We start from the raw sequence: 57,275 nt of genomic DNA, 5'->3' as shown, positions 1-57,275 counted from the left end.
GTTCGGAGTCACATTGTTTTATGATGGTTTTATTTTTCTCCATTCAGTTGTTTCCTAAATAACTCATCGAATTGTCATTTTCCTAATCCATTATCTGTACTTTCTTGCTGGTAGATCAAGGGCGTGACCAACCTTTTTTGTGGTTCCCCCTAAATTCCATTGATTCGGGCAAACACGCTGACGATAGAGCAAAACAAGCGCCATTTCTAACTGGTAAGTGCCTCGTTGAAAACTGTCCGGTTGATGCGACAGGGCGGTTAGCGAAGAAGGTGTGGACAAGCCGATGGCGATGGGCGGCGGGCTCGGGTATAGTCCTGCGCCAATGGCGTTATCCTGTTTTGCTGACCCGTCGTGGCCCTGATGGTGGCGAGGGGCAGGCCCGTGTAAGGAGTGTTATGAAGTTCAGTCCCCTGCTCGATGAGATGATGAAAGCCCTGCAGGTATTGCCGGGGGTGGGGCCTAAGTCTGCCCAGCGGATGGCCTTTACCCTGCTCGAGCGTGAGCGCAGCGGCGGTTTGCGTCTGGCCCAGTTGCTCTCTCGCGCCCTGACCGAGATCGGTCATTGCAGCCACTGCCGCACCTTTACCGAGAACGATCGCTGCGATATCTGCGCCAATCCCAAGCGGGAAGAGAATGGCCTGCTCTGCGTGGTGGAGAGCCCGGCGGACGTGGCCGCCATCGAGCAGACCGGCCAGTTTTCCGGTCGTTACTTCGTACTGATGGGCCATCTGTCGCCGCTGGACGGCATCGGCCCGGAGGAGCTGGGGCTCGATATTCTGGAGCGCCGCCTGAAGGATGAGGCGATCAGCGAACTGATCCTCGCCACCAATCCCACCATTGAAGGGGATGCCACCGCCTGGTATATCGCCGATATGGCCCGCACCGCCGGGGTAGAGGTGAGCCGCATCGCCCACGGGGTGCCGGTAGGGGGCGAGCTGGAGCTGGTGGATGGCACCACGCTCTCCCACTCCCTGATGGGGCGCCAGCGCCTCAAGTAAGGGGCGGGTGGCGGCAGGCAAGTCGCGAAAAACTGAACATAAAATCGGCGGTTACACGCCAACAGGGGGCGAATGAGCAGGATTGCACATTCGCCCCCTTGATATTTGGATCGCTGTCCCCATCTAGGTTGGGCATATGTTCAACCCGATGTTTCTGAGGATTGGTCCATGACCCAAAGTGTTCATGCCGAAACCCACGGCTTTCAGACTGAAGTCAAACAACTGCTGAGCCTGATGGCTCACAGCCTCTACTCCAACAAAGAAGTATTCCTGCGCGAGCTGATCTCCAACGCCTCCGATGCGGCGGACAAGCTGCGCTTCAAGGCGCTTTCCGATGCCTCTTTGTTCGAAAACGACGGCCAGTTGCGTGTGCGTCTGGTGGTGGACAAAGAGAAGCGTACCCTGACCATCTCCGATAACGGGATCGGTATGACCCGTGATCAGGTGATTGAGCATCTGGGTACCATCGCCAAGTCCGGCACCGCAGAATTCTTCAAAAACCTCTCCGGCGATCAGGGACGTGACTCCCAGCTGATCGGCCAGTTCGGGGTCGGTTTCTACTCCGCCTTTATCGTGGCCGACAAGGTGACTGTGGTCTCCCGTGCCGCCGGTACTGCTCCGGAGCAGGGCGTACAGTGGGAATCTGAAGGGGAAGGCTCCTTCACCGTGGCTGATGTGACCAAAGAGGGTCGCGGTACCGACGTCATCCTGCACCTGCGTGCCGAAGAGGACGAGTTCCTCGACGACTGGCGTCTGCGCTCCGTGGTGGGCAAATATTCCGATCACATCAGTGTGCCGGTCGAAATGTTCAAAGAGGGCACCCCGGATCGGGAAGAGGATGGCGAAACCATCGTCGGCACCCCGGGCGAGTGGGAGCAGGTCAACCGCGCCACTGCACTGTGGACCCGCAACCCGAAAGATATCAAGGACGAGGAGTATCAGGAGTTCTACAAGCACGTCGCCCACGACTTTGAAGATCCGCTGCTCTGGGGTCACAACCGGGTGGAAGGGGCGCAAGAGTACACCAGCCTGCTCTACGTACCGGCCCGCGCACCGTTCGACCTCTACAACCGCGAGCAAAAGCACGGTCTGAAGCTCTATGTGCAGCGCGTCTTCATCATGGACGATGCCGAGCAGTTTATGCCGACCTACCTTCGCTTCGTCAAAGGGGTGCTGGACTCCAACGATCTGCCGCTCAACGTCAGCCGCGAGATCTTGCAGGACAACAAGGTGACCGCCTCCCTGCGCAAGGCTTGCTCAAAGCGCGTGCTGACCATGCTCTCCAAGCTGGCGAAAGACGATGCCGAGAAGTACGCCAAATTCTGGAGCGAGTTCGGTAACGTGCTCAAAGAGGGCCCGGCCGAGGATTACGCTAACCGCGAAGAGATCGCCAAGCTCCTGCGCTTTGCCAGCACCGCTGGCGAGGGCGAAGCCCAGACTGTCTCTCTCGAGGATTACGTTGGCCGCATGAAGGAAGGCCAGCAGAAGATCTACTACATCACTGCTGACTCCTATGCCGCTGCCAAAAACAGCCCGCACCTCGAGATCTTCCGCAAGAAGGGTGTCGAAGTGCTGCTGATGTGGGAGCGTGTGGATGAGTGGCTGATGAGCCACCTGACCGAGTTCGACGGCAAGCAGCTTATCTCCGTCACCCGTGGCGAACTGGATCTCGGCGATCTGGAAGACGAAGCCTCCAAACAGGCGCAGATCGATGCCGAGAAGGCCAACGCCGGTCTGGTTGAGCGGGTCAAGAAGAGCCTGGGCGATGCAGTGAAAGAGGTGCGTGTCACCCACCGTCTGACCGACTCCCCCTCTTGCATCGTCACCGACGCCTACGGTATGAGCACCCAGATGATCAAGCTGATGCGCGCGGCCGGCCAGCCGGTACCGGAGCAGAAGTACATTCTGGAGCTCAACCCTGACCATGCGCTGGTGAAGAAACTCGACACCATTGAAGACGAGGCGCTGTTCGGTGAGTGGGTCACCCTGCTGCATGAACAGGCCCAGCTGGCCGAGCAGGGCGGGCTGAACGATCCGGCGAGCTTCGTCTCCCGCATCAACCGCCTGTTGCTGCAAGCCTAAGCTGCAACGCCGGTAACAGAAAGCCCACTGCATGCAGTGGGCTTTTTTGATCCCGCCGAGTGAGCGCAGCGAAACACAGCGGCAAGGGAAGCGGCCAGCGCCTCTCTATTTGCGGTATTCGTTGTTGTAGTTCTGGATGAGACGGCGAGTCACCTCATGCTGGGGATCGGCAAATACCTTGAGGGTTTTGCCGCGCTCCACCACCCGACCTTCGTGCATTACCAGCACTTCGTCGCTGATATGGCTGACGATACCCAGATCGTTGGCTACCAGCACATAGCTCAGCCCCATGGTCTCCTGCATCTCCAGCAACAGGTTGATGATCTGGGAGCGTACCGAGATATCCAGGGTGGAGAGCGCCTCATCGGCCACCACTATCTTGGGGTTGAGGATCAGCGCGCGCGCCAGTGCCACCCGCTGCTGCTGACCGGAGGAGAGCATCTGCGGATAGAACAGGGCGTGATCCGGCAGCATCCCCACCATACGCAGGGTTTGCACCACCTTCTCACGGCGCTCCTCCTCGGTCATCTCGGTGTTGAGACGCAGCGGGGTTTCCAGGATCTGGCCGACCCGGATCTTGCGGTTCAGCGAGGTGTTGGGATCCTGAAAAATCATCCGCAGCAGTTTGCAGCGAGTCTGGTAATCACCATGCACCATCAGTTGGCCGTCGATGGCGATGTCGCCGCTGGTGGGTTCAATCATCCCGGCCAGAATGCGGGCGAGGGTACTCTTGCCGGAGCCAGCTTCGCCGACGATGGCGAGGGTCTGGCCCACTTCGAGGTCGAACGAGAGGGGCTTGATCGCCTCCACCGCCTGACGACGAAACAGACCGGTACGGTTCTGGTAGGTTTTGCTAAGGCCTCTGACCTGCAACAGGGACGGCTCGATCACAAGCGGGGCTCCTTAATGGGGGCATTAACGGTCATCATTTTTTCGGCTCCTCCATGTTCAGCGGGAAGTGGCAGCTGAACTGATGGCCCTTGATCTTGTTCATCAATGGAGTCTGCACGCACTGCTTCTGGGCGTAGGGGCAGCGCGGCCCCAGACGGCAGCCGATGGGCAGGTGTTGCAGCGGCGGGATGACGCCGGGCAGGGTCTCGAGGCGCGACTTGTGGCGCACCAGCTTGTCAAAGTCGGGGATCGATTTGAGCAGGGCATCGGTATAGGGGTGATGCGGGGTCTCGAGGATCTGCTCCCGGGTGCCTACCTCCACCATCTGGCCGCAGTACATCACGTTGATGGTATCGGTCAGGTTGGCGATGGCGGCGATATCGTTACTGATGATCAGGATGGTGGTATTGCCCAGCTTGTTCATCTTGTCCAGCAGTCGCAGGATCTGGGAGTGGGTGGTGGACTCCATGGCGCTGGTGGGCTCGTCGGCTACCAGCAGACGCGGCTGGTTGGCAATGGCCATGGCGATCATCACCTTCTGGCACATGCCATCCGACAGCTCGTGGGGATAGGCGCGCATCACCTTGCGGTGATCCTTGACGCCTACCCGGTGCAGCAGGGCGATGGCTTTCTTCTTGCGCCACTGGAAGCGCTGCCAGAATTGTCCCTCGAACGAATCGGTCGGGATCGCTTCTTCCAGCTGGGTGCCGATCTCCTCGGAGGGATCGAGACAGCTGATGGGGTCCTGGAAGATCATGGCGATCTCGCGACCCATGATGCGACGGCGCTCCTTGGGGGCCATGGTCAGCAGATCCATGTCGTTGAAACGCATCCGGTCGGCACGAACCGTCCAGTTGTCCTTCTCGATGCCGACGATCACCTTGGCGATCAGACTCTTGCCGGAGCCGGATTCACCCACCAGACCGCGGATCTCCCCCTCGGTCAGGGTCAGGCTCACCTTGTCCACCGCCTTGACCTTGCCTTGCGGGGTGTCGATCTCGATGGTGAGATTGCGAATGTCGAGCAGCGGCATCAGTCATTCCCCTCTTTGAGTGCTTCACGAATGCCTTCACCAACTAAATTGGTCACCAGCACGCTGAACAGGATGGCGATGCCGGGCAGGGTGACGGTCCAGGGGGCGAGATAGATAAGGTCGCTCGAATCGGCCAGCATGGTGCCCCACTCAGGTTGGGGAGATTGGGCGCCGAGGCCAAGAAAACCGACCGCCGAGATATCGAGAATGGCCGCCGACAAGGTGCGGGTGGTCTGGGCCACCAGGGTCTCGACAATGTTGGGCAAAATAGCCAGCCGCATGATCCGCAAGGGGGGCGAGCCATCGAGGCGGCTGGCGGTGATGTACTCCTTCTGCATCTCGGCATGCACTGCGTTGTAGGTGGCCCGGATAAAGGGCGGGATCAACGCCAGGGTAATGGCTATCAGGGTATTGCCAAAACCCGGCCCCATGATGGCGACCATGATGATGGCCATCAGCAGGGAGGGGATGGAGAGCAGGGTATCGAGCAGGTGGTGCAGCACGCTCGATTTAAGTCCCTTGCTCATCCCGCCGAGGATGCCGATGGCTGAGCCCACCACCATGGCGATCACCACTACGACCAGCGCATAACCGAAAGTGAGGCGCGCCCCCACCACCAGCCGGGAGAGCATGTCGCGCCCCAGATCGTCGGTGCCGAGGAAGTAGTCGATGTTGCCGGTCGCCGCCCAGGAGGGGGCGAGCAGCAGCTTGTCGGTGTGCTGTTCATCTATGCCGTAGGGGACGACCAGCGGCCCCACCAGCGTGATGAGCAGCAACAGCAAAAAGCACCATAGCCCCGCCATCGCCAGAGGATTGCGGCTGTAGGAGGCCCACGTCTGCTCAAGGGGCGAGAGGATCTTGAGCTCGGGATAGATGTTCGATTTATCTTGCATAGGATACCTGGCTCCTGGTCACGCCATGAGCGCGTTCAATCTTGTTTGGCATACAACTCTTTGCGCCGTGCCGGATAGATAAGGGTGGTCAGCAACTCGGTGCTGACGCTGGTCAGGATCACGAAACTGGCCACTACCAGGGTTGCGCCGCGAATGGCGGCGTAATCCTGCAGGGCGATGCTGCTGATGAGCCAGCGGCCGATCCCGTGCCACTCGAACACCACCTCGGTGATCATGGCGGAGGTGAGCACGCTACCCAGTTGCAGACCCAGCAGCGGCAGTACCGGCGGCAAGGCGTTCTTGAGACCATGGCGCCAGACGATCTGCGCCTTGGAAAGGCCCCGGCTCGCTGCCGCCTTGATGTAGTTCTGCTTCATCACGTCGATGAGCGAGCTGCGTACATGGCGGATCACTTCGGTGGTAGGCACCACCGCCAGCACCAGTGACGGAAGGATCAGGTGGCGCAGGGCATCGTGCAGCGCCGCTTGCCGCCAGGGCTCGTTGCTGAGCAGCACATCGATCACCGCGATGCCGGTAATGGGGGGTACGTCGTAGAGCAGGCTGATCTGGCCCGACGCCGGCAGCCAGCCGAGATCCAGCGAAAAGAGCATCACCACCAGCAGCGCCAGCCAGAACACCGGCACCGCATAGCCGATAAGACCGGCAGTCATGATGGAGAGATCCAGCGTCTTGCCCTGTGACAGGGCCGCCAGGGTTCCTAGAGGGATCCCCACCAGCAGTGAGATGGCGAACGCCGCCAGACAGAGGATCAGGGTTGCCGGGAAGTAGTGGCGGATCTCGTCCAGCACCGGCAGCCCGGAGACGCTGGAGAGCCCCAGGTCACCTGCGAAAATGCGGCGCAGGAAATCGGGATAGCCGCTCCAGAAGCTGAGCTGATGACCGATCAGCCGATAGTCCAGCAGATAGGCGACAAAGGTCAGCGCCAGCAGGGTGATAAGCAGCAGGTTGATGCGGCGCAAGGTGTATAGAAGCATGCTTACTCCCTGTGAGCCTGGTTGAAGGAGGTGCCGCCAAAGGGCATCAGCGTCAGCCCCTCGATGTCGCTGCGGCTGACCTGGGTACGCAAGGCGTGTGCCAGCGGGATCAGCGGCAGCTGTTCGTTAAGCAGGGTCTGGGCATAGTAGTAGTTGCGCAGCCGGAACGAGAGCTGGGGTGTGGTGACCGCATCATCCAGCAACTGATCGAAGGCCGGGCTACACCAGCGGCTGTAATTGTTGCCGCGCTCCACTGCCGAGCAGCTCAGCAGCTGGCGGAAGAAGTTGTCCGGATCGGCGTTATCGGCAATCCAGCCGGAGAGCAGACTGTCGTACTGCCCCTTGGTGAGACGGCCTTCGATCACCGGCCACTCCCGTTGCACGATCTTGAGCTTGATCCCGACCTTGGCCAGATCGCTGCGGATCAGCTGGGCGGTCTTGACCGCATCCGGGTTGTAGGGGCGGGCGTCTGGCTGTACCAGCACCTGCATCTCGAACCCTTTCTCCAGTCCCGCCTCCTTGAGCAGCTGGCGCGCCCGTTTCAGGTCGGGTTTGCGCTCGGGCAGGCTGGGGTTGTACCCCCATGAGAGGGTCGGCAACAGGCTGTTGGCGGGCAGGCCGGTATCGAAATAGACCGCCTGCAACAGGTTGTCGATGTTGATGGCGCTGGCAATGGCCTGACGCACCTTGACGTTGTTGAACGGCGGCTTGCGGGTATTGAGGGCCAAAAAGGCGACGTTCATCCCCGACTGGACCGAGAGGCTCAGCGCCGGATTTTGCTTGATCACCGAGAGCTGGCTGGCGGAAGGGGTGCTCATCACGTCGCACTCGCCGGTCAGCAGCTTGGCCAGCCGTTTGGCGGATTTGGGGGTGATGTCGTAGACCAGCTGTTCAATCTTGGCATCGCCGCCCCAATAGCCGGGATGGCGCAGATAGCGAATGAACTCGTTGTGGCGATACTCCTTGAAGCTGAACGGCCCGGTGCCGATGGGGCGGCTATCCAGCAGGGCTGGTGTGCCCGCCTGCAACATCTGCTCGGCGTATTCGGCGGAGAGGATCACCGCATAGTCGCTGGCCAGGGTGGCGAGGAAGGAGGCGTTCGGCTGATTCAGCTCGAACACTACCGTCTGCGGCCCCTTCTTGCTCACCCGCTTGATCAGCAGATCTTGCCCCAGGCTGTAGAAGTAGGGGTAATCGCCGCCGGAGACATTGTGATAGGGGTGCTGCTCGTCCAGCTGGCGGGCATAGGTAAAGACCACGTCATCGGCATTGAAGGTGCGGGTGGGCTTGAACCAGGGGGTATGGTGAAAAGTCACCCCCTTGCGCAGGGTCAGGGTATAGGTGAGGCCATCCTCGCTGACATGCCAGTTGGTGGCGAGCGCCGGCTCCAGCGCCAGGGTGTTGGGGTTCACCTCCAGCAGGCGGTCGTAGAGCGGACGGGCACTGGCATCCAGTGTCACCCCGGAGTTGGAAACATGGGGATTGAAGGAGAGGGGGGATCCCTCAGCACAATAGATGAGTCCGGTTTTGGAGGCCTCGGGTTGCTTCTGGCAGCCGGTGACCAGCACCAGCATACCCAGCAGCAAGGGTGTGAGCATTCTCATTGTTGAACCATGTTCTTATAGGGGTTTTGTACGCATGTTTTGATACAAATGTGCCAGCGCGAAGGCTGGCGTGTTGCTGGAGTCGGCATCAACCGCGCTCCTTCACTCTTGTTCTGCATCGTTATCGCCATCCAGCAGCTGATATTTGCGTAGCATGCCACGGAACTGGTGATAGCTTAAGGCCAGCAGTTGAGCGGCTTTGCGCTGATTATACTGGGATTGCTGCATCGCTTGCTTGAGTAAATTAATCTCGTACTCCGCCACCGCCTGCTTGAGATCGAGCGGCAAGGCGAGGGGGGATGCAGATTGTACCTCGCTTCGGGCCTCTTGCGCAGGTTGCGTGACCTGTGGTCGCCAGGGGGAATCAAACGGGTTGAGCACCAGGGTCGAGAGCGGCAGCTGGGGATTGCCCTGACGATAGATACTGCGCTCCACCACGTTCTTCAGCTCCCGCACGTTGCCCGGCCAGTGGTAATCCAGCAGTAGCTGGGTTGCCTTGCGCGAGAAACCGGCAAACAGCGGATAGCCCAGCTCCCGGGTCATGCTGTGGGCGAAGTGCTCCGCCAGCATCAGGATATCTTCCCGCCGCTCCCGCAAGGGGGGGAGGGTGATCACATCAAACGCGAGCCGATCGAGCAGATCGTGGCGAAACAGCCCCTTGTCGGCCAGCGCAGGGAGATCCTCGTTGGTGGCGCAGACCAGCCGCACATCCACCTTGAGGGGCTTGGCCCCACCCACTCGCTCGAACTCGCCATACTCGATGACCCGCAGCAACTTCTCCTGCACCCGGGCGCTGGTGGTGGCCAGCTCGTCGAGGAACAGGGTGCCGCCATCGGCCCGCTCGAAGCGGCCCTGATGGCGCTTGGCCGCACCGGTAAACGATCCCGCCTCGTGACCGAACAGCTCGGTCTCCAGCAGGCTCTCGCTCAGGGTGGCGCAGTTGATGGTGACAAAGCTTTGATCCCAGCGCGCCGAGAGATAATGTAGGCGGTGGGCGATCAGCTCCTTGCCCGTCCCCCGCTCACCGATGATCAGCACGGGTTTGCGCAGCGGGGCGAGCCGTGAGGCCTGCTCAATGATCTCGAGAAATGCGTTGGATTCCCCCAGCAGGCTTTCCGTGGCCGTGGTCATAGTGATCCCTGTCAGTTGTAAAAGCTGGTCAATCTTACCAAAAGTTGGTGATTTTAATCATCTCTTGCGCGAGGCATCTTGCAATCCGGTTATTCTGCCCCATATAAATCAACAAGTTAAATTTTGTTCCAGATTGGCACACAAGTTGCCATTGTCAATGGAGAAACAACGCCATGCCAATAACAGGAGTGCAATCATGAGTATTTTTTCCCGTCTGGCCGACATCATCAATTCCAACCTGACGGCCCTGCTCGACAAGGCAGAAGATCCCCAGAAGATGGTGCGCCTGATCATCCAGGAGATGGAGGACGAGCTGGTCAAGGAGCGTTCCAATCTGGCTCGCTTCCTCGCCAGCCAGAAAGAGATTGGCCGTCAGGTCGCCCGTCATCAGGAGCGGGTCGACGAGTGGCAGGCCAAGGCCGAGCTGGCCCTTACCAAGGGACGTGAAGATCTGGCCCGCGCCGCCCTGATCGAGAAGAAGAAACAGACCGAGTTGTCAGAGACCCTCTACCGCGAGCAGCAGGCGGTCGACAGCGGCATCGAGAAGCTGGGTGAAGAGATCCGCCAGCTCGAAGCCAAGCTGGAAGATGCCCGCGCCCGTCAAAAGGCGATGGCCATTCGCACCGAAGCGGCCAGCAGCCGTCTCAATGTGCAGAGCCAGGTAGCCCGTGGCGAGAGCCAGGCGGTGGTGAGCAAGTTCGAGCGGATGGAGCGTCGCATCGACGAAATGGAGGCGCGCGCCGATCTGGGTCAGTCCGACAAGGCGCTGGCGCAGCAGTTTGCCGAGCTGGAAGTTGACGATCAGATAAGCCGCGAGTTGGAAGCCATGCGCCAGAAACTGGGTCAGGGCGACAGCAAAAGCGAAGGCAAACAGGGGGAGTAACAGATGGAAGATCTGCTGGGCGTATTGATGGTTCCCATGGTGGTCTTCATGGTGGTGGTGGCTCCCATCTGGCTGGTGCTGCACTATCGTGCCAAGGGGCGGATTGGCGCCGGTCTTGCCGATAGCGAGCGGGAACAGCTGCAAGGGCTGCTGGCTCGCACCGAGAAGATGCAGGAGCGAGTGGGCGCGCTGGAGTCGATTCTGGATGCGGAAGTACCCGGTTGGAGGAACAAGGTATGAGCAGTGTCAGTCGTGAAGGGCGTAACCTCTATCGCGATCCCCAGCGTGGCAAGATAGCCGGGATCTGTGCCGGTTTGGCTGAGTATTTCGGGGTGGAGACCTGGATCGTGCGGCTGCTCGCCATCAGTGGCCTTATCTTCGCCGGTTTCATCACCTTCACCGCCTATATCGCCGCCTGGTTCCTGCTCGACAAAAAGCCGGTTACCCTCTATTCGCAAGAGGATGCCGACTTTGCCGAGGTGCGGATGAAAGCGCGCAGCTGGCAGGCGGGGATCACCCCTCATCAGGCGCTGGGCCGCATCGCGCAGGAACTTGACGCGCTGGAGCCCAGAGTTCAGCGGATCGAGAAACTGGTGACCTCCAGGGAGTTCACCCTGCAGCGGGAATTTCGCAAGCTGTAGTGCTTGCTCAAGCACTCAATGTCGATGGCGGCGCCTCCCGTGATGCGCCACCATCGACACCAGCTATCCAGATGCAACCACCAAGGGAGAACGGATCAAGCCTTGATACTCAATAAACTGGAACAGAAGTTGACTCGCCTGCAACACAAGGCGAACGACGTGGTGAACCGGGTGCGGGATCGCCATATTCGGCTGGCGGTGACCGGCCTCTCTCGCAGCGGCAAGACCGCCTTTATCACGGCGCTGGTCAACCAGCTGGAGCACGCGGCCATCGACGGCCGTTTGCCGTTGTGGGATGCCCTGCGTCAGGGGCGCATCCTCGGTGCCCGCCGGGTGCCGCAGCTCAATGCCCACATCCCCACCTTCGCCTACGAACGTGGCCTCGACTCCCTGTTTGGCGATCCACCTGCCTGGCCCGAGCCCACTCGCGGCGTGGCCGAGGTGCGCCTCGAAATCCGCTATCGCACCCGTCATCCCCTGCGCAAACATCTGGGGGAGATCTCCACCCTCTACGTGGATCTGGTGGACTACCCCGGGGAGTGGCTGCTCGACTTGCCGCTCCTTGAGATGAGCTACGAGCAGTGGAGCGAACAGGTGCGCGAGCAGCTTCGTCGCCCAGAGCTGCAGGCACTTGCCGCCAGCTGGCTGACACCCGGGTGGCAGGTCGATCAGCGTTTCGAAGAGCGGCCGGTGGCTGAGCTTGCCGAGCGCTACACCGCCTATCTGCATGCCTGCAAACAGGAGCTGGGATTGCACCTTATTCAACCCGGCCGTTTCGTGTTGCCGGGGGAGTATGCCGGTGCCCCCATGCTGCAATTTGTCCCCTGGGTGTGGGATATGCCTGACAGCGAGCCCGCCGATGGCACTCTTTACGCCACTCTCAAGCAGCGCTTCGAGCAGTACAAGCAGCATCTGGTGCAGGGATTCTATGAGCAGCACTTTGCCGGCTTTGATCGCCAGATCGTGCTGGTGGATTGCCTACAGCCTCTCAACGCCGGGGCGGCCAGCTTTGGCGACATGCAGCAGGCCATCGCCCGCATCATGGAGAGCTTTGCCTACGGCAAGAGCAACTGGTGGCGGCGACTCTTTTCGCCCCGTATCGACAAGCTGCTGTTTGTGGCGAGCAAAGCCGATCACGTCACCCCCGAACAGCATGCGCCCATGGTCTCCCTGCTGCAGCATCTGGTGCGCAGCGGCCGCGGTCAGGCCCGTTTTGAGGGGATCACCACTGAGTGTCTGGCGCTCGCCGCCATCAAGGCGACCGAGGTGGGCAAGGGGGTGGCCAATGGCCGCGAGTTTCCCGCCATCCGTGGCACCAGCCTGAGCGGTGAGCCGCTGCTGCTGTTCCCGGGTGAAGTGCCGCCTCATATTCCCCCCGCACAGTGGTGGAACAGTCAGGGCTTTGATTTTCAGGCGTTTCGTCCCATGCCCATGAGCCCCCATCAGGCGCTGCCCCATATCCGGCTCGATGCGGCGCTGGAGTTTCTGCTCGGGGATCACCTCGAATAACGGTGTGCGGCTCGGGTTTGTTTCCTGCGCCGCCCGCAGGAGACTGTTTTCAGGAGAATAAGGCGATGAACGATCAGATAAAAGAGCGGCCACCGCTGCAGGGCAAGGTGATCCTTGAGCCTGCCTTGACGGTGGCCAGTGACGAGCGACCGCCCGCACCGTCCCAGCGGCTGGAGGAGGCGAGCTTCGAGCGCCTCGACGAGCTGGACGAGTTCAGCGAGGTGGAGAGCGCCCTCGTCATCAAACCGCGTCGCCGTCATCGGCTGCTGGCGTGGGGGCTGGGAGCGGTCGGTTTACTCTCGTTGGGCCAGTATGGCGCCTTTCTTTACGATCAATTCCTCACCACCCCGCTCTGGGGCAGCGCCTGGCTGGCGGCCTCGGCGCTGGTGGCGGCGGGGACCGCCAGCGTGGTGGGGCGCGAGTGGCTGCGACTGCGCACCCTCAAGCGGCGTCAGGATGTGCGCTCGCGGGCAGAAGATCTGCTGGCCCATCAGGGGGTCGGCCAGGGGCAGGCCTTCTGCGAAGGGTTGGCGGTCAAAAGTGGCGACAAGGGGCGCGAGGGGTATCAGACCTGGCTGGCCCAGCTCGATGAGAGCCACAGCGATCGGGAGGTGCTGACCCTCTATAGCCAGCTGGTGCTTGGCGAGCGTGACAAGCTGGCGCAGGCGCGGGTGGCCAAATGGTCGGGGGAGGCCGCCGTGCTGGTGGCGCTGAGCCCGCTCGCCACCGTCGACATGATGCTGATGCTGTGGCGCAACCTGCGGATGATCGAGGACATCGCCGATGTCTACGCCATCGAGCTCGGCTACTGGAGCCGCATTCGCCTCATCCGTCAGGTGTTTTGCAACATGCTCTACGCCGGTGCCACCGAGCTGGTGACCGAGGTGGGGATGGACTTGCTGGGCGCCGAGTTTGCCGCCAAGCTCTCTGCCCGCGCGGCGCAAGGGGTGGGGGCCGGGCTGCTCACTGCTCGCCTTGGCCTGCGCACCATAGAGGCGTGCCGCCCGCTGCCCTGGTGTGCGGACGAGAAACCCAAACTCGGCGAGCTGCGCAAGCGGCTGATCGGCCAGCTGGCGGGGTATCTCAATAAGCCTTGATGGCTGCTGGAGATCAATAGCGGTTGTCACAATTTATTTACAACTGTTCCAGGCAGCTGACTCATGGGTCGGCTGCTTTTTTTGTTGCCATTTCGTTACATTGAAGCCGTGATGAAACGGCAAGGCGCCTGATGTGGCGCCAGAGGATGGAACCGCTATGGCAACCTTCTACACCGCCCACCAGCCGGATGCTGACGGGGTGATCCACTACAGCAACGAAGAGCATGGCACCTGGCAGATCCTGATCGAACGTCAGTTCGCCGCTCTTGCTGGCAAGGGGTGTGACGAGTATCTGGCCGGTCTCGACAGACTGGGGCTGCCCCGTGATCGCATCCCCCAGCTGGCCGAGATTAACGCCGTCTTGCAGCCTGCGACCGGCTGGTCGGTGGCGGCGGTGCCTGCGCTTATCTCGTTCGATCGCTTCTTCGCCCTGCTGGCCAATCGCCAGTTTCCGGTGGCTACCTTTATCCGGCGCCGGGACGAGCTCGACTACCTGCAAGAGCCGGATATCTTTCACGAGATCTTCGGCCACTGCGCCATGCTGACCAATCCGGCCTTTGCTCACTTTACCCATCTTTACGGCCAGTTGGGGCAGCAGGCGAGCAAGGAGCAGCGGGTCTTTCTGGCGCGGCTCTACTGGTTCACCGTGGAGTTTGGCCTGCTGGCGACACCTGACGGGCTGCGTATCTACGGCGGCGGCATTCTCTCCTCCATCGGCGAGACCGCCTATGCCCTTTCCGGGAAGCCGCTGCTGCAACCCTTCGATCTACTGACCGTGCTGCGCACCCCCTATCGCATCGACATCATGCAGCCCACCTATTTTGTGCTGCCGAGTCTCGATCATCTCTACCAGCTGACCGGGGAGGAGATCATGGCTGCTCTGGCCGAGGCCAGTCGGCTTGGCCTCTATCCGCCGCGCTTTGAGGTTCCCGCTGGCAAACAGGCGAGCTGACCAAAAGCAAACAACCCTATTTCATTTTCATTAATTCAAGCAGGAGTAACCCATGTCCGAACTGGCCAGCCAGCAGTGTGAAGCGTGTCGCGCCGATGCCCCCAAGGTGAGCGATGAGGAGCTGCGCGAGCTGATGCAGCTTATTCCCGACTGGCAGCCGCTGGTGGAGGAGGGGGCGCTGCAACTGCGGCGAGAATTTACGTTTCGCAACTTCAAGGAGGCGCTGGCGTTTACCAACCGCCTGGGGGAGCTGGCGGAAGCGGAGTTCCATCATCCGGCCATCCTGACCGAGTGGGGCAAGGTGACTGTCAGCTGGTGGACCCACAAGATCGGCGGATTACACCGGAACGACTTCATCATGGCGGCGCGCACCGATCAGTTGCTCCGGTAATCACACCACACACCAGCGTCATCGGTTGACCCGGGCCTGCCTGCGAAAGCAGGGCGGGCCCGCATTTTTATGGGCTGGCGCTCGCACTGGGGGGATCGAGACTGTATTATCCGCTCATTCATAGAGTTAGCTAGGAAGTGTGTCCCGAATGCGTCTTGAAGTCAGCTGTGAAGACCGCCTGGGCCTGACCCGGGAACTGCTCGACCGCCTGGTGGAGCACAATATCGATCTGCGCGGCATCGAAATCGATACCTCAGGCATCATCTATCTCAACTTTCCCGAGCTGGAGTTCAGTGATTTTCAGCACCTGATGCCGGAGATCCGCCGTATTCCCGGCGTCTACGACGTCAAGACCATCCCCTACATGCCTTCCGAGCGAGAGCATCACGAGATAGAGGCGCTGCTCAAGGCGCTGCCGGATCTGGTCTTCTCCCTCGACAGCAAGGGCAAGGTGACCCAGGCCAACCAGTCTGCCCTCACCACCCTCGGCTTGCCTGTGGAGGAGGTGCGCGGGGTGGCGCTCGGTTCGCTGGTCAAGGGCTTCTCCTTCACCCGCTGGCTGGAGGCGAGCGAGATCAAGCCGCAGACCTGCAAGCTCAGTTTCAATGGCGAAGAGTATCTGGCAGATCTGATGCCGCTGTTCGTGGCAGAAGCCCGCGGCAAGCAGGCGCTGGCTGGGGCCGTGGTGGTGCTCAAATCTGCCCGTCGGGTCGGCCTGCACTTCAGCGCGCTTCATGCGGTGGAAGTGGGGGGCTTCGAGCATCTGCAGGCCGAGAGCCCCAAGATGAAAGAGGTGCTGTCGCAAGCGCGCAAACTGGCGATGCAGGATGCGCCGCTGCTGATCGTCGGTGAGACCGGTACCGGCAAGGAGCTGCTGGCCCGTGCCTGTCACGGGGCTAGCCTGCGCTCCAGCCACCCCTTTATGGCCCTCAACTGCGCCGCCATGCCCGATAACGTGGCCGAGAGCGAGCTGTTTGGTTATGCCCCCGGCGCCTTTGGCAACAACACCGAGGGCAAACGCGGCGTGCTGGAGCTGGCAAGCGGCGGCACCCTGATGCTGGACGAGATCGGTGACATGTCTCCCCATCTGCAGACCAAGTTTTTGCGGGTGCTGCAGGATGGGGTGTTCCGCCGGGTCGGTGACGAGCAGGAGGTGAAGGTCAACGTGCGTTTCATCTGCACCACCCAGAAGCAGTTGCTGGATCTGGTGCACGAAGGAACCTTCCGCGAGGATCTCTATTATCGCCTCAACGTGCTCAGTCTGGCGCTGCCCCCCCTGCGCGAGCGCAAGGCAGACATCATGGTGCTGGCCCAGCAGTTTGTCTCCCGCTTTGCCAGCGAGTTGCAGCGACCCCGTCCGCGCTTTACCCGCAACATGGCCGACTACCTGACCGCCTATCGCTGGCCGGGCAACGTGCGTCAGCTGCGCAACTGTCTCTACCGCGCCATGACCCTGCTGGAAGGGGATGAACTGGGGCCCGAGCAGATCGACCTACCGGTGGCGGCCGATACCATGCCGCTGATCGACGAGTGGTTTGAGGGGAATCTCGACGATGCGGTGAAGCGCTTCGAGAGCCAGCTGCTGGCCCGGCTCTATCCCGCTTTCCCGTCGACGCGCCAGCTGGCCAAACGCCTGGGCGTGTCGCATACCGCCATCGCCAACAAGCTGCGGGAATACGGCATCAGCAAGAAGTGATTTCCGTCTTGTTGCCTGCCACCAGAGAGCCCGTTACCAGACGGGCTCTCCGTTTTCTTTACACGAACCCGGTAGTTGATGGCGGGGTGAGACTTGTCAGGCCAGTGTCAGCCAACTTACTATCTGGGTTCATGTACCCGAACCGCAATGCCATAGCAGCGGTATTGTCAAGGCGACTACCTCCCGATCATGCTGTTACTCTTTTCCCCCCGTTTAACTGCCCGTCTGGCGCTCCTGTTGGTTGCGTTTGGCCTGCTGTTGCCCCGCGCGCTGGCGGAAACGGCCGCAGAGAGCCGGGCGACGGCGGTCAGGGAGCTGGTGCTCGATATCATGAGTTACACCCGCTGGCCCACCGAGCCTGCGGTGCTGCGTATGTGCGTGGCGGCACCGACCGAATATGCCGGTGCCCTCTTTACCATCGATCGTCAGGCCAATGGCCGTACCGTGCAGGTCCATCGTTACGAGGCGAGCGATCCGGCCATCAGCGATCACTGCGATGTGCTCTATCTGGGGGTGCTCGACGAGCCGACCCGGATTGCGCTGTTTGCCCGCCTGCAGGGACACCCAGTGCTCAGCATCAGCGAATACAACCACGACTGCTCCACCAGCTCGGTGTTCTGCCTGCAGACCTCGCCGGACAGCGTGCGGGTGCGGTTTAAAGTGAACCTCGATGCTCTGGCCCTGAGCGGAGTGCGGGTGCATCCCGCCGTGCTCAAGCTGGCCCATGCCGACAAGGGGGTCCCATGAGACGACAGGTGAGCGCGGCTCCCCGCCGTCTGACCCTGCGTCAGAGCCTGGGGCGAACCCATCTGGTGGCCGCCATCACAGCCGTCAGCGTGGCGGGACTCTTTTTTACTCTGGTGGCCCTGCTGGTAGTGCGTTTTTACGCCGACCACAATCTGGAGCTGGTAGCCCGCGCCATCAGCTACAGCGCCGAGGCGGCGGTGGTGTTCCACGATGAGGAGGCGGCGAGCGAGGCGCTCAGTGGCATCGTTGCCAAGGAAGAGGTGGCCGAAGCCACTATCGTGCTGACCAACGGTCAGCTGCTTGCCAGTTGGGAGCGCCCCAGAAGCAACCCGCTGGTGACGCTCGAAGACTATCTGGCCCAACTGCTGATGCCGGGGCCTGTCAAGCTCCCCATGCTGCGGGGTGGTGAGCAGATCGCCACTATCGAGCTGCGGGGCCACGGTGAATACCTGTTGCTGTTTTTGCTCTCGGCGCTGCTGGCGATGGTGGTTTGCCTGATGCTGAGCGCCATGGTGGCACTCTATGTGGCTGACCGGATGCAGGTCTCCATCACCGCACCGCTGCGCAAACTGGCACTTGTCGCCCACTCGGTACGTCGACAACGCACCCTGGGGATGCGGGCGCCACCGGCCGATATTGTCGAGATTAACGAGCTGGGGGATGACTTCAACTCCCTGCTGGACGAGCTGCAAGCCTGGCAGGCCCAGCAGGCCCGCGAAAATGCCAGCCTGCTCCATCAGGCGACTCACGATGCCCTCACCGGACTGCCCAATCGCGCCCTGTTTGAAGCGCGGCTCGCGCAGGCCATCTCCCTCGGCGAGCAAGAGGGGTTTGCGCTGCTCTATCTCGACTGCGATCGCTTCAAGCAAATTAATGACACGCTGGGGCACAACGCCGGTGACGATGTGCTGATCGCGCTCTCAAGACGGGTACAACATCAGCTGCGTCCGGATGATCTGGTTTTTCGCCTCGGTGGTGACGAGTTTGCGGTGCTGGTTGGCCCACTCCAGCGACAGCATGAGGTGGAAGAGGTGATTGGCCGCATCCAGCAGGCGATGAGCGAACCGGTGGCGCTGCGTGATGGTCGTCAGCTGGTGGCAGAGGTGAGTGTCGGCTTTGCCGTCTATCAGGCGGGCATGAGTGCCAGCGTGCTGTGTGATCAGGCCGATGCAGCCATGTATCTGGCGAAACGGGCGCGCCGCAGCGAACAGCAAACCATCGCCTGACTGGCAAGAATAACAACATAAACAAGGAGCAAACCATGAAGATCACCCACCTGTTGAAAGTGACCCTGCTGGGGTTGATGTTGTCACTGCTGGCCGGTTGCCAGAGTGCCCCCAAGGGGTTGACCCCGGAGCAAATCGCCGTGCTCAAGGAGCAGGGCTTTTATCTGACCGATGAGGGGTGGACGCTGGATCTGGCCAACCGGGTGCTGTTTGCCAACAACGTGGGGGCGCTCAATCCCCAGACTCGCCAATCCGTTGAAAAACTGGGTAAAACACTGCTTGGCGTAGGGTTGGACAAGGCGCGGGTGGATGGGCACACTGACAATACCGGCGAGAGCAGCTACAACCAGCAACTCTCACTGAAGCGGGCCCAGTCGGTGGCCGATGTGCTGGTCTCGGTCGGCATGAAGCCAGCCAATCTGGAGATCCATGGCCGTGGCGAGACCATGCCGCTGGCGGATAACAAGACCAGAGAGGGCCGGGCCGCCAACCGCCGGGTTGCCATCGTCATCAGCGATCAATAACCCTTCTCATCATTTCATTACCCATAAAAAAGAGCGCCCGACCGGCGCTCTTTTTGATCGCGACAGCTGGGGTCGCGGGGGCATGTGGGGCAGGGTTACTGCGCGCTATTTTGCCCGTTATTGTCGTGATGGCTGCGCAGGCGGATGTTGATCATCTCCACCACCAGCGAGAAGGCCATGGCAAAGTAGATGTAGCCCTTCGGAATATGCAGGTCCATCCCCTCGGCCATCAGGGCGAAGCCCACTAGGGTGAGGAAGGAGAGGGCCAGCATCTTGATGGTGGGATGGCTGTCGACGAAATCACCGATGGATTTGGCGGCAAACATCATGATGAAGACGGCGATCATGATGGCCAGCACCATCACCGGCACGTGATCGGCCATACCGACTGCGGTGATCACAGAGTCGAGGCTGAACACGATATCGAGGATGGCGATCTGGATCAGGGTGCTGATAAAGCCCGAGGCCGCTTTGCTGACGCTTTCCGGCTCGGCCGCCCCTTCCAGGGTGACGTGGATCTCGTGGGCACTCTTGCCGATGAGGAACAGGCCCCCCAGCAGCAGGATCAGATCGCGGCCGGAGATGGCTTCACCCAGCACGGTGAAGAGCGGATCGGTGAGGCGCATCACCCAGGCCAGCGAGAGCAGCAGCAGGATCCGGGTACCCATGGCGAGCCCCAGACCCAGAATACGCGCTTTTTGACGCTGCGCCTCCGGCAGGCGACCTACCAGGATGGAGATAAAGATGATGTTGTCGATGCCCAGCACGATCTCGAGCAGGGTAAGGGTGGCGAGTGCGACCCAGGCAGAGGGATCAAGAACCCATTCCAGCATGATTGAACCTTGGTTGAAAATTGGTTGGAAAATTGAAGCAGCGCATTCTAGCAGGGGCGCCACTGCTTGTCCCAGAGGGGGGAAAAGATAAAAATGGTGGCCATCGCAAGGGAGGCAGGCATGTTTCGATTAGGGTTCATTATTAATCCGGTCGCCGGGATTGGCGGCGCAGTGGGGCTCAAGGGCAGTGACGGTGTAGTTGCCGAGGCGCTGGCCCGAGGCGCTGTGCCCAAAGCGCAGGAGCGGGCGCTGCAAGCTCTGTTGCCACTGTGCGAGCTGAATGTCCCGTTCGAACTGCTGACGGTGGCGGGAGAGATGGGGGAGACGGTAGCCCGATCTCTGGGACTACCCTGTCGGGTCATCTATCAACCGGTCGGGGAGAGTACCTCGGCCGGTGATACCCGCCACGCCGCCGGGCTGATGCGTGAAGCCGGGGTCGATCTGCTGCTGTTTGCCGGTGGTGATGGCACGGCGCGGGATATCTGCGCCGCGGTGGGGGAGTCCTGCCATGTGCTCGGCATTCCCGCGGGGTGCAAGATCCACTCCGGCGTCTACGGGGTGACCCCCGCCGCCAGCGGGCGGGTGGTGGCGCGGATGATCGCAGGGGAACTGCTCAGCCTGATCGATGCCGAGGTGCGCGACATCGACGAGGAGGCGTTTCGCGCGGGCAAGGTGCGGGCCCGCCACTACGGCCAGCTGAAGGTGCCCGGTGATCTGCGTTATGTGCAGGCGGTCAAGCAGGGGGGCAAGGAGTCCGAAGAGCTGGTGCTGGCGGATCTCGCCGCCGGTGTGGTGGAGCAGATGGAGCCCGATACCCTCTATCTGATGGGCTCCGGCAGCACGGTGGCAGCCTGTATGGCAGAGCTCGGTCTGGAAAATACTTTGCTCGGTGTGGATCTGGTGGAAAATGGCCGACTTATCGGGCAGGATCTCAGCGCCGCCGAGATCCTGACCCGGATCCGCGGTCGTCGCTGCCGACTGATCATTACCCTGATAGGCGGACAGGGACATCTGTTCGGGCGCGGAAATCAGCAATTGAGTCCTGAGGTGATTCGGTGTGTCGGGCTGGACAATATCCAGGTGCTGGCAACCAAAGCCAAGCTTGCCGCCCTTGCGGGCAGGCCGCTGCTGGTGGACACCGATGATCCCGAATTAAACCGGGCGTTGCGTGGTTATCTGCGAATAACCACAGGATACAAGGATCAGGTCATCTACCCGGTGGCCAACCCGGAATAGGACGCCAAGGACGCTGCTGGCCTGGCGCCAGAGAGCTGCAATCAACCGGATTGCGGTTCCATACCCCCGAATTTTTTGCCGCAAATGAGGCTGCGTTACATGACGATTCACGATTTTGAGCACAAGTTGTTGGGACTGATCGACAGCATGGTTGCTACCGCGACCGACGATGAGCTGTTTGCGGGGGGTTACCTGCGAGGTCATATCTCATTGGCCGTTGCCCGGGCAGAGCTGGAAGGCAAGACCCTGGTGCGGGACGTCAAGAGCTATGTGCTGCGCAGCCTCAACGAGGCGATCTTGCAAGGTGAGCTTTCTGAAGAGGATGAAAAACTGGTGCAGGCGATGTGGAGTCGTTTGCAACAAGACGCAGAAGCTTGATCGGATACACAATTCAAACTGAAGTTTGAGTTTATCCTTCCCCTGAAGTTAGTGAAAGGTTAATAATAAGTTTCGCCTTTTGTTTCAGGGATTAAACTATGGCCTCCTCCTCACGTATTGCCAATAAACTGCCGCTCGAGATGCTCTATCACTGGGAGCGGCAGTGTCCTGATCGAACCTACCTGCGTCAAACCATCAACCGCGAATATGTCGATTTCACCTGGGGTGAAGTGGCCGATGAAGCGCGGCGGATGGTGACGGCCTTGCGTCACCTCGGTCTGGTGGCCGGTGACAAGGTGGCGCTGCTCTCCAAGAATTGCGCCCAGTGGTTTATCGCCGATCTGGCGATGCAGATGGGGCAGTATGTGAGCGTGCCCATCTACCCGACTGCCAACGTCGACACCATCGAATATGTGCTGCGCCATAGCGAGGCCAAGGCGATCTTCGTCGGCAAGCTGGATGACTGGAAGAGTCAGGAGGCGGGCGTACCCGCCGATCTGCTGCGCATCGCCTTCCCCTATGACACCATGCCGGCCAGCCACCAGTGGGACGATCTGCTGGAGGCGCATGAGCCGATCCCTGACAGCCCGGTGCAGGCCCCTGACTCCCTGCTGAGTCTGGTCTACACCTCCGGCAGTACCGGCAAGCCGAAAGGGGCCATGCTGAGCGTCGAGCGTTACGCCTGGTCGTGCGAGAAGCTGGTGGAGACGGTGAGCCTGAGCCAGGCCGATCGGGGTTTCTCCTATCTGCCGCTGGCCCACATTACCGAGCGGGTCTACATCTACGGCGGCAGCCTCTATGGCGGCGCTACCATCGCGTTCCCCGAATCCCTCGACACCTTTATCGAAGATGTCAAACGCTGCCGTCCCACCGTCTTTATCTCGGTGCCGCGGCTGTGGGCCATGTTCCGCATCAAGATCCACGAGAAGCTGCCCCAGAAGAAACTCGAACTGCTGCTCAAGATCCCGCTCATCTCCGGCCTTATCAAACGCAAGCTGCAAAAGGGGTTGGGACTGGATCAGGCCCGGGTACTCGGCTGCGGCTCCGCGCCTGTCTCCCCTGCGCTGCTTGAGTGGTATCTGAGCATTGGCCTCAAGGTGACGGAAGCCTGGGGCATGACCGAGAACCACGCCTACTCCACCATCAACTACCCGTTCCGCGCCGACAAGATCGGCACTGTCGGCAAGGCGGGGATCGGGGTGACCATCAAGATCTCCGACGAGGGGGAGATCCTCTGCCGCTGCGAAGGGATGATGCTGGGTTACTACAAGGACCCCGAGCACAGCGCCGAGGCCATCGATGCCGAGGGGTGGCTCCACACCGGCGACATGGGCAAGCTGGACAAGGAGGGTTATCTCACCATCACCGGCCGGATGAAGGATGTGTTCAAGACCGCCAAGGGCAAGTATGTGGCGCCGGTGCCCATCGAGGGACTGCTGGGGCAGGAACCCATCATCGAACAGCTCTGCGTGATTGGTTACGGCATGCCGCAGCCCATTGCGCTGGTGCAGCTGGCCGAGAGTGCCATGAAAGGCAATCGGGAGGAGGTCAACGCCAGACTGGAAGCGGCGCGGGTTCGGGTCAACGATCAGCTGGAATCCCACGCCAAGATCCGCGGCATTCTGGTAGTGAAAACCCCCTGGAATATCGAGAACGGTGTGCTGACCCCCACCATGAAGATCAAGCGTCACCTGCTGGAACAAAAGTACGCCCAGGTCGGGGATCGCTGGCCCTCATCCCAAGTGGTGGTGTGGGAGGAGTAAATCCCATTTTTCCATCGCGCACCAAACAACAACGGCCCTTGATGGGCCGTTGTTGTGTTTGGGGCATTTCACTCGCCGCTGTTTTGTCGGCGAGTAAAAGCGCGCCCGGTTAGATCTGCGCCAGCGCGGCAGCCAGATCGGCGATCAGGTCGTCCGCATCTTCCACCCCGATGCTGAAGCGGATGAGGTCGTCGTTGACCCCGGCGGCGAGGCGGCTCGCCTCGTCCATGGCGGCGTGGGTGGTGCTGGCCGGATGGCAAGCGAGACTCTCGAGATCCCCCAGACTCACCGCCTGCACGAACAGTTGCAGGTTGTCGAGCAGGGTGGCGCAGCGTTCAAACCCTCCTTCAAGTTCAATGCTCACCATGCCGCCAAAGCCGCTGGCGAAGGCGCCTAGGGCATCATGGCCCGGATGGTTGGCAAGCCCCGGGTAGATCACCTTCTTCACCGCCGGATGGGCGGCCAGAAACTCGGCCACTTTCTGGGCATTGTGCAGGTGGGCATCCATCCGCAGCGGCAGGGTTTTGACCCCGCGCTGCAGCAGGTAGGCCTCCTGCGGGCCGATGGGGGAGCCGATATGCTTGAGGGCCACGGTGCGGATCGATTTCATCAGGGCGTGAGAGCCTGCCACCACTCCGGCGATGATGTCGCCGTGGCCGCCCAGATATTTGGTGCCGCTGTGCATCACCACATCGACCCCGAGCTCCAGCGGGCGCAGCAGGTAGGGGGTGAGGAAGGTGTTGTCACACACCGTGATGGCGCCCACCTTGCGGGCCGCTTCCACCACCAGCCGCGGATCCACCACCTTGAGGGTGGGGTTGGTCAGGGTTTCGAACAGTACCACCTTGGTAGCAGGGCGGATGTTGGCCAGCAGATCGCGATCGCTCTCGTAGGCGGTGACCTTGATACCGGCGCGGCTGAAGGTCTGCTTGAGGAAGGCATCGGTGCCGCCGTAGAGCGGGCCGATATAGGCCACCTCATCGCCGCTGTCGGCCAGGGCATACATGATGGCGCTCACCGCCGCCATGCCGCTCGCCACCACCAGCGCTTCATCGGCACCTTCAAGCGCCGCCAGTTTCTGCTCCAGCTCGGCGGTGGTGGGGTTGCCAAAGCGACTGTAGATAAAGCCGGGGGCCTGACCTGCAAAGCGCTCCTTGCCTGCCTGGGCGTTGAAGTAGCTGAAGGTGCTGCTCTGGTAGAGCGGGGTGGTGAGGGCGCCGGTCTGGGGGTCGATCCGCTGGCCGCTGTGTACGCTCATGGTCTTGAATTTCATCGTGTTGCTCCGTGATGGCCAGGCTCTGACCATGACTGGTTGTGTTTTGTTGTTCGTTACATGTTGTGTTTTGTCTGGGCGGGTATATCCATGCTGCTTGTGGCTTATGCATATACCCGCCGGCGGATCTCTGCGCTGCTTAGGCCGTTATCGCTTCGCTTTCAGTGCGCGGGAGGCGAGCGGGTTCCACCGGCCCATAGTGACGGGCCGCCACATCCGGGTGGGAGCGCAGCCGCCCTTTCAGCACGTTCTCCCCCACCTGATAGAAGAGCGGATTGGTCGGGTCACTCTCCGGCCCTTGCGCCTGCGCTGCCAGCGCGGGGGAGAGGCTGAGCAGGGGCACGGTGGAATCGAGCCGCGCCGCCATAAAGAAGGCGCAGGATAGGCGCGAGACACCGGGCGGCGGGCTTACCACCCGATGCAGGGTCGCCTTGAGATAGCCGTTGGAGGCCAGCTCCAACAGCTCGCCGATATTGACCACCAGCGCTCCCGGAAGGGGCGGTGCGGAGATCCAGCCGTAGGCCGTCTCGACCTCAAGCCCCGAGTGATTATCCTGCATCACCAGCGTCAGGTAGCCGGGATCCTTGTGGGCGCCGACCCCCTGACTGCTGTCGCCCGCCTCTTGCCCCGGGTAATGAATCAGCTTCATGTGCTGGTAGGGGGCGCCGCGGATGCTGTCGTCAAACACGTTGGCCGGTTGCTCCAGCACCTCGGCAAAAGCGGCCAGCAGGGTGAGGGTGATATCGCTCAGCCGATCTTGCCATGCCAGCAGATGGGCTTTCATCTCTGGCAGGGCGGTTGGCCACTGGTTGGGGCCGATCAGCCGCTGCCAGGGTTCACGGATCAGGGCCGCAGGCAGGGCTTGCGCCTCGTTCATGATATCGAACTGCTCCCGCAGATCCGGCCGCTGGCGAGTCAGCTCGGCACCGACCCGGTTGTAGCCGCGAAAGTGGGGGCTGTTGACCATCTGCACCGCCAGCTTCTCCTGCTCCGGCAGGGTAAAGAAGCGCTCTGCCAGCGCCAGGGTCTCTCGCTGCTCGGCGTCACTCAGGCCATGCCCTGTCAGATAGAAAAAGCCGACGTCGCGGGCGGCCGCGGCAAGCCTGGCCAGCATAGGGCGACGCACCTCGGGTGCCCCGTTGAGGGCAGCCAGATCGATGATCGGCAGTGGTGAATGTTCCATGTGCACCTCCTCACTCTTTCGTTATCGCTGGCGCCATCTCTTCTGCTGCCTCTGGTGCGGACAGGCTTGATGAGCGGCAAACGGGATGGCGCGACAGTGTGGCGCCATCTGGGATAAAGGGGATGCTACTGTTCGGTGTTACAAGACGGAAACAACAAATTATTCTTAGTTATATACAAAATTCGAAATGGAATTCGGTAATTAATGGGCTGAAGGTTTTTTGCGCAGCCATTGTGGGGTAAAGGGGCAATGATGAGGGGGAGAGTTATAACCAGAGGCAAGCTGCCAGTGGCAAAAATGACCAAAACAGAAAATGGCCAAAACAGAAGGGAGGCGGATGCCTCCCTTCTGGTTGAGCGGTTTTTCACCTGACCGAAAGCACAGGCGAGTGACCGCGTATTCTGGCCTTAACCGCCTGCTGGCTCTCAGTAACCCAGGGTAAAGCGCTGGCGCTGGTGAGCCGGTTTTTCCACCTCGTTCAGCACGCCATCGGCCAGATCACCGGCGGTGATCCCGGCAGGCTGTTCGCCGCTGAACAGCATATGATCGCCACCAATCCGATAGCCGCCGCGCTTCTCGCCCGGTTCGAGGAACACCGGGGGAGAGACAAAGCGCCAGTCGAGGGTGGTTTCACGACGCAGGGCGGTGAGACCGTCGCGGGCCGCCAGCGCCCCCTGTTTCCACTCGGCCGGAAACTCCGGGGTATCCACCAGTTGCACGCCGGGGGCGACCTCCAGACTGCCGGCGCCACCTACTACCAGCAGCCAGCTGTTGGCCGCTTTGGCTGCTGCGACGATCGCGTTGGCGCCCTTGAGGTACTGGTCGTAGATATCCGGTGTGGTCCAGCCCGGGTTGTAGGCGCTGATCACCCGATCGTGCCCCTTGAGCACCTCGGCCAATGCCTGCGGGTTTTGGGCATCCACCGCCACGGCGGTGACCTGCGGATGGGCGGCCACCTTGCTGACATCGCGGACGATGGCGGTGACGTGATGGCCGCGGCTGATGGCCTCGTTCAGGATGGCTGAACCGACAAAACCGCTGGCACCGATCAGGGCAATCTTCATGGGGAACTCTCCTTCACTGTTGGAATGGGGCTATCCTACGCCGCCATTTATGATTTAATAATCACCTCAAAAATGCATTCACTTATAAGCTGGATTTAATAATGGAACAGCTCAGACGTTACGCCATCTTCGCCGCCGTGGTGGAAGCGGGCAGTATGACAGGGGCGGCCAAATCCCTTGGCATGACCCCCTCCGCCGTCAGTCAGCATATCAGTCAGCTCGAAAGCCTGCTCGGACTGCCCCTGCTCCATCGCTCCACCCGTCGTCTCAGTCTGACCGAGGCGGGAGAGGTGGTGTGGCAAGGGTGTCGGGCGTTGCAGCAGACTCTGAGCGAAACCGAGCTGCGCCTCTCGGAGGTGCGCGACGCCCTGCTCGGGGAAGTGCGGATCACCGCCCCGGTGGGGATGGCGGGCCAGCCGCTGGCGCTGGCCCTCTCACCGCTGCTGCAGGCCCACCCCGGCCTCACCATCCAGATCATCGCCGACGACGAGAAACGGGATCTCATTGCCGAGCGGATCGACGTGGCGCTGCGGGTCGGCACCTTGCCTGACTCGACCCTGGTGGCCCGCAAGCTGGGCCAGACCCGGATGCTGCTCTGCGCCGCCCCCGCCTATCTGGCGCGCAAGGGGACGCCGCGCATGCCCGACGATCTGGCCACCCACGACTGGCTCTGCGGCGACATGCTGGGCAACGGTTTGCTGCTGCAGGATGAAAAGGGTGGCGAACACAGGGTGAGGTTCAAGGCCAAGGTGCTCTGCAACAACGTGTTGCCCCTGCGCCAGTTTGCGCTGGCAGGGCAGGGGATCTCGCTGCAACCGGAGGGAGAAATTGGCGAGGATCTGGCGCAGGGGCGTCTGCTCGAACTGCTGCCCGGTTTTCGGGTGCAGCCGATGGAGATCCACGCCATCACGCCGCAGCGGGAGATCCCGGAGAAGGTGCGACGGGTGGTGGAGGCGCTGCGCAGCTACTTCGGCACGACGATGTCGTCATGAGCTGCGCCTTAATGGTTGAGAAAAAGCGCCCGATTATCCTGAAGGGGGATTATCCATAAGGCGGTTTGTCGACAAGATCGATAGCCCGGATGAGGAGATGGGCATGCTTGACTGTTAAGCATACTTAAAACGAACTGACGGCCCGCACCTGATCTTTGAGCCAATTAAGCCCGGTATCCTGACCGGAGCTCTTGTGCCAACTCATGTAGACGGGGCAATCCTCCGAGAGCCAGGGGAGGGGATAGCTGGCCAGATCCAGCGCCTGCCCCAGCTTCTCCATGTGCCACTGGCTGGCGACGCAGAGCCAGTCGGTACGACTCACCAGATGAAGAGCGGTGAGCAGGGAGTCGCTCTCGTAGGCAATCTGGCGCGGCGGCAGCGGCGCCTTGGTCAGGGTGTTGAGCAGCAAGCTGTCGAGCCGCCTGGTTTGCAATACCACGTGCTTTTCGTTGAAGAAGGTGGCCATGTCGGGGGCTTGGCGGATCCTGGGGTGATCCTTGCGGCAGGCGATGCGCAGGGCCTGGGACATGATCTGCTCGTTTTCGATCCCCTGCTCCGCCATAGGCTTGGTGGCCAGCACCAGATCCACGCTGTGCAGATAGAGGCTGTTCTGGCGCAGGGCTTCGTCCTGCACCTGGGTGTTCCACTCCAGCTGACAGTTGGGGGCTTGGGTCTGCAGCAGGTTGTTGAGCTCCGGCAGGAAGAAGATATCGATATCGGGCACCCCCGCGATGCGAAAAGTGCGCCGACTGGTCTGGGGATCAAAGAGATCGGTGCGCTGCAGGCTGCGCTCCATGTCGTGCAGCGGCACCATGATCTCGTGGTGCAGACTGAGCGCTCGCGCCGTGGGGGTGATGCCGCGTCCCTGGCGGACAAACAGCGGCTCGCCCACCAGGCTGGTCAGGCGGCTGATGGCCTGGCTGATGGCCGAGGGGGTCATCTCCATCATCTCGGCGGCCGTGGTGACACCACCATAGCGGATCACCGCATCGAGGACGCGAAAGAGATTGAGATCGACTTGAGACATGGCAGCCACCGTTAAGCAATATTAAACAGTTAACATACTGAACAGCCTCTTGTCCGGCCAGCATTCCCTGCGATAACTGTGATGTTTCCCTCTCTATTCGTCATCTTCCATCTTGCTGCGAATGCGATCGAGCCTGTTTTGCAGTCATGCTTGAGCCCGGCAGGTGGCCCGCGGCATAGAGCAGCGCGACCAGCAGCAAGCCGCCCAGAAAGAGCCAGCGAGCGCTTCCCCAATGGCCGCTGTCCGTCATCAGGGCCGCCAGCAACAGGGGGCCAAGCAGCTGACCAAGGTTGGCGAGCTGGACAAAAAAGCCCTGCACGATGGCCAGTTGCACCGGCCCCTGACTCACTCCCTGCGCAGACGAGAGGATCGCCGGCGGCGCCATGCCACCCGAAAGGGAGAGGACGAGGCACAATCCATAGGCCCACCACGGCGACAGGCCGGGCCAGAAGGCGAGCATGCCGCACAGCGCCATCAGGCCCAGTGCCCAGCTGATGAGCCGATCTCGTGCCACGCCCCGGCGCAGCAGCCATGCCCCCATCAGGTTGCCGGGAATATTGGCGACCACCGCCAGCGCCGAAAGCAGGGCAATCTGGCTTTGGCCAATCCCGGGGCTGCCTTGCAACATGGTTGGCAGCCAGACAAAGAGCGCCCAGAGCATCAGGCTGTAGAGCGTGAACGCCAACCCGTAGCGCCAGAGCGCCTTCTGCCGGAACACCGTGAGCTGGCGCAGCGGGTGGCCCGAGTTGATCGAGTTTTGGGGTGCCCAGACCCGCAGTTTATCTGCCGAGCGACTGGCGAGCAGAAGCAGCAGGGCAGAGAGTTGCGGGATCATCAGGATCAGCCAGGCCAGTCGCCAGCCACCTTGCGCCGTGAGCCAGGGGGTGAGCAGCATACCCGCCGCCGCCCCGAGAGGCAGGTTGACCGCCCACAGGCTCAAGGCCAGCCGTTTATCCTCCTCCCGGGTCACCGCCACGATAAAGGCGGGCATGGCCACCGAGACCAGCAAAAAGCCAATCCCCTCGACAATGCGCGACAGCAGCATCATGGCCAGCCCGGTGGCGGGCAGTGCCAACGCCCCGCCTGTGACGATAACCAGTAGCCCGACAACCCCGGTTTGCCGCCCACTCCAGCGGGTCAGCAACAGGCCGAGAAAGAGGCTGAAGAGGATCGCCAGCGTATTGAAAGCTGAGGCGAGATAGCTGGCTTCGACCAGTGTCAGCCCCAGCTCGCTGCGCAGTATGCCGAGTACGGCGGGCACTTTGCCAAGGCAGAGGGCGCCGCTGGCACCGGCAAAAATGGCGAGGAAGACCAGAGGCCAGCGCGTGCTTTGTGGCTGGTGGCCAGCGAGCGTGCTCATGGCCGATATTGGCCGTTGCGCAGCCAGTCATCGTTGAGCTGACCAAATTCGCCGCGCTGATAGGCATGCAGCCGATCTGCAATGGCGTCGTGGCTGTTCATGACGAAGGGGCCATGTTTGACCAGGGGTTCATTGAGCGCCTGGCCTGAGAGCAGCACGAAGTGGCAGGGCTCGGTGGCCTCAAGCTGCAGAGCCACCGCCTCGCCGCCATCGGCAGGCAGGCTGACACCCATCCCGTGACCTGCCGGGATGAGGTGCCGCTCTCCCTCCGCCAGCAGGGTCAGCGATCCGGTCAGGGGATAGATCATGGCATTCCAGCCTGCCGCCAGCAGATGGGTGAAGCGGCTGCCGGGCGCGCAATGGCCATCGAGCAGGGTAAAGGGTTGGGGTAGTTCTACCGAGTGTGGTGCCGTTATCCCGTTGCTGTGGCCTGCGACCACCCGTACTCGCACCCCTTCGCCATGAAACTCGGGGATGGTGGCTGCGGCTGCGTGGACGGCAAAAGGCGACGCCATCTTCTGACGGGCAGGCAGGTTGACGAAGATTTGCAGGGCGTGGACATAGGGCGATGCCCCTTCCGGCTGCTCGGTATGTACGGCCCCGCGCCCGGCCGCCAGCCAGTGGAGCGCCCCCGGTTCGATGGGGCCCTGATTGCCGAGGGAGTCGTAGTTGACGTGGGGGCTCGTCGAGTCCTCGAACAGATAGGTGACGGCAGAGATCCCGGCGTGGGGATGGGGCTCGAAGGTGGGGGCGGTCATCTGGAAGTGATCCACCATCACCACGGGGTCTATCAGACCGTTGAAAAAGTGTTCGCCAAAATGGTTGGCTGCAAAGCCGCTGCCAATGCGCAGCGGTTGGCCCTTGACGGGGGCGGAGAGAGTCAGGCGTCTGGTCATCAATGGATCCTCCAGAAGATAAAAGATGCCTTCGGTCATCTGACCGAAGGCGGGCGAGTTACGACTTCTTGGCACCTTCTTGCATCTGCCACACCAGGGTAGCGAAAGGCATGTCGAGGGCGCTGTAGACATCGTTCGCCTTGGGGTCGACGTTGCTGCGCAGCATCTCGACCGCGGCAGAGGCGTAATCGGTGACCGGGATACCGGCCCCCAGCAAGCGTTGCAGCCCAGTGGTGCGCTTGGCTTCGTTGAAGGTGCCGGAAGCATCGAGCACCACCCGGGCATCATAGCCGGCAGCCTTGGCAGAGAGGGCCGGGAAGCTGGCGCAGATCTCGAGGGATACCCCGGCGATGATCAGCTGTTTGCGGCCGGTCTTCTCAATGGCGGCGCGCACGGCAGGATCGTCCCAGGCGTTGATGACGGTGCGGTTGATCACCTTCACATCCGGCAGGGAGCTGGTCAGTTCGGGCATAGTGGGGCCCCACATGCCATCGGGCATGGTAGCGGTCACGATCACCGGCACGCCGAGGGCGCGGGCGGCGTTGGCCAGTGCCACCACGTTGTGCTTGAGCTCGCCCACCGTGGTGTCGCGCACGCCGCTCAGCAAGCCGACCTGATGGTCGACCAGCAGCAGTACCGCATTGTCTCGGGAGAGCATCTCCAGATAGCGGTTGGGTGATACGGTCGGATGGCTGGCAGCCTCGGCGGCCATGGCCGGTGTCGCTGTGGTGCCCAGCGTGGCGGTCAGGGTCGCCAGACCGAGCAGGGTGGCAGAGCAGATTTGTCGCAGTTTCATGGTGAACTCCTTGTGATATCGGAACAGTCAAACGGCCCTTGCTGGTGGGGCGGATTGCCCGCGCAGCAACCGTTTGATGGGGACAGGGCCATTATGATGGCTGCAAAAACGGCGACAATCTGGTGAAATAGGTTCTTATCGTTCCATCAATGGAACGATGTGAATGCACCTCACCCTGACCAAGGCTGCCCGATGACACCACTGGAACTTGATTTGAATGATCTCTATCTCTTCACCCATGTGGTGCAGCGACAGGGATTCACTGCCGCCGCGCGGGCGCTCGGCGTGCCCAAGTCGCGGATCTCGCGCCGGATCCGGCTGCTGGAGGAGCGGTTGGATACCCGGCTGCTGCAACGTACCTCGCGCCAACTCAGCCTGACCGATGCCGGTGAGGTGCTCTATCGCCACTGTCAGGCGATGCTGGCCGAGGCGCAGGCCGGAGAGGCGGCTGTGCGGCAACGGCAGCAGGAGCCGAGCGGTCTGGTGCGCATCAGCGTGCCCATTACCATTGCCGATGCGCTGCTTGCCCGTTTGCTGCCCGCGTTTATGGTGCAATACCCCAAGGTGAGGCTCGCCGTGCAAGCCAGCAATCGGCAGGTGGATCTGCTGGAGGAGGGGCTGGATGTAGTGATCCGCGGGGTGGCCTTCGAGCAGCCCCCCTCCAGTCTGGTGCAGGTACCGCTCTGTACGGTGCAGTGGGGCGTGCTGGCGACCCCGGCGTGGCTCTCCCGCCACAATGCGCTGGCGCACCCTAGCCAGCTGGAGGGAGAGGATGCCCTGCTTTTCAGCTCGCTGGAGCGTCAGGCCGATCTGTTGCGGCTGCGGCACGATAGCGGGGAGAGTGTGGAGGTGGCGATCAATGTGCTGCTGCGCAGCGACAATGTGCAAACCCTCAAACAGGCGGCGCTGGCGGGGCTAGGAATGGTGGGCTTGCCACTTTACGCCTGCGTGAATGAGCTGGCGGATGGGCGGCTGCAACAACTGTTGCCCGAGTGGCGTCCCAAAGATGGCAAGCTGGTGATGCTCTATCCCGCGCGGCGCGGTCTGTCACCGGCGGTCAGGGCCCTCATCGACTTTATCAAGGCGCAGTTGCCTGCACTGCTGGCAGAGGTCGGTCAGCCACGCTGAGGAGGGCTATCCCTCCATCTTGCGGCGAATGCGCTCGAACAGGCTCTGCAGGCAGGCTTGATCCCGGTCGGCGGCCCGCACCGCGCCATACATATGGCGACGAATACCGCTCCCTAGGGGACGGGCGCAGAGCATCCCCTGTCTGACAAATTCGTCGCTGGCCCAGCGCGGCAAGGCGGCGACGCCGAGGCCGGCGGCGGCCATCTGCAGCATCACAGAAGTGTTGTCCACCGGCTTGCAGCGGGCGGGCTCCACCCCGGCGGGTTGCAAAAAGCGGCTGAAGATATCCATGCGGCTGCGCTCCACCGGATAGACCAGCAGCACCTCCGCCCCCAGATCGCCCGGCTCGATGTGGCTCCGGTGGCAGAGGGGATGATCCGGCGCCATCACCAGAGTCAGATCAAAGGCAAACAGCGGCTCGAAGTGGAGATCGCCGCGGGCCTGCACATCGGAGGTGAGCAGCAGATCGAGCTGGCCGCAGAGCAGGGCATTGATGGCATCAAAGCCCGGCACTGACTCCACCTCCAGATCCACCCCAGGCCACTGGCGGCGAAAATCGGGCAATAGCGGCAGCAGCCACTGGATGCAGCTGTGGCAATCGAGCGCCAGATGTAGCCTGCCCGCATCGCCGCTCTGCAGGGCCTGCAACTGTTTCTCGGTCTGGGCCAGAGCGGGCAGTACCTGACGGGCGAGGGCGAGCAGCTGGCTGCCTGCCGCGGTCAGCACCAGCGGGCGGCTTTTGCGCAGGTAGAGCTCCAGATTGAGGCGAGTCTCCAGCTCTTTGAGCTGGTGGGAGAGGGCGGACTGGGTGAGGTTGAGGGTCAGCGCCGCACCGGCCAGCGAGCCCTGCTCGGCCAGCGCGGTCAATGTTTTCAAGTGTTTGATCTCTATCCCTGCATTGCTTGGCACTGCCATAAGATGGCTCCTTGTGAGATTGCGTATGGTGCTGAGGTTGCGGCCGGCGGTTACCCTGCTGCGCCTCTTGACTCCGGCACCTCTTGCACCTGTAAAAATCGGCCTCTGTATCCTCGCGGTGAACCTTACCGGCGGTCAGTTGAGGATTATTTGAGAGCCACTTGAAGAGGATTCAATAGCCAGCGTCACCTTATCTTGTCATTTTGGATGTGTAAACATCTGGATGGCTAAATCATCCAGTTTCCCATCAGATGAATGAGCATAAGGAAATGAACCTATGACACGAGCACACACCCTGGGCTTCCCCCGTATCGGCGCCAAGCGCGAGCTGAAATTTGCCCTCGAATCCTACTGGCGTGGCGAGACCACTCAGGCCGAACTCGTTGCCGTGGGCAAGACGCTGCGTGAGCGCCACTGGCAGGCCCAGCACGGCGCTGGGGTCAATCTGCTGCCGGTGGGCGACTTTGCCTGGTACGATCAGGTGCTCGGTACCAGCCTGCTGGTGGATGCTGTGCCTACCCGCCACCGTCATGGCGAGACCGATCTCGACACCCTGTTCCGGGTGGCCCGCGGCCGTGCGCCGACCGGCCCGGCGGCGGCCGCCGCCGAGATGACCAAATGGTTCAACACCAACTATCACTATCTGGTGCCGGAATTCAGCCGTGACCAGCGCTTCAAGCTGGGCTGGAGCCAGCTGTTTGACGAGGTGGAAGAGGCCAAGGCGCTGGGGCTGCCGGTCAAGGCGGTGCTGCTGGGACCGGTCTCTTATCTGTGGCTCGGCAAGGAGAAAGAGAGCGGCTTCTCTCGCCTTGAACTGCTCGATCGCCTGCTGATTGTCTATCAGGAGATCCTGGCCAAGTTGGCCGCCCAAGGGGTGGAGTGGGTACAGATCGATGAACCTGCGCTGACGCTGGACCTGTCGGATGAGTGGCGGCTGGCCTACCTCAACGCCTACGAGCGCCTCGCGGGCCCCTGCAAGCTGCTGCTCACCACCTATTTCGGTTCGGTGGCTCATCAGCGCGACATTATCACCAGCCTGAAAGTGGATGGCCTGCATCTGGATCTGGTTGCCGCCCCCGAGCAGCTGGAAACCCTGGTGCCGCATCTGCCCGCCCAGTGGGTCATCTCCGCCGGGGTGATCAACGGCCGTAACGTCTGGCGTGCCAATTTGGCCAAGCTGGCGCCGACCCTGAAGGCACTGAAAGCCAAACTCGGCGAGCGGCTCTGGGTGGCCTCATCCTGCTCATTGCTGCACAGCCCGGTGGATTTGACCCTGGAGCAGGAGCTGGATCCCCAGACCCGCAGCTGGTTCGCCTTCGCCTTGCAAAAATGTTTCGAGTTGGGGCTGCTCAGAGAGTATCTGGATGGGGGCGAGCTCGACAAAATCACCGCCTACAGCCAGCCCATCGTCGATCGGGAGTCCGACAGCCGGGTGCACAAAAAAGCGGTGCAGTCACGGCTCGCCAGCCTCACCAACAGCGATTTTGATCGCCACAACCCCTATCCGGTCAGGGCCGAGCTGCAGCGCTCGGATCTCAAACTGCCGCTGCTGCCCACCACCACCATTGGCTCCTTCCCGCAGACCTCGCAGATCCGGGTATTGCGGCAGGATTGGCGCGCCGGTCGCATCGATGACAGCGCCTACGAGGCGGGCATTAAGGCGGAGATCCGCGATGCCATCGCGCGTCAGGAGGCCATCGGGCTGGATGTGCTGGTACATGGCGAAGCCGAGCGCAACGACATGGTGGAGTATTTTGGTGAGCTGCTGGATGGCTTTGCCATCACCCGCTTCGGTTGGGTACAGAGCTATGGCTCCCGCTGCGTCAAGCCGCCGGTGATCACCCGTGACATCGACCGCCCGACCCCCATGACCCTGGCGTGGACAAAGTTTGCCCAGAGCCTGACCGACAAGCCGGTGAAGGGGATGCTGACTGGCCCTGTGACCATCCTCTGCTGGTCCTTCCCGCGAGAAGATGTGAGTCGCGAGCAATCCGCCCTGCAAATCGGGCTGGCCATTCGCGACGAGGTGGCAGATTTGGAAGCCGCTGGCATCAAGATCATCCAGATCGACGAACCGGCGATCCGCGAAGGCTTGCCCCTGCGCAAGCAAGATCATCAGGCTTATCTCGATTGGGCGGTGCGGGCCTTCCGTCTGAGTGCAAGCCCGGTGGCGGACAGCACCCAGATCCACACTCACATGTGTTACAGCGATTTCAACCTCATCATCGAGGCGGTAGCGGCGCTGGATGCGGATGTGATCACCATCGAGACCAGCCGCAGCCAGATGCAGCTGCTCGAAGCGTTCGAACGCTTCAACTACCCCAACGAGATTGGCCCGGGCGTCTACGACATCCATTCGCCGAACGTGCCGAGCCAGAGCTGGATTGAGGGGTTGCTGCGCAAAGCCGCCAAGCAGATCCCGGTCGAGCGGCTCTGGGTCAACCCGGATTGCGGCCTCAAGACCCGCGGCTGGGAAGAGACTGAGGCCGCCCTCAAGGTGATGGTCGATGCCACCAGGGCGCTGCGGGCCGAGCTGGCGTAACCGGTAAGCCGTGACCGCCATCGGTAAGGTGGCGTGCTGAAAAACGAACGAGAGAGGGGAAGCCATTGCTTCCTCTCTCTTTTTTCGTTGGCCACTTTTCCACTGAATCCTGAACCTTGCCGCAGCCCGCTTTGCACTAGGCTCAGAGTTGGCAGAAGTGGATGGAGTCGCGGCCATGGGTGTTGGTATGAGGATCGCAATCCTTTGGGGATTGCTGATGTGGCAGAGTGCATGGGCGGCGCCAGCGGCCGAGTTGAAGATGGTCTACTTTGACGACTTTGCCCCATATTCGTGGCGTGACGAACAGGGTAGGATGCGCGGGCTGATGATCGACGTGATGGATCGGGTAGCGGCGCAGATGGGGCTGCGGGTGCGCCATGAAGGTTATCCGTGGCAACGGGCGCAAAAACTGGTGCGGATGGCGCAGGCCGATGGTTTTGTCACTATCGCTACCCGGGAGCGGCGCAGCTATACCCTGGTTGTGGAAGAGCCGGTCACTACCACTGTGCTAACCATTTTTACCCAGCGTGCCCATCCCCGGATGGCGGAGTTTCAGCGAGCCAGCCGCTTGAGCGACTTCAAATCGCTTACCTTTCTCGACTATTTCGGTAACGGCTGGGGCAAGGAGAACCTGGCGGGCTTCACCGTTCATCACACCATCAATGTCGATAATGTCTTCAAAATGCTGGCGGCGGGTCGGGGGGACCTGATGGTGACCGACCCACTTGTGGCACGCTTCAAACTCAACCAGCTGGGTCTCTCCGGGTTGGTGGTCGAGGTGCCGCTGCAGCTTGACGCTACCCCGTTCAATCTCTGCATCGGCAAGCACTCCCGCTTCAATACCCGGATAACCGAGTTCAACAGTGCCCTGCAACAGCTGCGACAAAGCGGCGAGTTGGCGCGTATCGTCGAACGCTATCGTTGATGCGCGGCTGCCATCTGCTGTTTGCCAACGGCGTGTCTATCTTGGCGTCATATCGGCGATGGTTGCCCAGAAGGCATCGATCAAGGGCCCCTTGCTGTGGGGCGGACGGATAAGGCCAATGGTCCAGCAGGCTTCCCCATCTCTAAGGGACAGGGTGAGCACATCCGGGTGTTCTATGGTGGTGGAGGAGGGGACCAGGGTCCAGGCGATCTCTGCCGCCGCGGTGGCGACGCCAGCGGCGAAGTCGTTGACGTACTGGATATCGCGAAAACGCAGCCCGCTCTGGGCCAGATAGTTCATCAGGTGATCGTAAAACGACGGCGCCTTGTCCCGACGCAGGATCGCCAGCGGCTTGTCCACCAGATCCGCCAACTCCCTCACATCGCGGTAGCTGGCGGGTAGTACGGCGACAAAGTGGGCTTCGACCACCGGCAGGGCGTGCCACCCCTTGGGGGCGGGCAGGCGGCAAAAACCGAGATCCAGCTTGCCTTCACTGAGCGCCAGCAGCTGGTGGTGGGTGGAGAGATCGTTGAGCTCGATAGTCACCTGCGGCCGCTCGGCGCGAAAACGGGCAATGGCGGCGGGCACCAGGATTTTGGTGGCCACGCCAAAGCCGATGCGCAGGGTGCCGACATTGCCCGCCAGCACGTCGCGGGCGGTGCGCGAGAGCTGCTCGCTCTGGATGACCACAGCGCGGGCATCCTCATACAGCGCCCTGCCCAGTCCGGTGAGGCGAGTGGTGCTGGCGTTGCGCTCGAACAGCTCACCGCCAAGCTCATCCTCCAGCCGCTTTATCTGTTTGCTCAGGGCCGACTGGGTAACGTGCTGACGTACCGCCGCTTGGCCGAAGTGCAGCACCTCCCCCAGAGTGACGAAGGCTTTCAGATCCCGTAGCTCCATCAGGGCTCCTTTCATTCCTGTTGGGAATGTTGAGTGGTCAAATTTGTCATTGGACGGAATTTTAGAAGTGATGGATGCTTATGCCAATTCATTTCGGGTGCCCAGACAGGGGGCGCCGAGTTATCAGAGATGGCTGACACCATCAGCGCAGAAGGAGCAACACCAGATGCATCATCACAAGTTCAACGACTTCCCGAGCGATTTTCTGTGGGGCGCCGCCTCCGCCGCCTATCAGGTGGAGGGAGGCTGGAATGCCGATGGCAAGGGGCCCTCGGTGTGGGATCTCTTCACCAAGCTGCCGGGCAAGACCTTTGAGGGGAGCAACGGCGATGTGGCGGTGGATCATTACCACCGTATGGAAGAGGACGTGGCGCTGATGGCCGAGATGGGGCTCAAGGCTTACCGCTTCTCGGTGAGCTGGCCGCGCATTTATCCCACCGGTCGGGGGGAGGTGAACGAGGCGGGTCTGGCTTTCTACGAGAAGCTGATCGACACCCTCTTGGCCCACCAGATCGAACCGGTGCTGACCCTTTATCACTGGGATCTGCCGCAGGCGCTGCAAGATGAGTACGGTGGCTGGGAAGACCGACGCATTATCGAGGATTTCGAGCGCTACTGCGTGACCCTCTATCAGCGTTTTGCCGGCAAGGTGAAGTACTGGGTGTCGCTTAACGAGCAGAACTACAACCTGACCAACGCCTATCAGCTCGGCACCCATCCGCCGGCCGTGCAGGATCGTAAGCGCTTCTTTGCCGCCAACCACATCGCGTTTCTGGCCAATGCCCGAGTGATCAAGGCGTTTCGCCAGCATGTGCCAAATGGCCTCATCGGCCCGAGCTTTGCCTACTCCCCTGCCTATCCGGCGTCGTGCGATCCGAAAGATATGCTGGCCTATGAGAACGCCGAGGAGTTCAACAACCTCTGGTGGCTGGATGCCTACTGCTTTGGCCGCTATCCGCAGGCGGCGCTCGCTTACTTGCGAGAAAACGGCGAGGCGCCGGAGATCCTGCCGGGCGATATGGAGTTGCTGCGCGAGGGGACGCCCGACTACATCGGCGTCAACTACTACTACACCCTGACCTACACAGATAACCCCTTGGGCGGTCAGACCCTGCAGCGGATCAACACCACCGGCAAGAAGGGTACTACGCCATCGAGCGGCATCCCCGGCCTCTACAAGACGGCGCCCAATCCGCACCTTGAGACCAGTAACTGGGACTGGGCCATCGATCCGACCGGTATGCGCATCGCCCTGCGTCGCCTCTCTTCCCGCTATGGCCTGCCGCTGATGATCACCGAGAACGGTCTTGGCGAGTTCGACAAGCTGGAGGCGGGCGACAAGGTGAACGATGAGTACCGCATCGATTACCTGCGCAGTCACGTCAAGGCGTGCCAGGAGGCGATGCAGGATGGGGTGGAATTGCTCGGCTACTGCGCCTGGTCGTTCACCGACATCCTGAGCTGGCTCAACGGCTATCAGAAGCGCTACGGCTTCGTCTATGTGGAGCGTGACGAGCAGGGGGGCTCCCTTCGCCGGATCAAGAAAGCTAGCTTCCACTGGTACAGCCAGGTGATTGCGAGCCAGGGCAAGCAGCTCTGACGGTTTATCGCGTCGCGTAACCAGCGGGCCCGGGCAATCCCCGGGCCCGCACTGTTTTTGGCGGGGGAGCGGGGATAAGCCGGTTTCTCACCGTGCGACTCATCCCTGTTTACTGATTTTTGTCCTGCCAAAGCCGCCGACCCCTGCTATTATCTGCGGCCGAACATGAGCCAATAAAAATCAGGATATCGTGATGACTGACCACACTTTTATTCCCGGCAAGGACGCGGCGCTGGAAGACTCCATCGAACGCTTCCAGACCAAGCTGCAAGCCTTGGGCTTTGATATTGAAGAGGCCTCCTGGCTCAACCCCGTGCCGAACGTCTGGTCGGTGCATATTCGGGACAAAGAGTGCGCCCTCTGCTTTACCAACGGCAAGGGTGCCAGCAAGAAGGCGGCCCTCGCGTCTGCCCTTGGCGAATATTTCGAGCGTCTCTCCACCAACTACTTCTTCGCCGACTTCTATCTGGGCGAGCAGGTCGCCAACGGCGATTTCGTTCACTACCCGAACGAGAGGTGGTTCCCCATCGAGGGTGACCAGTTCCCGGCCGGTCTGCTCGACAGCTTCACCCGCAAGTTCTACAACCCGGACGGTGAAGTGACCGCCGACATGCTGGTGGATCTGCAGTCAAACAACGAGGAGCGCGGTATCGTCGCCCTGCCGTTCGAGCGTCAGTCCGATCACGAGACCGTATACATCCCGATGAACATCATCGGCAACCTCTATGTCTCCAACGGCATGAGCGCTGGCAACACCAAGACCGAAGCGCGCACCCAGGCGCTCTCCGAGGTGTTCGAGCGCCACGTGAAGAACAAGATCATCGCCGAGGCCATCAGCTTGCCGCAGATCCCGGACGAGGTGATTGCCCGTTATCCGGGGATTGCCGCCTCCATCGCGGCGCTCGAAGCGGAAGGCTTCCCCATTTACAGCTTCGATGCTTCCCTCGGTGGCCGCTATCCGGTCATCTGTGTGGTGCTGCTCAACCCGAGCAACGGTACCTGCTTTGCCTCCTTCGGCGCCCACCCGCGCTTCGAAGTGGCCTTCGAGCGGACCGTCACCGAGCTGCTGCAGGGCCGTGGTCTCAAGGATCTCGACGTATTCGTGCCACCGTCATTCGATAACGAGCAGGTGGCGGATCACCACAACCTCGAGACCCACTTCATCGACTCCTCGGGCCTTATCAGCTGGGATCTGTTCAAGCAGGATGCGGACTTCGAGTTTGCCGATTGGGACTTCCGTGGCACCTCGCAGGAGGAGTTCGACCACCTGATCGGTATCTTCCATGAGCTGGAGCAGCCGGTCTATATCGCCGACTACGAGCATCTAGGTGTCTACGCCTGCCGCATTCTGGTGCCGGGCATGTCCGACATCTATCCGGCCGAAGATCTGCTGCTGGCCAACAACAACATGGGCGCCAACCTGCGCGAAGTGATCCTGGCGCTGCCATCACTTGATTGGGATGCCGAGCAGTACATGGCGTTGTTTGATCAACTGGATGAAGAGGGGCACGACGAGCGTACCCGTGTACGCGAGCTGCTGGGCATCGCCGCTGCCAAGGGTACCGCGCTGCACACCCTGCGCGTTGGTGAGCTGAAAGCCATGCTGGCGCTGGCCGTCGGTGAGCTGGAGACGGCGCTGGATCTCATCGACTGGACCATGGAGTTCAACCAGTCAGTGTTCACTGCCGAGCGTGCCAGCTACTACCGCGCCCTGCGTGCCTGCGTCGAGTTGTTCCTCGATGAGGAGCGGGATCCGGAGCAGTATCGCGCCGTCTTCACTCGCATGTATGGCGAAGAGACGCTGGCACAGGCATGGGCTAACGCCACTGGCGAAGCACGCTTCCACGGGCTGGAGGCGGCCGATCTGTCGCTCTCCCAGTTCCCGCTGCACCAGAAGCTGCTGGCGGCCTACGAGAAGCTGCAGAAGGCCAAGCGAGCCCATCACTGGGCGTGATCGTTGCTGTAAAGGAAGGGGCCGTGTGGCCCCTTCTGTTTATCGTGCGGCAAGGCACGGGATTGTTATTCAAAGATGAAATAAAAAACAAAAAATACCCCTAAGGGGGTTGATGGCAGGGCAGGGGATGTGCTGGCGATCTGCAAAGATATCTTGCCAATGCCACATTTCCATGCTCTGGAATAAATTCTTTAAAATCATTGCATTAAAAATGTGATATTTCTGTTTCAGCTGATACCTGGTGTAAAGTGGTGTAGCCATCGCACTAAAATATTTGTAGTAAAATTACATTCGCACTCTGATAAACTTGATCAATGTCAATTTTGGCTATTTGGCCCTTTGTTATGATTTCAACAGGCAAAACATTCAGGTAGAAAATAATTGAAAGCTGAATCTCCATTCGATTGTCTCAAGCCCGAAGCCATCGCTGCACTGGCTGAAGACATCACCTATGCCAAGGCTACCAAGCCGGCATACAAGGTCATTCCACTGGCCATCACCGCAGGCGCTTTCATCGCCATCGCATTTATCTTCTACATCACAGTGACGACCGGAACCGGCTCCATGCCTTGGGGTATGGCCAAGTTGGTGGGCGGTCTCTGCTTCTCTCTCGGACTTATTCTCTGTGTGCTGCTCGGTGCCGAGTTGTTCACCTCCACCACCCTGACGCTGGTGGCCAAGGCTGCCAATCGCATCAGCTGGGCTCAGCTGCTCAAGAACTGGGGTCTGGTTTACTTCGGCAACCTGATTGGTGGTCTGTTGATGGTGGCGCTGATCATCGTTTCTGCAGAGTACACGGCAGCAGACGGTCAGTGGGGCCTTAACGCCCTCAAAGTGGCCCAACACAAAATTCACCACACCTTCTTCGAAGCGGTGGCGCTGGGTATCCTCTGTAACCTGATGGTATGTCTTGCTGCCTGGATGGCCTTTGGTGCCCGCAGCGCGACTGACAAGGTAGTGGTTATGCTGCTGCCGGTTGCCATGTTCGTTGCCTCAGGTTTCGAGCACAGCATCGCAAACATGTTTATGATTCCGGTTGGTATCGCTATCCACAGCGTGGCTAGTCCGGAATTTTGGCAGGCCATCGGCCAGGATCCGGCAACCTTTGCTGACCTGACCGTATCCAACTTCGTCCTACACAACCTCATCCCCGTGACCATCGGCAATATCATCGGTGGTGGCGTGATGGTTGGTCTGACTTACTGGTTTATCTTCCGTCGTCATCATTAAGGATGATTGCGGGATACTACATCAATACCGTGTGAGGTAATGAAAAATGGCAGAACTTAACGAACAGTTCCAAAAAGCATGGGAAGGCTTCGCGGCCGGTGAATGGCAGACCTCTGTCAACACCCGTGACTTCATCCAGAAGAACTACACCCCGTATGAAGGTGACGAGTCCTTCCTGGCTGGCGCGACCGAAGCGACCACCAAGCTGTGGGACAAGGTCATGGAAGGGATCAAAATCGAGAACCGCACTCATGCGCCGGTCGATTTTGATACTGACCTGCCCTCCACCATTACCGCACACGATGCCGGTTATATCGATCAGAGCCTGGAGCAGATCGTTGGTCTGCAGACTGACAAGCCGCTGAAGCGCGCCATCATCGCCAACGGCGGTATCAAGATGGTTAAAACTTCTTGCGAAGTGTACGGTCGTCAACTGGACCCGATGGTCGAGAAGATCTTCACCGAATACCGCAAGACTCACAACCAGGGCGTGTTTGACGTTTACACCAAAGACATCCTGAACTGCCGTAAGTCTGGTGTTATCACCGGTCTGCCGGATGCCTACGGCCGTGGCCGTATCATCGGTGACTACCGTCGTGTTGCTCTGTACGGTGTTGACTTCCTGATGGCCGACAAACTGGCCCAGTTCAAGTCCCTGCAAGCTGACCTGGAAAACGGCGTCAACCTGGAAGCCACCATCCGTCTGCGCGAAGAGATCTCCGAGCAGCACCGTGCCCTGGCACAGATGAAGGTGATGGCTGCCAAGTACGGTTGCGATATCTCCGTACCGGCCAAGAACGCTAAAGAAGCCGTACAGTGGACCTACTTCGCCTACCTGGCGGCAGTCAAGTCCCAGAACGGTGCTGCCATGTCCTTCGGTCGTACCTCCAGCTTCCTGGATATCTACATCGAGCGTGACCTGCAAAAAGGCCTGATCACCGAGCAAGAAGCCCAGGAGCTGATGGACCACATGGTCATGAAGCTGCGTATGGTTCGCTTCCTGCGTACTCCGGAATACGATTCACTGTTCTCCGGCGACCCGATGTGGGCGACCGAGACCCTGGCTGGTATGGGCGTTGATGGCCGTACTCTGGTCACCAAGAACAGCTTCCGTATGCTGAACACCCTGTACACCATGGGCCCGTCCCCTGAGCCGAACCTGACCATCCTGTGGTCCGAGAAGCTGCCGGTCGGTTTCAAAAAGTACTGTGCCAAGGTATCCATCGAGACCTCTTCCGTTCAGTACGAGAACGACGATCTGATGCGTCCGGATTTCAACAACGATGACTACGCCATCGCTTGCTGTGTATCCCCGATGATCGTTGGTAAGCAGATGCAGTTCTTCGGTGCTCGTGCCAACCTGGCCAAGACCATGCTGTATGCAATCAACGGTGGTATGGACGAGAAGCTCAAGATCCAGGTCGGTCCGAAAACCGAGATGGTCAAGTCCGAGTACCTCGACTACAACGACGTAATGGATCGTCTGGACCACTTCATGGATTGGCTGGCCAAGCAATACGTTGCTGCGCTGAACATCATCCACTACATGCACGACAAGTACAGCTACGAAGCCTCTCTGATGGCGCTGCACGACCGTGACGTATATCGCACCATGGCGTGTGGTATCGCTGGTCTGTCCGTAGCCGCTGACTCTCTGTCAGCCATCAAGTACGCCAAGGTCAAGCCGATTCGTGACGAAGATGGCGTTGCCATCGACTTCGAAATCGAAGGCGAATACCCGCAGTTCGGTAACAACGACGCTCGCGTCGATGATATCGCCTGTGACCTGGTTGAGCGCTTCATGAAGAAGATTCAGAAGCTGAACACCTACCGTGGTGCTGTTGCTACCCAGTCTGTTCTGACCATCACTTCCAACGTGGTATATGGCAAGAAGACCGGTAACACCCCGGATGGCCGTCGTGCCGGTGCTCCGTTCGGCCCGGGTGCAAACCCGATGCACGGTCGTGACCAGAAAGGTGCTGTTGCTTCCCTGACTTCCGTAGCCAAGCTGCCGTTCGCTTACGCTAAAGATGGTATCTCCTATACCTTCTCCATCGTTCCGAACGCACTGGGTAAAGATATGGAAGCCCAGAAAGCCAACCTGGCTGGCCTGATGGACGGTTACTTCCACCACGAATCCAACGTAGAGGGTGGTCAGCACCTGAACGTTAACGTGATGAACCGTGAAATGCTGCTGGACGCCATGGAAAACCCGGAGAAATATCCGCAGTTGACCATCCGCGTATCCGGTTATGCCGTTCGCTTCAACTCTTTGACCAAAGAGCAACAGCAAGACGTCATCACCCGTACCTTCACTGCTTCTCTGTAATCGAGAGATAGTGAGCAAAAACCGGCGCCAAGGCGCCGGTTTTTTTATGTTTGGTTTTTATTGCTAAAGAACTCCGTGGGCCATGCCAACCTTGAAATTCAGGGTAACAATAGGTATAACCACGCGTTTGAGAAGGCATATTAAGTGAACGGTATGATGCAATCCTCCTTTTGGCAGACCAAGAGTCTGCAGCAGATGACTGAATCCGAGTGGGAATCCCTCTGCGATGGTTGCGGTAAATGTTGCCTTAACAAGCTCATTGATGAAGATACAGATGAACTGGTTTTCACCAATGTGGCTTGTAACCTGCTCAATACCAAGACCTGCCAGTGTTCCGATTATCTTAATCGCTTTAAAAAAGAGCCTGACTGTCTGCAGATAACTCACGACAAGATTGCCGAATATGATTGGCTCCCCTCTACTTGTGCCTATCGTTTACTGGCTGACGGGGATACTCTGCCAGAGTGGCATCCGCTGCTGACCGGCAGTCGCTCTGCCATGCATCAGGCAGGTCAATCTGTACGTGGCAAAGTGGTTCACGAGGAGCAGGCTGGTGAGTGGATTGATCACATAATCACTTGGGCCAGTTGAGCCAAGCGATCAAGTGCAATGTGGCCTTATCTAGAAGCTGAAAACGTCACCCATTTTTAGCTTGTGTTTTCTACCTCAAAACCCCCGATATAGCGTATCGGAGGTTTTGTCGTTGAGAAGGCGGTTCTGGCGTTCGCTTGTTGTAGATATCAGCGGTCCAACTCAGATTACCTGTGCTTGAAGCTGCCTCTCTTGACCATCACTACAACAAAGGTCAGCAAGTCTGGTTGATCTGTTCAGTCAGTGTCTATTGGGCAACCAGATAGAGCTCCTTGCTGTAGACCACATCCTGCGGGTTAAGGTGGGGGTAGCCTTTCACGAAAGGCTTGAGCAACCTGGATTTGACCGAGAAATAGATGGGGGCGATGGGGGCATCCGCATCAATGAGTGCCTCTGCCTGTTGATACAGGGCATTGCGTTCAGCGGGATCCAGCGAGTCGTGGGCCTTGGCCAGCAGGGCGTCGTACTCCTTGTTGAACCACTTGCCGCTGTTGGCACTGCTGCTGGAGGTCATGATGTCGAGGAAGGTGGAGGCATCGTTATAATCCCCGTTCCAGCCATAGCGGCTAACCCCGAAATCCCCCTCGTTGAGTGCCGAGACCATGGTCTTCCACTCCATGTTGTTGAGGGTGGCAGTGACCCCCAGGTTGTGTTTCCACATGGAGGAGACGGCCAGCGCAATCTTTTTGTGGCTCTCGTTGGTGTTGTAGAGAATGTCCACTGTGAGTGGCTTGTCCGGGCCATATCCCGCTTCGGCCAACAGGGCTTTGGCTTGCTTGATCCGCTCCTCTTTGCTCTGCAGCTGGCTGGCCGGTTTTTTCAATTCAAAACCGTCCACAATGGGGGGCGTGAAGCTATATGCGGCAATTTGTCCCTGTCCCAGGATCTTGTCGGTGATGGTCTCCCGGTCGATGGCGAGCGAGAGCGCCTTGCGTACTTTCGGGTCATCGAACGGTTTGCGCTGGGTATTGAAGACATAGTAATAGCTGGCCAGCGTGGGGACGCTGACCAGTTCTTCCGGGCTCTTGCTCCTGAGCTGTTTGTACTGCTCCAGCGGATAAGTGGTGTAGTGCAGTTCACCGGTGCGATAGCGGTTGTAGGCGGCGGTTTCGGAGACGATCTCCAGATAGATCACCTTGTTCAGGACGGTGTGTTGGTTGTTCCAGTAGTGGGTATTGCGCTCGGCACTCAGCCGCTCGTTGGGAGTCCACTCCTTGAGTACAAAGGCACCGTTGGAGACGATATTGCCCGGTTTGACCCAATCCTTGCCGAATTTTTCAATGGTGGCCTTGGGGGCCGGGAACGTGGTGTAGTGGGCCAGCGTCTTCAGGAAGAAGGGGACCGGATTTTTCAGGGTGACCTGCAGGGTGTGGTCATCGAGCGCCTTGATCCCGAGCTCTGACGGGCTCTTCTTGCCCTGTGTCACCTCGCTTGCATTGACCACTCCGGTCAACTCGATAAACCAGGCGTAGTTGGAGGCCGTCTTGGGATCGGCCGCCCGTTGCCAGCCGTAGACATAATCGGCGGCAGTGACCGGTTCACCGTTTGACCACTTGGCCTCGGGCCTCAGTTTGAAGGTGTAGACGGTACCTGTCTTGTCGACCTCGTAGCTGACGGCGCCTGCTGGTTTGATCTTGCCGGTATTATCCAGCTCATAGAGCCCTTCAAACAGATCGTTGACGATGGCACTACCGGCGGTCTCTTCTACCAGCTGGGGGTCGATGGTGGTGGGTTCGGTGCCGATATTGGTCACGTAGATTTGTTGGGCATCCGGCAGCAGCTTGGTACCGGCAGGCACCTGGGCAGCCCAGGCGGGAAGGGCAAACAGTCCGGCTACCATGCCGGCAATGAGAGTCTTGTTCATTGATAATCCTTGAGTTTTATTTGCTTCCAAAGCGAAATCAGTGTGCTGGATTGGCGATCGGATCTCAAGAGGTAATGGCTGAGGGAACTGCAGGCCCATCAGACTCCATTTTTAATGGCCAAAGGCCAGTCAGCTCATGGCTTGCCGCAGGTTATTGCCACGAATTAAGAGGCGAAAAGTTATCGATTGAAACCGAATAAAAAGCGCCTTTTACCATAACGTGAGGCGAAATAGCCTATTTAATAGGCCGCTTAATTCGCTGCAAAAACAAAAAACAGGCGTTACATTAGGTTACAAATCAAGGCCGCCGGTGATCGGCATTTTTTTTGCCGATGCCTGCAAACGTTTTCAATGCCAACGGATGCGATCTAAAGGAACAAAAATGCGAAACATGATCACCATGGGTGAGTTCATCGTCAAAAAGCAGGCGGATTATCCTACCGCGACCGGCGAGCTGACCTCGTTGCTGAGCTCGATCCGCCTTGCTGCCAAGGTGGTGAACCGGGAGATCAACAAGGCGGGACTGGCGGATATCATCGGTTCCATGGGCGCTGAAAACGTACAGGGCGAGGTGCAGCAGAAGTTGGATGTTTATGCCAACGAACGCTTCAAGGCGGCGCTCGAAGCGCGCGGCGAGGTGTGCGGCATGGCTTCGGAAGAGGAAGAGGACTTCGTCGCCTTTGACTCACCGCTCTCCAAAAACTCCAAGTATGTGGTGCTGATCGACCCGCTCGATGGCTCCTCCAATATCGACGTCAACGTCTCGGTCGGGACCATCTTCTCCATCTACCGCCGTTTGAGCCCGCAGGGTTCGCCGGTGACCCTGGAGGACTTCCTGCAACCGGGCAACCGTCAGGTCGCCGCCGGTTATGTGGTCTACGGCTCCTCCACCATGCTGGTCTACACTACCGGCTTTGGCGTCAACGGCTTTACCTACGACCCCTCCATCGGTTGCTTCTGCCTCTCCCACGAGAACATCCGCATTCCGGAAGAGGGCAAGATCTACTCCATCAACGAGGGCAACTACATCAAGTTCCCGGACGGGGTGAAGAAGTACCTCAAATATTGCCAGGAGCGGGACGAGGCGACCCACAGACCTTACACCTCCCGTTATATCGGTTCCCTGGTTTCCGATTTCCATCGCAACCTGCTCAAGGGTGGCATCTACATCTATCCGTCCGGCACCAACTCCCCGAACGGCAAGCTGCGTCTGCTCTATGAGTGCAACCCGATGGCGTTTCTGGTGGAGCAGGCTGGTGGCAAGGCCTCCGATGGCTTTGGCCGCATCATGGATATCCAGCCCACCGCACTGCACCAGCGTACCCCTTACTTTGTTGGCTCGACCAAGATGGTGGAGCGGGCAGAGGCCTTTATGCGAGAGTTCTCCGCCCATGAGGATCCAGCCAACCAGTGCTGATCGTCAGAGGTGTAGGTTGGTGCTGAGCACAGCGAAGCCCGACATTTACCGGTGCGATTCCCTCTCCCCCCTGGGATAGGGCAGGGTGAGAGGAATGGTTTTCACTGCCCCCCTCATCCCCGACCCTTCTCCCACAAGGGGAGAAGGGAGACGCTAGTCACCAGCCAACGTAAACAAAACGGGAGCCGATATGGCTCCCGTTTTAGTTGGCATTATCTCTCTGGCTCGACGCCAGCGTTGCAGAGACTCACAGGCTGTTGTTGGCCAGATCAGCCAGCAAACCATCCACCAGTTTCAGGCGCATGGCTCTGTCCTGAGTCGGCACCTGGAAACGCAATCGGGTCGGCCCGTCCATCTTGTAGACCCGTGGCTGGCTGGAGAGCAGTTTGACCAGATAGGCCGGATTGACCTTGGTCTCCTGGGTGAAGTCGAGATAGCCGCCGCGCTCGCTCATCTCCACCCGGCGAATGCCAAGGGCGGTGGCACGCTGGCGGAAAGCGGCCAGCTCCAGCAGGGTTTTGGTTGCCTCCGGCAAGAGGCCAAAGCGGTCGATCAGTTCCACTTTCAGCTCCCGCAGCTCCTGCTCGTCCGCCGCGCTGGCGATCCGCTTGTACATGGAGAGGCGCATATTGACGTCCGGAATATAGTCATCCGGCAACAGCGCAGGCAGGCGCAGCTCCACCTCGGTGTGCTGGCTCATTAGTTGCTCCAGCGACGGCTCCTTGCCATTTTTCAGCGCCTCGACCGCCTGCTCCAGCATCTCCATATAGAGGGTGAAGCCGACCGATTCAATCTGGCCGCTCTGATCGTCGCCGAGCAGTTCGCCCGCGCCACGGATCTCCAGATCGTGGGTCGCCAGCGCAAACCCGGCGCCGAGATCTTCGAGCGAGGCGATCGCCTCCAGCCGCTTGGCCGCATCCTTGGTCATCAGCTTGGGATGGGGGGTGAGCAGGTAGGCATAGGCCTGATGGTGAGAGCGGCCAACCCGACCCCGCAGCTGGTGCAGTTGGGCCAATCCCAGGTGATCCGCCCGATCCATGATGATAGTGTTGGCGCTCGGTACGTCGATACCTGTCTCGATAATGGTGGTGCAAACCAGCAGGTTGAAGCGCTGGTGGTAGAAGTCAGACATGATCCGCTCAAGGTCGCGCTCGCGCATCTGGCCGTGGGCGATGCCGATGCGGGCCTCTGGCACTAATTCGGCAAGATCGGCGGCGCACTTCTCGATGCTCTCGACATCGTTGTGCAGGTAGTAAACCTGACCGCCACGCTTCAATTCCCGCAGTACCGCCTCGCGTACCACCGCCGGTTCGTGCTGGCGTACGAAGGTCTTGATGGCGAGTCGCTTGGCGGGCGGGGTGGCGATGATGGAGAGATCCCGCATGCCGGACATCGCCATGTTGAGGGTGCGCGGAATAGGGGTGGCGGTGAGAGTGAGGATATCCACATCGGCCCGCAGCGCCTTGATCTTCTCCTTCTGGCGCACCCCGAATCTGTGCTCCTCATCGACGATGAGCAGTCCCAGATCCTTGAAAGTGAGTTCGGAGCCGAGCAGCTTGTGGGTGCCGATGATGATGTCCACCTTGCCTTCGGCCAATTCTTTCATCACAGCGCTCTGCTCCTTGGCGGAGCGGAAGCGGCTCAGCACCTCGACCCGCACCGGCCAGTTGGCGAAGCGGTCGCGGAAGTTGTCGTAGTGCTGTTGCGCCAGCAGGGTGGTGGGCACCAGCACGGCAACCTGCTTGCCGCCGTGCACCGCCACAAACGCCGCCCGCATCGCCACTTCGGTTTTGCCAAAACCCACGTCGCCGCACACCAGTCGGTCCATGCTCTTGGCCTGACACATGTCCCCCAGCACCGCATTGATGGCGTTGAGCTGATCGTCGGTCTCCTCGAACGGGAAGCTGGCGGCAAACTGGCGATAGGCCTCTTTGTCGTGCTTGAAGGCAAAACCGGCGCGAGCGGCGCGATGAGCGTAGACATCCAGCAACTCGGCTGCCACGTCGCGCACCTTCTCCGCCGCCTTGCGCCGCGCCTTGCTCCAGGCTTCACCGCCGAGCTTGTGGCTGGGCGGGTTATCAGAGCCTGTATAGCGGCTGATAAGGTGCAAACTGGTAACCGGCACGAACAGCTTGTCGCCGCCGGCATATTCAAGGGTCAAAAACTCGGTGGGCAGGCCACCGGCGTCGATGGTTTCCAGTCCCAGATAGCGGCCGACCCCGTGATCCAGATGGACCACTGGCTGACCCTGGGTCAGCTCGCCCAGGTTTCTGATCACCGCATCGGAGCTCAGGTTCTTGCTCTTCTCCCGCGCTCGTTTGCTGCGCACCTTGCCGCCCAGCAGTTCGGTCTCGGTGATCAGCGCCAGTGGATCCTGACCGACCTCCTGCCACAGGAAGCCACGCTCAAGCGGTGCAACCAGCAGGCCGTGGCGATCCGGGCTCGCCATAAAGGCGTCGAGAGAGGGGAATTCCTTGGGGTGCAGCGAGATACGCGCCAGCAGATCGCCGAGCACCTCCCGCCGCCCCTCGGATTCCACCGCAAACAGGGTGCGCCCGGCAAAACCTTGCAGGAACTGGTTGAGCGCCAGCAGGGGTTGCTCCTTGCTGTGATCGAGTTGCAGATCCGGCAGCGCCGAGATGGGCAGATCATGCTGACCGACATCACCGGCGGTAGCGGCCTCTTGCAGCCGCACCGCGCCATATCTGCCCAGAGAGGCAAAGATCTGCTCCACCGGCAGATAGAGCTGGGCCGGTGGCAGCAGGGGGCGGGTGTTGTCCCAGCGTCTGTCTTCATAGCGCTGGCCGATGTCGTTCCAGAAACGCTGGGCGGCGGGGTAGATGTCCCCCACAGTGAGCAGCAGGGTCTCTTCCGGCAGATAGTCAAACAGGCTGGCGGTTTGGTTGAAGAAGAGCGGCAGATAGTACTCGATGCCGGCGGGCCAGCGTCCCTTGCTCACCTCCTGATAGACGGAACCCTCGGCCCGCGACAGCTCGAACTGCTCGCGGAACTGGCCGCGAAACAGTTCGATGGCTGCCTCGTCGGTGGGGTATTCCCGGGCGGGCAGCAGGCTGACCGTCTTGACCGGTTCGCTGGATCGCTGGGTCTCGGGATCGAACGGGCGGATGGAGTCCACTTCATCGTCGAAGAAGTCGATGCGATAGGGGCTGCTGCTGCCCATGGGGAAGAGATCGAGCAGGGAGCCGCGGGCGGCAAATTCGCCATGTTCCAGCACCTGATCCACCGCCACGTAACCCGCCTCGGCCAGCCGCCCGCGCAGCTGTTGCAGGTTGAGGCGCTGACCGGCCTTCACCATCAGGCTGTATTTGTCGAGATAGACCCGGGGGGCGCAGCGCAACATCAGGGTGGAGATGGGGACAATCAATACCCCCTTGCTCATTTGCGGCAGCTTGTAGAGAGTCTCTAGCCGCTGGGAAATGATGTCCTGATGAGGAGAGAAGGTGTCGTAGGGCAGGGTCTCCCAATCGGGGAACAGCAATACGGGGGCGGACTGATCGTCCAGTTGCTTGCCTGCCAGCAAATACTGTAGCTCCTGCTCCAGGCGCAGGGCGCTCGGGGTATCTGCGGTGATAAGCAGTACCGGCCCCTTGGCTTCACTGGTGAGACGGGCTGCAATCAGCGAGAGGCTGCTGCCGACCAGCTGGCCGAGCGTGATCTTTTGGCCCGCTTTGGCGGGCAAGGCGGGGAGTGTCATTGGCATGATTCGATTCTTTTAACGTTGACGTTATCTATCGCGACGTTCGCTCTGGTTAGCGCTGACGCTCTTGGGAGCGCAGTTTGAGCTGTTTCGATTGCACGTGGAGGCTGGCACGAACCAGCAGTTCGCGGTCATCTTCGCGGATCCGCACATAGTCGAGCTGCACATGGGTGCCATGTTCACCGCCGTCGAGCTGTTTGACCTGGCCATAGCAGTAGATCGCTGCCGCCTCTTCCCGCAGGAAGATCTTGAGGCGCACTATCTGGTGCAGGTGCGGCGCAGCCCCGTGATCATGATAGGGGTGCAGGTAGGTGAGCTGCCCAGCTCCGAAGCGCAGGGTGTGAAAGCGCTGCTCCGGATGGTCCTGCAGGGAGAGCACATAGCCCATGATCATGTCGATCTTGCGGGACTGCTGATTGACGATCTCGATCAGGTCGTGCATCGACTCGTTCTGGTTGCGCAGCAGGCGAGTGGTCACCAGATCGATGGAGGTAATGGCCGAAGAGATCCGAAAGGGCTCCGGCAGCTCAGCGTCCAGCTCCTCCAGAGAGGGGAGGTGGAAGTCGGCCGGCATGGGGATCACATTGACCGGCGTGGCATGAGTGACGCTGAAGAACTGTTCCTGCATGGAGGCTATCCCTTGTTGTCATGGACGGTTTCCCTTTATTATCCGGTATCTTATTTTGTTGGCAACGTACATATCCTTGAAGACCGGACTTTTTCAGCCCCTTTCGCTGGCCATCGGCCTGCGTTATGCAGGCTCGAAGCGCAGCAATCGCTTCGTCTCATTTATCTCCCTGTTCTCTACCTTTGGCATTGCCATCGGGGTCGCCGCCCTGATGGTGGTCATTTCGGTGATGAACGGTTTCGAAGGGCAGCTCAAAGGGCGCATCCTCGGGGTGATCCCCCATGTGGTGGTGACCAATCAGGCTGGCCGTATTGATGCCGACCCGCAAGGCTTGCCGGATCTGGCCAAATTACCCCATGTGGTTGCCTCGGCCCCCATGCTCGACAGCGAAGGAATGCTGCAAAGCCCCGGCCAGCTGACCGGGGTGAGCGTGCAGGGGATCGACCCTGCAAAGTGGCCCAAGGATGACATCCTCCATAGCCAGATGTTGGGGGGGCGCCTCGATACCCTGCAGGCGGGTCACTACCGCATCGTGCTGGGGCAGGGGGTGGCACGCCGCCTTAATGTCTCCATCGGCGATCAGGTTCGTCTGATCCTGACCGAAGGGACCCGCTTCACCCCGTTTGGCCGGGTACCGGCCCAGCGCCTCTTTACCGTCTCCGGTATCTTCGGGGTCGGCGCAGATGTGGATAACCAGATTGCGCTGATCGCGCTTGGGGATGCCCAGCGACTGCTGCGCCTGCCGACAGAAACCGTCGGTGGCATTCGCCTCTGGCTCGATGATCCCTTTGCCGCTGACGAGGTGATCAAGACGCCGTTGCCTGATGGCTTGCTGTGGCAGGATTGGCGCCGCGAGCGGGGCGAGCTGTTCCAGGCGGTCGCTATGGAAAAACGGATGATGGGGCTGATGCTGGTGCTGATCATCGCCGTCGCTACCTTCAACATCCTCTCCGCGCTGGTGATGGTGGTGACGGACAAGGAGGGCGAAGTGGCCATCCTGCGCACCATGGGCATGAGTGAATCGGGGATCGTCAAAATCTTCATGGTGCTCGGCGCCTCCAGCGGGGTGATTGGCGCCCTGTTTGGCGGACTGGCGGGCCTGGCGCTCTCCTTGGGTCTCAACCCCCTGCTCAATGCGGTGGGGCTCAACCTCTATATGGCGGCGGGCGGCAGTGGCCTGCCGGTGATTGTCGAGCCGGCTCAGGTCATCACCATTTTGCTGGGCGCCGTGCTGCTGAGCTTCAGTGCCACCCTCTACCCGGCGGCCCGCGCTGCGCGGGTGAAACCGGCCGAGGCGCTGCGTTATGAGTAATGCCGTGAATAATACATCTTCTGTTGTTACCTCCGGTGCGAGTACCGGCGTTGTTACTGGTGCCTCTGTGGTCACTGGCGTAAGTGGAGCCCCTGTTATGAATGAAGCCGTATCCCGTGAACCTCTGCTGCACTGCCAGGCGCTCAATCATGTCTATAAAGAGGGGGAGCTGGAGACTCAGGTGCTCAAGGGGATCGATCTCTGCGTTGCGCCCGGTGAAATGCTGGCGGTAGTGGGGAGCTCCGGCTCCGGCAAGACCACTCTGCTGCATCTGATGGGGGCGCTGGACAACCCCTCCAGCGGCGCCGTGCTGTTCAAGGGTGAGGATATCCACCACTGGGACAGCCGTACCCAGGCTCGCTTTCGCAACCGCGAGCTGGGCTTTGTCTACCAGTTCCACCACCTGCTCTCCGAGTTCAGTGCGCTGGAAAATGCGGCCATGCCGCTGCTGATCGCCGGTGAGTCGGTGGCGGTTGCCACCGAAAAGGCGACCAAAATGTTGGGTAGAGTGGGGCTCTCCCATCGCTTGAATCACCGTCCCTCCGAGCTCTCCGGTGGCGAACGTCAGCGGGTGGCGATCGCCCGGGCGCTGGTCAACGAACCGAGTCTGGTGCTGGCGGATGAACCTACCGGCAATCTGGATCACGCCAGTGCCACCGCGGTGTACGAACTGCTGTGTGAACTGAACCGTGAACTGGGCACTGCGTTTGTGGTGGTGACCCACGACTTGAGCCTGGCGGCCAAGCTCCATCGCCGGGTGACCCTGGTGAGCGGCGTGATGGCGGAGGTTGCCTGATGTTCAAACCGCTGCCCCTCTTTCTGGGCCTGCGTTACAGCCGCTCCCGCCGTCGCAACGGGTTTATCGCCTTTATCTCTGCCTCTTCCCTCATCGGTATTGCCCTCGGGGTGATGGCGCTGATCCTGGGCCTCTCCGCCATGAATGGTTTCGAGCGGGAGCTTAAAGATCGAGTGCTCTCCGTGGTGCCGCAAGGTGAGCTGGACGCCGTCGAGCGGCCGCTGCCGGACTGGCCACGTCTGCGTGACTACCTGCTGGCCCAGCCGGGCGTTGAGGCGGCCGCGCCGGTCATTCGCCTCAATGGCCTGCTGGAGCACGGCTCCGCCCTCAAGGGGGTGCAACTGCGCGCCGTGCTGCCCGATCTGGAAGCCAATCTGTCGGATGCGGGCAAATACATGACGGGCCGCGGCCTGCGTGAGCTGCAACCGGGTGAACGTGGGGTGATCCTCGGCAAGACCATCGCTGACAAGCTGGGCGTCAAGGTGGGGGACTCGGTCGCCCTGCTGCTGCCGCAAGGGGGTGATCAGGCGGGGATCAAGAATCCTCGGCGCGAAGCCCTGACCGTGGTGGGGCTGCTGGAAATTGGCGGTCAGCTCGACGGCCTGCTCGGCTTTATGCATCTGGCCGATGCGCAAGCGATCACCGGTATGGGCAGCGATGTGGAGGGCTTCAGCCTGCGGGTGAGCGATGTGCTCAAGGCGCAATCCATCACCGTAGCCGCCGCGCAGCAGTTCCCCCATCACGTCTATATCCGCAGCTGGATGAACAGCCAGGGTTATCTCTATCAGGACATCCAGATGGTGCGTACCGTCATGTATGTGGTGATGCTGATGGTGGTGGCCGTCGCCTGCTTCAACATCGTCTCCACCTTGGTGATGGCGGTGAACGAGAAGCGCAGCGAGATCGCCATCCTGAAGACCATGGGGGCGAGCCCCGGTCAGATCCGGCTTACCTTCGTTATTCAGGGGATGGTCAACGGCGTGGCCGGTGCCCTGCTCGGTGCCCTGCTGGGCGGGCTGCTTTCGAGCAAGCTGACCCAGATCTTGAGCGTTGTCGAAAAGCTCATCGGCCACCGCTTCCTCAATCCGGATATCTACTTTATCGACTTCTTGCCGACCGAGTTGCATATGCAGGATCTGCTTATCGTGACGGGCGCCGCCATCCTGATGAGTCTGGTGGCGACCCTCTATCCCGCCTGGCGGGCGAGCGGTCTGGTACCTTCCCGCGAGCTGGGTCACTGATGCGCCGCATCTAATGCGCCATAAATAACGAAGGGCCCCCCCGGGGCAACCCGGCGGGCCCGGGGGTGTTGGGGGGTGTTTGCAGGGGTTT

48 protein-coding genes are annotated in these 57,275 nt (G+C 60.4%); 29 read left to right on the top strand and 19 right to left on the bottom strand.

The window, feature by feature from the left end:
• The first annotated feature begins 395 nt into the window (after positions 1–395).
• The gene (gene recR / locus ACW5XC_RS09220; RefSeq protein ID WP_021231388.1) at positions 396–998 is read left to right on the top strand and encodes a recombination mediator RecR; all 603 of its coding nucleotides are present in this window, start codon (positions 396–398) and stop codon (positions 996–998) included.
• Positions 999–1,166: 168 nt separating this feature from the next.
• A complete protein-coding gene (gene htpG / locus ACW5XC_RS09215) occupies positions 1,167–3,080 on the top strand; it encodes a molecular chaperone HtpG (protein WP_042052895.1) in 1,914 nt (637 codons plus the stop codon).
• Between the two features lie 105 nt (positions 3,081–3,185).
• On the opposite strand, the gene ACW5XC_RS09210 is transcribed toward htpG, so the two are convergent.
• The 6 genes from ACW5XC_RS09210 to pspF form a co-directional block, all read right to left on the bottom strand.
• Positions 3,186–3,971 (bottom strand): peptide ABC transporter ATP-binding protein, encoded by a 786-nt coding sequence (locus ACW5XC_RS09210; protein ID WP_005333681.1) that lies wholly within the window; start codon positions 3,969–3,971, stop codon positions 3,186–3,188.
• A 34-nt stretch (positions 3,972–4,005) separates the two neighbouring features.
• A complete protein-coding gene (locus ACW5XC_RS09205) occupies positions 4,006–5,004 on the bottom strand; it encodes a peptide ABC transporter ATP-binding protein (RefSeq protein ID WP_005333679.1) in 999 nt (332 codons plus the stop codon).
• Positions 5,004–5,897: an ABC transporter permease subunit gene (locus ACW5XC_RS09200; protein ID WP_042052893.1), complete on the bottom strand. Its 894-nt coding sequence runs from the start codon at positions 5,895–5,897 to the stop codon at positions 5,004–5,006. Before ACW5XC_RS09200 ends, ACW5XC_RS09205 begins: the two co-directional genes overlap by 1 nt.
• 35 nt (positions 5,898–5,932) lie before the next feature.
• Positions 5,933–6,892, bottom strand: coding sequence for an ABC transporter permease (locus tag ACW5XC_RS09195; protein ID WP_005333676.1), 960 nt, complete (start codon positions 6,890–6,892; stop codon positions 5,933–5,935).
• A gap of 2 nt (positions 6,893–6,894) precedes the next feature.
• Positions 6,895–8,490, bottom strand: coding sequence for an ABC transporter substrate-binding protein SapA (gene sapA / locus ACW5XC_RS09190; protein ID WP_040069341.1), 1,596 nt, complete (start codon positions 8,488–8,490; stop codon positions 6,895–6,897).
• Positions 8,491–8,598: 108 nt separating this feature from the next.
• On the bottom strand, positions 8,599–9,627 hold the full coding sequence (gene pspF, locus ACW5XC_RS09185; RefSeq protein WP_005361185.1) for a phage shock protein operon transcriptional activator: 1,029 nt from the start codon (positions 9,625–9,627) through the stop codon (positions 8,599–8,601).
• Between the two features lie 196 nt (positions 9,628–9,823).
• Between pspF and pspA the strand changes: the two genes are divergently transcribed.
• From pspA to ACW5XC_RS09130, 11 genes are all read left to right on the top strand, one after another.
• Positions 9,824–10,510 (top strand): phage shock protein PspA, encoded by a 687-nt coding sequence (gene pspA, locus ACW5XC_RS09180; RefSeq protein ID WP_005361184.1) that lies wholly within the window; start codon positions 9,824–9,826, stop codon positions 10,508–10,510.
• Between the two features lie 3 nt (positions 10,511–10,513).
• A complete protein-coding gene (gene pspB / locus ACW5XC_RS09175; protein WP_005333672.1) occupies positions 10,514–10,750 on the top strand; it encodes an envelope stress response membrane protein PspB in 237 nt (78 codons plus the stop codon).
• A complete protein-coding gene (gene pspC / locus ACW5XC_RS09170; protein WP_005333670.1) occupies positions 10,747–11,151 on the top strand; it encodes an envelope stress response membrane protein PspC in 405 nt (134 codons plus the stop codon). Before pspB ends, pspC begins: the two co-directional genes overlap by 4 nt.
• Before the next feature lie 102 nt (positions 11,152–11,253).
• Positions 11,254–12,660, top strand: coding sequence for a YcjX family GTP-binding protein (locus ACW5XC_RS09165; RefSeq protein WP_042052892.1), 1,407 nt, complete (start codon positions 11,254–11,256; stop codon positions 12,658–12,660).
• A 65-nt stretch (positions 12,661–12,725) separates the two neighbouring features.
• Complete coding sequence (locus tag ACW5XC_RS09160) at positions 12,726–13,757, top strand: YcjF family protein (RefSeq protein WP_042052891.1); 1,032 nt, start codon at positions 12,726–12,728, stop codon at positions 13,755–13,757.
• A gap of 157 nt (positions 13,758–13,914) precedes the next feature.
• Positions 13,915–14,709, top strand: coding sequence for a phenylalanine 4-monooxygenase (gene phhA, locus ACW5XC_RS09155; RefSeq protein WP_042052890.1), 795 nt, complete (start codon positions 13,915–13,917; stop codon positions 14,707–14,709).
• A 52-nt stretch (positions 14,710–14,761) separates the two neighbouring features.
• Positions 14,762–15,100 carry a 4a-hydroxytetrahydrobiopterin dehydratase gene (locus ACW5XC_RS09150; protein ID WP_042052889.1) on the top strand — a complete coding sequence of 113 codons (339 nt, stop codon included), beginning with the start codon at positions 14,762–14,764 and terminating at the stop codon, positions 15,098–15,100.
• 148 nt (positions 15,101–15,248) lie between these two features.
• Positions 15,249–16,796, top strand: a complete 1,548-nt coding sequence (gene tyrR, locus ACW5XC_RS09145) for a transcriptional regulator TyrR (protein ID WP_005333656.1) — start codon at positions 15,249–15,251, stop codon at positions 16,794–16,796.
• A gap of 189 nt (positions 16,797–16,985) precedes the next feature.
• Entirely contained in the window at positions 16,986–17,543 is a 558-nt protein-coding gene (locus ACW5XC_RS09140; RefSeq protein ID WP_005333646.1) for a YfiR family protein, read from the top strand.
• Positions 17,540–18,769: a diguanylate cyclase domain-containing protein gene (locus ACW5XC_RS09135; RefSeq protein WP_042052887.1), complete on the top strand. Its 1,230-nt coding sequence runs from the start codon at positions 17,540–17,542 to the stop codon at positions 18,767–18,769. Before ACW5XC_RS09140 ends, ACW5XC_RS09135 begins: the two co-directional genes overlap by 4 nt.
• 35 nt (positions 18,770–18,804) lie before the next feature.
• Positions 18,805–19,293 carry an OmpA family protein gene (locus ACW5XC_RS09130; protein WP_005333642.1) on the top strand — a complete coding sequence of 163 codons (489 nt, stop codon included), beginning with the start codon at positions 18,805–18,807 and terminating at the stop codon, positions 19,291–19,293.
• A 95-nt stretch (positions 19,294–19,388) separates the two neighbouring features.
• On the opposite strand, the gene ACW5XC_RS09125 is transcribed toward ACW5XC_RS09130, so the two are convergent.
• On the bottom strand, positions 19,389–20,126 hold the full coding sequence (locus ACW5XC_RS09125) for a TerC family protein (protein WP_005333641.1): 738 nt from the start codon (positions 20,124–20,126) through the stop codon (positions 19,389–19,391).
• A gap of 120 nt (positions 20,127–20,246) precedes the next feature.
• Here ACW5XC_RS09125 and ACW5XC_RS09120 point away from each other — a divergent pair, with 120 nt between their 5' ends.
• The 3 genes from ACW5XC_RS09120 (at position 20,247) to ACW5XC_RS09110 (ending at position 23,503) form a co-directional block, all read left to right on the top strand.
• Entirely contained in the window at positions 20,247–21,362 is a 1,116-nt protein-coding gene (locus ACW5XC_RS09120; RefSeq protein ID WP_042052885.1) for an ATP-NAD kinase family protein, read from the top strand.
• Between the two features lie 99 nt (positions 21,363–21,461).
• Entirely contained in the window at positions 21,462–21,740 is a 279-nt protein-coding gene (locus tag ACW5XC_RS09115; protein WP_005333639.1) for a YfcL family protein, read from the top strand.
• Between the two features lie 98 nt (positions 21,741–21,838).
• Positions 21,839–23,503: an AMP-binding protein gene (locus ACW5XC_RS09110; protein WP_042052884.1), complete on the top strand. Its 1,665-nt coding sequence runs from the start codon at positions 21,839–21,841 to the stop codon at positions 23,501–23,503.
• A 109-nt stretch (positions 23,504–23,612) separates the two neighbouring features.
• On the opposite strand, the gene ACW5XC_RS09105 is transcribed toward ACW5XC_RS09110, so the two are convergent.
• From ACW5XC_RS09105 to ACW5XC_RS09095, 3 genes are all read right to left on the bottom strand, one after another.
• On the bottom strand, positions 23,613–24,776 hold the full coding sequence (locus ACW5XC_RS09105; protein ID WP_042052882.1) for a trans-sulfuration enzyme family protein: 1,164 nt from the start codon (positions 24,774–24,776) through the stop codon (positions 23,613–23,615).
• A gap of 139 nt (positions 24,777–24,915) precedes the next feature.
• Positions 24,916–25,959, bottom strand: a complete 1,044-nt coding sequence (locus ACW5XC_RS09100) for an isopenicillin N synthase family dioxygenase (RefSeq protein ID WP_042052881.1) — start codon at positions 25,957–25,959, stop codon at positions 24,916–24,918.
• 425 nt (positions 25,960–26,384) lie between these two features.
• Positions 26,385–27,023: an NAD(P)-dependent oxidoreductase gene (locus ACW5XC_RS09095; protein ID WP_042052880.1), complete on the bottom strand. Its 639-nt coding sequence runs from the start codon at positions 27,021–27,023 to the stop codon at positions 26,385–26,387.
• Between the two features lie 101 nt (positions 27,024–27,124).
• Here ACW5XC_RS09095 and ACW5XC_RS09090 point away from each other — a divergent pair, with 101 nt between their 5' ends.
• Positions 27,125–28,015, top strand: coding sequence for a LysR family transcriptional regulator (locus ACW5XC_RS09090; RefSeq protein ID WP_042052878.1), 891 nt, complete (start codon positions 27,125–27,127; stop codon positions 28,013–28,015).
• Positions 28,016–28,139: 124 nt separating this feature from the next.
• Here the strand turns inward: ACW5XC_RS09090 and ACW5XC_RS09085 are convergent, their stop codons facing one another.
• The 4 genes from ACW5XC_RS09085 to ACW5XC_RS09070 all read right to left on the bottom strand — a co-directional run bounded on the left by ACW5XC_RS09085 (position 28,140) and on the right by ACW5XC_RS09070 (position 32,094).
• A complete protein-coding gene (locus tag ACW5XC_RS09085) occupies positions 28,140–29,042 on the bottom strand; it encodes a LysR family transcriptional regulator (protein WP_013723653.1) in 903 nt (300 codons plus the stop codon).
• A 100-nt stretch (positions 29,043–29,142) separates the two neighbouring features.
• Positions 29,143–30,402 carry an MFS transporter gene (locus tag ACW5XC_RS09080; protein ID WP_042052876.1) on the bottom strand — a complete coding sequence of 420 codons (1,260 nt, stop codon included), beginning with the start codon at positions 30,400–30,402 and terminating at the stop codon, positions 29,143–29,145.
• Positions 30,399–31,298, bottom strand: coding sequence for a pirin family protein (locus ACW5XC_RS09075; RefSeq protein ID WP_042052904.1), 900 nt, complete (start codon positions 31,296–31,298; stop codon positions 30,399–30,401). Before ACW5XC_RS09075 ends, ACW5XC_RS09080 begins: the two co-directional genes overlap by 4 nt.
• Before the next feature lie 58 nt (positions 31,299–31,356).
• Complete coding sequence (locus ACW5XC_RS09070) at positions 31,357–32,094, bottom strand: isochorismatase family protein (protein ID WP_042052875.1); 738 nt, start codon at positions 32,092–32,094, stop codon at positions 31,357–31,359.
• A 192-nt stretch (positions 32,095–32,286) separates the two neighbouring features.
• Here ACW5XC_RS09070 and ACW5XC_RS09065 point away from each other — a divergent pair, with 192 nt between their 5' ends.
• On the top strand, positions 32,287–33,222 hold the full coding sequence (locus ACW5XC_RS09065; RefSeq protein ID WP_042052874.1) for a LysR substrate-binding domain-containing protein: 936 nt from the start codon (positions 32,287–32,289) through the stop codon (positions 33,220–33,222).
• Positions 33,223–33,228: 6 nt separating this feature from the next.
• On the opposite strand, the gene ACW5XC_RS09060 is transcribed toward ACW5XC_RS09065, so the two are convergent.
• Complete coding sequence (locus ACW5XC_RS09060) at positions 33,229–34,137, bottom strand: LysR substrate-binding domain-containing protein (protein WP_042052873.1); 909 nt, start codon at positions 34,135–34,137, stop codon at positions 33,229–33,231.
• A gap of 277 nt (positions 34,138–34,414) precedes the next feature.
• Between ACW5XC_RS09060 and metE the strand changes: the two genes are divergently transcribed.
• Positions 34,415–36,679, top strand: coding sequence for a 5-methyltetrahydropteroyltriglutamate--homocysteine S-methyltransferase (gene metE, locus ACW5XC_RS09055; protein WP_042052872.1), 2,265 nt, complete (start codon positions 34,415–34,417; stop codon positions 36,677–36,679).
• A 217-nt stretch (positions 36,680–36,896) separates the two neighbouring features.
• On the top strand, positions 36,897–37,604 hold the full coding sequence (locus tag ACW5XC_RS09050) for a substrate-binding periplasmic protein (RefSeq protein WP_178378364.1): 708 nt from the start codon (positions 36,897–36,899) through the stop codon (positions 37,602–37,604).
• A 36-nt stretch (positions 37,605–37,640) separates the two neighbouring features.
• Here the strand turns inward: ACW5XC_RS09050 and ACW5XC_RS09045 are convergent, their stop codons facing one another.
• Complete coding sequence (locus ACW5XC_RS09045) at positions 37,641–38,504, bottom strand: LysR family transcriptional regulator (protein WP_042052870.1); 864 nt, start codon at positions 38,502–38,504, stop codon at positions 37,641–37,643.
• Positions 38,505–38,670: 166 nt separating this feature from the next.
• On the opposite strand from ACW5XC_RS09045, the gene ACW5XC_RS09040 reads away from it, so the two are divergent.
• The 5 genes from ACW5XC_RS09040 (at position 38,671) to ACW5XC_RS09020 (ending at position 46,208) form a co-directional block, all read left to right on the top strand.
• Positions 38,671–40,104: a glycoside hydrolase family 1 protein gene (locus ACW5XC_RS09040; protein ID WP_021231363.1), complete on the top strand. Its 1,434-nt coding sequence runs from the start codon at positions 38,671–38,673 to the stop codon at positions 40,102–40,104.
• Positions 40,105–40,297: 193 nt separating this feature from the next.
• On the top strand, positions 40,298–42,058 hold the full coding sequence (ycaO, locus tag ACW5XC_RS09035) for a 30S ribosomal protein S12 methylthiotransferase accessory factor YcaO (protein ID WP_042052869.1): 1,761 nt from the start codon (positions 40,298–40,300) through the stop codon (positions 42,056–42,058).
• 381 nt (positions 42,059–42,439) lie between these two features.
• A complete protein-coding gene (gene focA, locus ACW5XC_RS09030) occupies positions 42,440–43,288 on the top strand; it encodes a formate transporter FocA (RefSeq protein WP_005333620.1) in 849 nt (282 codons plus the stop codon).
• Between the two features lie 46 nt (positions 43,289–43,334).
• Complete coding sequence (gene pflB, locus ACW5XC_RS09025) at positions 43,335–45,617, top strand: formate C-acetyltransferase (protein ID WP_005352571.1); 2,283 nt, start codon at positions 43,335–43,337, stop codon at positions 45,615–45,617.
• 156 nt (positions 45,618–45,773) lie between these two features.
• The gene (locus tag ACW5XC_RS09020; RefSeq protein WP_075112995.1) at positions 45,774–46,208 is read left to right on the top strand and encodes a YcgN family cysteine cluster protein; all 435 of its coding nucleotides are present in this window, start codon (positions 45,774–45,776) and stop codon (positions 46,206–46,208) included.
• 247 nt (positions 46,209–46,455) lie between these two features.
• Here the strand turns inward: ACW5XC_RS09020 and ACW5XC_RS09015 are convergent, their stop codons facing one another.
• Positions 46,456–48,072 carry a peptide ABC transporter substrate-binding protein gene (locus ACW5XC_RS09015; protein ID WP_042052867.1) on the bottom strand — a complete coding sequence of 539 codons (1,617 nt, stop codon included), beginning with the start codon at positions 48,070–48,072 and terminating at the stop codon, positions 46,456–46,458.
• A gap of 382 nt (positions 48,073–48,454) precedes the next feature.
• Here ACW5XC_RS09015 and fbp point away from each other — a divergent pair, with 382 nt between their 5' ends.
• Positions 48,455–49,489 (top strand): class 1 fructose-bisphosphatase, encoded by a 1,035-nt coding sequence (gene fbp, locus ACW5XC_RS09010; protein ID WP_005351317.1) that lies wholly within the window; start codon positions 48,455–48,457, stop codon positions 49,487–49,489.
• A gap of 247 nt (positions 49,490–49,736) precedes the next feature.
• Here the strand turns inward: fbp and mfd are convergent, their stop codons facing one another.
• Both mfd and ACW5XC_RS09000 read right to left on the bottom strand, forming a co-directional pair.
• A complete protein-coding gene (gene mfd / locus ACW5XC_RS09005; RefSeq protein WP_178378366.1) occupies positions 49,737–53,204 on the bottom strand; it encodes a transcription-repair coupling factor in 3,468 nt (1,155 codons plus the stop codon).
• A 55-nt stretch (positions 53,205–53,259) separates the two neighbouring features.
• Positions 53,260–53,835, bottom strand: a complete 576-nt coding sequence (locus ACW5XC_RS09000; protein WP_042052865.1) for a hypothetical protein — start codon at positions 53,833–53,835, stop codon at positions 53,260–53,262.
• A gap of 76 nt (positions 53,836–53,911) precedes the next feature.
• Here ACW5XC_RS09000 and ACW5XC_RS08995 point away from each other — a divergent pair, with 76 nt between their 5' ends.
• The 3 genes from ACW5XC_RS08995 (at position 53,912) to lolE (ending at position 57,184) form a co-directional block, all read left to right on the top strand.
• Positions 53,912–55,147, top strand: coding sequence for a lipoprotein-releasing ABC transporter permease subunit (locus ACW5XC_RS08995; protein ID WP_040068101.1), 1,236 nt, complete (start codon positions 53,912–53,914; stop codon positions 55,145–55,147).
• Between the two features lie 97 nt (positions 55,148–55,244).
• Positions 55,245–55,943 carry a lipoprotein-releasing ABC transporter ATP-binding protein LolD gene (lolD, locus tag ACW5XC_RS08990; protein ID WP_042052863.1) on the top strand — a complete coding sequence of 233 codons (699 nt, stop codon included), beginning with the start codon at positions 55,245–55,247 and terminating at the stop codon, positions 55,941–55,943.
• Complete coding sequence (gene lolE, locus ACW5XC_RS08985) at positions 55,943–57,184, top strand: lipoprotein-releasing ABC transporter permease subunit LolE (RefSeq protein ID WP_005345089.1); 1,242 nt, start codon at positions 55,943–55,945, stop codon at positions 57,182–57,184. Before lolD ends, lolE begins: the two co-directional genes overlap by 1 nt.
• Positions 57,185–57,275 lie beyond the last annotated feature (91 nt).

The sequence above is a fragment of the Aeromonas sp. 25-AL00135 genome (assembly GCF_054052385.1).
The sequence above is the reverse complement of the archived record's forward strand: the minus strand, read 5'-3'. Positions and strand labels throughout refer to the sequence as shown.

Excerpts from the sequence above, each read along its gene's own strand:
- recR (WP_021231388.1), top strand. The coding sequence starts at position 396 with ATGAAGTTCAGTCCCCTGCTCGATGAGATGATGAAAGCCCTGCAGGTA.
- htpG (WP_042052895.1), top strand. The coding sequence starts at position 1,167 with ATGACCCAAAGTGTTCATGCCGAAACCCACGGCTTTCAGACTGAAGTC.
- ACW5XC_RS09205 (WP_005333679.1), bottom strand. The coding sequence starts at position 5,004 with ATGCCGCTGCTCGACATTCGCAATCTCACCATCGAGATCGACACCCCG.
- ACW5XC_RS09200 (WP_042052893.1), bottom strand. The coding sequence starts at position 5,897 with ATGCAAGATAAATCGAACATCTATCCCGAGCTCAAGATCCTCTCGCCC.
- ACW5XC_RS09195 (WP_005333676.1), bottom strand. The coding sequence starts at position 6,892 with ATGCTTCTATACACCTTGCGCCGCATCAACCTGCTGCTTATCACCCTG.
- sapA (WP_040069341.1), bottom strand. The coding sequence starts at position 8,490 with ATGCTCACACCCTTGCTGCTGGGTATGCTGGTGCTGGTCACCGGCTGC.
- pspF (WP_005361185.1), bottom strand. The coding sequence starts at position 9,627 with ATGACCACGGCCACGGAAAGCCTGCTGGGGGAATCCAACGCATTTCTC.
- pspA (WP_005361184.1), top strand. The coding sequence starts at position 9,824 with ATGAGTATTTTTTCCCGTCTGGCCGACATCATCAATTCCAACCTGACG.
- pspB (WP_005333672.1), top strand. The coding sequence starts at position 10,514 with ATGGAAGATCTGCTGGGCGTATTGATGGTTCCCATGGTGGTCTTCATG.
- pspC (WP_005333670.1), top strand. The coding sequence starts at position 10,747 with ATGAGCAGTGTCAGTCGTGAAGGGCGTAACCTCTATCGCGATCCCCAG.
- ACW5XC_RS09160 (WP_042052891.1), top strand. The coding sequence starts at position 12,726 with ATGAACGATCAGATAAAAGAGCGGCCACCGCTGCAGGGCAAGGTGATC.
- phhA (WP_042052890.1), top strand. The coding sequence starts at position 13,915 with ATGGCAACCTTCTACACCGCCCACCAGCCGGATGCTGACGGGGTGATC.
- ACW5XC_RS09150 (WP_042052889.1), top strand. The coding sequence starts at position 14,762 with ATGTCCGAACTGGCCAGCCAGCAGTGTGAAGCGTGTCGCGCCGATGCC.
- tyrR (WP_005333656.1), top strand. The coding sequence starts at position 15,249 with ATGCGTCTTGAAGTCAGCTGTGAAGACCGCCTGGGCCTGACCCGGGAA.
- ACW5XC_RS09140 (WP_005333646.1), top strand. The coding sequence starts at position 16,986 with ATGCTGTTACTCTTTTCCCCCCGTTTAACTGCCCGTCTGGCGCTCCTG.
- ACW5XC_RS09135 (WP_042052887.1), top strand. The coding sequence starts at position 17,540 with ATGAGACGACAGGTGAGCGCGGCTCCCCGCCGTCTGACCCTGCGTCAG.
- ACW5XC_RS09130 (WP_005333642.1), top strand. The coding sequence starts at position 18,805 with ATGAAGATCACCCACCTGTTGAAAGTGACCCTGCTGGGGTTGATGTTG.
- ACW5XC_RS09125 (WP_005333641.1), bottom strand. The coding sequence starts at position 20,126 with ATGCTGGAATGGGTTCTTGATCCCTCTGCCTGGGTCGCACTCGCCACC.
- ACW5XC_RS09120 (WP_042052885.1), top strand. The coding sequence starts at position 20,247 with ATGTTTCGATTAGGGTTCATTATTAATCCGGTCGCCGGGATTGGCGGC.
- ACW5XC_RS09115 (WP_005333639.1), top strand. The coding sequence starts at position 21,462 with ATGACGATTCACGATTTTGAGCACAAGTTGTTGGGACTGATCGACAGC.
- ACW5XC_RS09110 (WP_042052884.1), top strand. The coding sequence starts at position 21,839 with ATGGCCTCCTCCTCACGTATTGCCAATAAACTGCCGCTCGAGATGCTC.
- ACW5XC_RS09105 (WP_042052882.1), bottom strand. The coding sequence starts at position 24,776 with ATGAAATTCAAGACCATGAGCGTACACAGCGGCCAGCGGATCGACCCC.
- ACW5XC_RS09100 (WP_042052881.1), bottom strand. The coding sequence starts at position 25,959 with ATGGAACATTCACCACTGCCGATCATCGATCTGGCTGCCCTCAACGGG.
- ACW5XC_RS09095 (WP_042052880.1), bottom strand. The coding sequence starts at position 27,023 with ATGAAGATTGCCCTGATCGGTGCCAGCGGTTTTGTCGGTTCAGCCATC.
- ACW5XC_RS09090 (WP_042052878.1), top strand. The coding sequence starts at position 27,125 with ATGGAACAGCTCAGACGTTACGCCATCTTCGCCGCCGTGGTGGAAGCG.
- ACW5XC_RS09085 (WP_013723653.1), bottom strand. The coding sequence starts at position 29,042 with ATGTCTCAAGTCGATCTCAATCTCTTTCGCGTCCTCGATGCGGTGATC.
- ACW5XC_RS09080 (WP_042052876.1), bottom strand. The coding sequence starts at position 30,402 with ATGAGCACGCTCGCTGGCCACCAGCCACAAAGCACGCGCTGGCCTCTG.
- ACW5XC_RS09075 (WP_042052904.1), bottom strand. The coding sequence starts at position 31,298 with ATGACCAGACGCCTGACTCTCTCCGCCCCCGTCAAGGGCCAACCGCTG.
- ACW5XC_RS09070 (WP_042052875.1), bottom strand. The coding sequence starts at position 32,094 with ATGAAACTGCGACAAATCTGCTCTGCCACCCTGCTCGGTCTGGCGACC.
- ACW5XC_RS09065 (WP_042052874.1), top strand. The coding sequence starts at position 32,287 with ATGACACCACTGGAACTTGATTTGAATGATCTCTATCTCTTCACCCAT.
- ACW5XC_RS09060 (WP_042052873.1), bottom strand. The coding sequence starts at position 34,137 with ATGGCAGTGCCAAGCAATGCAGGGATAGAGATCAAACACTTGAAAACA.
- metE (WP_042052872.1), top strand. The coding sequence starts at position 34,415 with ATGACACGAGCACACACCCTGGGCTTCCCCCGTATCGGCGCCAAGCGC.
- ACW5XC_RS09050 (WP_178378364.1), top strand. The coding sequence starts at position 36,897 with ATGTGGCAGAGTGCATGGGCGGCGCCAGCGGCCGAGTTGAAGATGGTC.
- ACW5XC_RS09045 (WP_042052870.1), bottom strand. The coding sequence starts at position 38,504 with ATGGAGCTACGGGATCTGAAAGCCTTCGTCACTCTGGGGGAGGTGCTG.
- ACW5XC_RS09040 (WP_021231363.1), top strand. The coding sequence starts at position 38,671 with ATGCATCATCACAAGTTCAACGACTTCCCGAGCGATTTTCTGTGGGGC.
- ycaO (WP_042052869.1), top strand. The coding sequence starts at position 40,298 with ATGACTGACCACACTTTTATTCCCGGCAAGGACGCGGCGCTGGAAGAC.
- pflB (WP_005352571.1), top strand. The coding sequence starts at position 43,335 with ATGGCAGAACTTAACGAACAGTTCCAAAAAGCATGGGAAGGCTTCGCG.
- ACW5XC_RS09020 (WP_075112995.1), top strand. The coding sequence starts at position 45,774 with ATGCAATCCTCCTTTTGGCAGACCAAGAGTCTGCAGCAGATGACTGAA.
- ACW5XC_RS09015 (WP_042052867.1), bottom strand. The coding sequence starts at position 48,072 with ATGAACAAGACTCTCATTGCCGGCATGGTAGCCGGACTGTTTGCCCTT.
- fbp (WP_005351317.1), top strand. The coding sequence starts at position 48,455 with ATGCGAAACATGATCACCATGGGTGAGTTCATCGTCAAAAAGCAGGCG.
- mfd (WP_178378366.1), bottom strand. The coding sequence starts at position 53,204 with ATGACACTCCCCGCCTTGCCCGCCAAAGCGGGCCAAAAGATCACGCTC.
- ACW5XC_RS09000 (WP_042052865.1), bottom strand. The coding sequence starts at position 53,835 with ATGCAGGAACAGTTCTTCAGCGTCACTCATGCCACGCCGGTCAATGTG.
- lolD (WP_042052863.1), top strand. The coding sequence starts at position 55,245 with ATGAATGAAGCCGTATCCCGTGAACCTCTGCTGCACTGCCAGGCGCTC.
- lolE (WP_005345089.1), top strand. The coding sequence starts at position 55,943 with ATGTTCAAACCGCTGCCCCTCTTTCTGGGCCTGCGTTACAGCCGCTCC.